Annotated in this window: 26 protein-coding genes, 1 tRNA gene, 2 rRNA genes, 5 pseudogenes and 1 other annotated feature (2 of these 35 cut by a window edge); of the genes and pseudogenes, 16 read left to right on the plus strand and 18 right to left on the minus strand. The window is 59.1% G+C overall.

Translation table 11 applies throughout. The annotated features are described in order from the left end of the window. A protein-coding gene (locus MOK15_RS19640) for an alkaline phosphatase D family protein (protein ID WP_242933386.1) crosses the window boundary here: on the plus strand, nucleotides 1-1,434 show its 3' portion. Its footprint begins 186 nt before the window's first position; 1,434 of the gene's 1,620 nt are visible here — the last part of the coding sequence; its start codon lies off the left edge, out of view; it ends in the stop codon at nucleotides 1,432-1,434. A gap of 408 nt (nucleotides 1,435-1,842) precedes the next feature. Here the strand turns inward: MOK15_RS19640 and MOK15_RS19645 are convergent, their stop codons facing one another. Both MOK15_RS19645 and MOK15_RS19650 read right to left on the minus strand, forming a co-directional pair. Beyond that, a complete protein-coding gene (locus tag MOK15_RS19645) occupies nucleotides 1,843-2,907 on the minus strand; it encodes a hypothetical protein (protein ID WP_242933387.1) in 1,065 nt (354 codons plus the stop codon). 21 nt (nucleotides 2,908-2,928) lie between these two features. Then, nucleotides 2,929-3,735, minus strand: a complete 807-nt coding sequence (locus tag MOK15_RS19650) for an SDR family NAD(P)-dependent oxidoreductase (RefSeq protein WP_242933388.1) — start codon at nucleotides 3,733-3,735, stop codon at nucleotides 2,929-2,931. A gap of 123 nt (nucleotides 3,736-3,858) precedes the next feature. On the opposite strand from MOK15_RS19650, the gene MOK15_RS19655 reads away from it, so the two are divergent. After that, entirely contained in the window at nucleotides 3,859-4,377 is a 519-nt protein-coding gene (locus tag MOK15_RS19655) for a hypothetical protein (RefSeq protein ID WP_242933389.1), read from the plus strand. Here the strand turns inward: MOK15_RS19655 and MOK15_RS19660 are convergent. From MOK15_RS19660 to MOK15_RS19670, 3 genes are read right to left on the minus strand one after another with little or no spacing between them, the layout of a single operon-like run. After that, nucleotides 4,350-5,912 (minus strand): IS66 family transposase, encoded by a 1,563-nt coding sequence (locus MOK15_RS19660; RefSeq protein WP_242930139.1) that lies wholly within the window; start codon nucleotides 5,910-5,912, stop codon nucleotides 4,350-4,352. The two genes, MOK15_RS19655 and MOK15_RS19660, sit on opposite strands and share 28 nt — an antisense overlap. Nucleotides 5,913-5,963: 51 nt before the next feature. Then, entirely contained in the window at nucleotides 5,964-6,311 is a 348-nt protein-coding gene (tnpB, locus tag MOK15_RS19665; protein WP_242930140.1) for an IS66 family insertion sequence element accessory protein TnpB, read from the minus strand. Beyond that, nucleotides 6,308-6,703, minus strand: a complete 396-nt coding sequence (locus MOK15_RS19670) for a transposase (protein WP_242930141.1) — start codon at nucleotides 6,701-6,703, stop codon at nucleotides 6,308-6,310. Before MOK15_RS19670 ends, tnpB begins: the two co-directional genes overlap by 4 nt. A 197-nt stretch (nucleotides 6,704-6,900) precedes the next feature. On the opposite strand from MOK15_RS19670, the gene MOK15_RS19675 reads away from it, so the two are divergent. After that, entirely contained in the window at nucleotides 6,901-7,482 is a 582-nt protein-coding gene (locus MOK15_RS19675; protein WP_242933390.1) for a hypothetical protein, read from the plus strand. Between the two features lie 92 nt (nucleotides 7,483-7,574). On the opposite strand, the gene MOK15_RS19680 is transcribed toward MOK15_RS19675, so the two are convergent. Together MOK15_RS19680 and MOK15_RS19685 are read right to left on the minus strand one after the other, a co-directional pair. Next, nucleotides 7,575-8,285, minus strand: a complete 711-nt coding sequence (locus MOK15_RS19680; RefSeq protein WP_347567247.1) for an LLM class flavin-dependent oxidoreductase — start codon at nucleotides 8,283-8,285, stop codon at nucleotides 7,575-7,577. Further along, a pseudogene (locus MOK15_RS19685) lies at nucleotides 8,219-8,695 on the minus strand (TonB-dependent receptor plug domain-containing protein); the annotation flags it as partial. The gene MOK15_RS19680 and the pseudogene MOK15_RS19685, both read right to left, overlap by 67 nt. Nucleotides 8,696-8,817: 122 nt before the next feature. On the opposite strand from MOK15_RS19685, the gene istA reads away from it, so the two are divergent. Beyond that, nucleotides 8,818-10,341, plus strand: coding sequence for an IS21 family transposase (gene istA / locus MOK15_RS19690; protein ID WP_242930107.1), 1,524 nt, complete (start codon nucleotides 8,818-8,820; stop codon nucleotides 10,339-10,341). Continuing rightward, on the plus strand, nucleotides 10,331-11,137 hold the full coding sequence (istB, locus tag MOK15_RS19695; RefSeq protein WP_242930106.1) for an IS21-like element helper ATPase IstB: 807 nt from the start codon (nucleotides 10,331-10,333) through the stop codon (nucleotides 11,135-11,137). The genes istA and istB overlap by 11 nt, the downstream gene beginning before the upstream one ends. A gap of 267 nt (nucleotides 11,138-11,404) precedes the next feature. Here istB and MOK15_RS19700 read toward each other — a convergent pair whose 3' ends face one another. The 3 genes and pseudogenes from MOK15_RS19700 to MOK15_RS19710 all read right to left on the minus strand — a co-directional run bounded on the left by MOK15_RS19700 (nucleotide 11,405) and on the right by MOK15_RS19710 (nucleotide 16,825). After that, nucleotides 11,405-12,379: a 2OG-Fe(II) oxygenase gene (locus MOK15_RS19700; RefSeq protein WP_242933391.1), complete on the minus strand. Its 975-nt coding sequence runs from the start codon at nucleotides 12,377-12,379 to the stop codon at nucleotides 11,405-11,407. 85 nt (nucleotides 12,380-12,464) lie between these two features. Further along, on the minus strand, nucleotides 12,465-15,698 hold the full coding sequence (locus tag MOK15_RS19705; RefSeq protein WP_242933392.1) for a TonB-dependent receptor: 3,234 nt from the start codon (nucleotides 15,696-15,698) through the stop codon (nucleotides 12,465-12,467). Nucleotides 15,699-15,989: 291 nt separating this feature from the next. Beyond that, a pseudogene (locus MOK15_RS19710) lies at nucleotides 15,990-16,825 on the minus strand (IS5 family transposase). Between the two features lie 293 nt (nucleotides 16,826-17,118). On the opposite strand from MOK15_RS19710, the gene MOK15_RS19715 reads away from it, so the two are divergent. The 3 genes and pseudogenes from MOK15_RS19715 to MOK15_RS22040 all read left to right on the plus strand — a co-directional run. Continuing rightward, the gene (locus MOK15_RS19715) at nucleotides 17,119-18,234 is read left to right on the plus strand and encodes a Fic/DOC family N-terminal domain-containing protein (protein ID WP_242933393.1); all 1,116 of its coding nucleotides are present in this window, start codon (nucleotides 17,119-17,121) and stop codon (nucleotides 18,232-18,234) included. A 217-nt stretch (nucleotides 18,235-18,451) separates the two neighbouring features. After that, complete coding sequence (locus MOK15_RS22035) at nucleotides 18,452-18,748, plus strand: winged helix-turn-helix domain-containing protein (protein WP_347567237.1); 297 nt, start codon at nucleotides 18,452-18,454, stop codon at nucleotides 18,746-18,748. A 75-nt stretch (nucleotides 18,749-18,823) separates the two neighbouring features. Next, nucleotides 18,824-19,081: pseudogene (locus MOK15_RS22040) on the plus strand (transposase); the annotation flags it as partial. A 67-nt stretch (nucleotides 19,082-19,148) separates the two neighbouring features. On the opposite strand, the gene MOK15_RS19725 reads toward MOK15_RS22040, so the two are convergent. Beyond that, the gene (locus MOK15_RS19725; protein WP_242933394.1) at nucleotides 19,149-19,949 is read right to left on the minus strand and encodes a LytTR family DNA-binding domain-containing protein; all 801 of its coding nucleotides are present in this window, start codon (nucleotides 19,947-19,949) and stop codon (nucleotides 19,149-19,151) included. Further along, nucleotides 19,946-21,283: a histidine kinase gene (locus tag MOK15_RS19730; protein WP_242933395.1), complete on the minus strand. Its 1,338-nt coding sequence runs from the start codon at nucleotides 21,281-21,283 to the stop codon at nucleotides 19,946-19,948. The genes MOK15_RS19725 and MOK15_RS19730 overlap by 4 nt, the downstream gene beginning before the upstream one ends. A gap of 831 nt (nucleotides 21,284-22,114) precedes the next feature. Here MOK15_RS19730 and MOK15_RS19735 point away from each other — a divergent pair. From MOK15_RS19735 to MOK15_RS19770, 8 genes are all read left to right on the plus strand, one after another. Beyond that, nucleotides 22,115-25,351 (plus strand): TonB-dependent receptor, encoded by a 3,237-nt coding sequence (locus MOK15_RS19735; RefSeq protein WP_242933396.1) that lies wholly within the window; start codon nucleotides 22,115-22,117, stop codon nucleotides 25,349-25,351. A 208-nt stretch (nucleotides 25,352-25,559) separates the two neighbouring features. Continuing rightward, on the plus strand, nucleotides 25,560-27,065 hold the full coding sequence (locus MOK15_RS19740; protein WP_242933397.1) for a tryptophan halogenase family protein: 1,506 nt from the start codon (nucleotides 25,560-25,562) through the stop codon (nucleotides 27,063-27,065). A 505-nt stretch (nucleotides 27,066-27,570) separates the two neighbouring features. After that, nucleotides 27,571-29,667, plus strand: a complete 2,097-nt coding sequence (locus tag MOK15_RS19745; RefSeq protein WP_242933398.1) for a beta-galactosidase — start codon at nucleotides 27,571-27,573, stop codon at nucleotides 29,665-29,667. After that, nucleotides 29,664-30,788, plus strand: coding sequence for a non-reducing end alpha-L-arabinofuranosidase family hydrolase (locus tag MOK15_RS19750; RefSeq protein ID WP_242933399.1), 1,125 nt, complete (start codon nucleotides 29,664-29,666; stop codon nucleotides 30,786-30,788). The genes MOK15_RS19745 and MOK15_RS19750 overlap by 4 nt, the downstream gene beginning before the upstream one ends. Nucleotides 30,789-30,931: 143 nt before the next feature. Continuing rightward, nucleotides 30,932-32,182 (plus strand): glycoside hydrolase family 5 protein, encoded by a 1,251-nt coding sequence (locus tag MOK15_RS19755; protein WP_242933400.1) that lies wholly within the window; start codon nucleotides 30,932-30,934, stop codon nucleotides 32,180-32,182. A 61-nt stretch (nucleotides 32,183-32,243) separates the two neighbouring features. Further along, nucleotides 32,244-33,236, plus strand: coding sequence for an alpha/beta hydrolase (locus MOK15_RS19760; protein ID WP_242933401.1), 993 nt, complete (start codon nucleotides 32,244-32,246; stop codon nucleotides 33,234-33,236). Between the two features lie 73 nt (nucleotides 33,237-33,309). Next, complete coding sequence (locus MOK15_RS19765) at nucleotides 33,310-34,533, plus strand: glycoside hydrolase family 27 protein (RefSeq protein ID WP_242933402.1); 1,224 nt, start codon at nucleotides 33,310-33,312, stop codon at nucleotides 34,531-34,533. Nucleotides 34,534-34,823: 290 nt separating this feature from the next. After that, nucleotides 34,824-35,615, plus strand: a complete 792-nt coding sequence (locus MOK15_RS19770) for a polysaccharide deacetylase family protein (RefSeq protein ID WP_242933403.1) — start codon at nucleotides 34,824-34,826, stop codon at nucleotides 35,613-35,615. An 18-nt stretch (nucleotides 35,616-35,633) separates the two neighbouring features. On the opposite strand, the pseudogene MOK15_RS19775 reads toward MOK15_RS19770, so the two are convergent. The 6 genes and pseudogenes from MOK15_RS19775 to MOK15_RS19800 all read right to left on the minus strand — a co-directional run. Next, a pseudogene (locus tag MOK15_RS19775) lies at nucleotides 35,634-35,888 on the minus strand (integrase core domain-containing protein); the annotation flags it as partial. 39 nt (nucleotides 35,889-35,927) lie between these two features. Then, nucleotides 35,928-37,156 (minus strand): IS3 family transposase gene (locus MOK15_RS19780; RefSeq protein WP_242931456.1). Its coding sequence is split into 2 segments (ribosomal slippage): nucleotides 35,928-36,868 and nucleotides 36,868-37,156, totalling 1,230 coding nucleotides; the frame shifts between segments, so codons are not numbered across the junction. Beyond that, nucleotides 36,761-36,875 (minus strand) — a sequence feature (AL1L pseudoknot). (Overlaps the previous gene by 115 nt.) Nucleotides 37,157-37,212: 56 nt before the next feature. Then, nucleotides 37,213-37,950, minus strand: a pseudogene (locus MOK15_RS19785) (DDE-type integrase/transposase/recombinase); the annotation flags it as partial. 380 nt (nucleotides 37,951-38,330) lie between these two features. Beyond that, nucleotides 38,331-38,407: transfer RNA gene (locus tag MOK15_RS19790), tRNA-Met, on the minus strand. An 88-nt stretch (nucleotides 38,408-38,495) separates the two neighbouring features. Beyond that, a 5S ribosomal RNA gene (gene rrf / locus MOK15_RS19795) occupies nucleotides 38,496-38,610 on the minus strand. A 151-nt stretch (nucleotides 38,611-38,761) separates the two neighbouring features. Next, a 23S ribosomal RNA gene (locus tag MOK15_RS19800) occupies nucleotides 38,762-40,719 on the minus strand (it continues 833 nt past the right edge of the window).

A 40,719-nucleotide genomic window follows, 5' to 3' on the forward strand; every position in this document is an offset into this window, starting at 1 on the left:
CTCACCTGCGAAGTTGCGGCGGATGAAAGCTTTACCCGGATCCTCGGCGGCGGAACCGTTGCCGCCGCCGCTGAACATGACCATTGTGCCAAGCTCGTCGTGAACGGGCTGACGCCGGACCGCTGGCTCTTCTACCGCTTCGTCGCGCCCGACGGCACGAAGAGCGCCATCGGCCGCACGCGCACTTTGCCCGATGGCGACACCGCCCGGTTCGGTATCGGCTTGTTCTCCTGCTCCAACATGCCCTTTGGCTGGTTCAACGCCTATGCCCATGCGGCGGCGCGCGACGATCTGGACCTCATGGTCCATGTCGGCGACTATCTCTATGAATATGGTCCCGGCAAATATCCGAAGATCGAAGTGCCCGGCCGTACCGTCCAGCCGGATCATGAAATGGTGACGCTGGCCGACTATCGCCTGCGTTACGCCTCCTACCGCTTCGACCCCGACCTCCTTCGCCTGCACCAGCGCTTTCCGATGCTGGCGCAGTGGGACGATCATGAATTCGCCAACGATAGCTGGCAAGGCGGCGCGGAAAATCATCAGCCGGAAACGGAGGGGGATTGGTCCGTGCGCAAGGCGGTGGCGGAGCGCGTCTATCGCGAATGGATGCCGGTGTCGGACAAGCGCTATGACAGCTACCAGATCGGTTCGCTGGCAACGCTGTTTCGCCCTGAAACGCGTATCACGGCTCGTTCCAAGCAGCTGGGGCTGGGAGAGGCGCTGGCAGGGAGAAGCGATATTGCCAAAGCCTTTGCCGATTTCCGGGATGGCCCCTGGAGTGCCGCCGATCGCACGCTGATGGGCGCGGAACAGGAAGCGTGGCTGTACCGGGGCTTTGAACGGTCGGTAAAGGCAGGCACGCGCTGGCAGGTTCTGGCGCAACAGATTGTCATGGGCAGCATTCGGGCGCCGGAAGCTGTTGCAGGCTGGACGTCCACCGGCTCCCCCCCGGAAGTCCGCAAGGCCATGATGGGTATTGTCGCGGCCTCGAAAGCCGGTCTGCCCTTCAACATGGACGCATGGGACGGCTATCCGGCGGCGCGCGAACGCCTGCTCCGCGCGGCGCGGGAGGCGGACAGCAACCTCATCGTTCTGTCCGGCGACAGCCATAATGCCTGGGCCAATAACCTCTCCACCGGGGGCCACGCGGCGGGTGTCGAATATGCCGGTCATGCCGTCACATCGCCCGGCTTCGAGACCTATCTGCCCAGCGTCGCCCCGGCCGATTTCGCCAGAGCCTTGCGCGAAACCAATCCGGATCTTCGCTATTCGGATACCAGCCGGAGAGGCTATGTCTCTCTTCAGATCTCGCCCGATCAGTTGCGAGGCGAGTTCCATTTCGTTCCGACCATTGCCGAACGGACGACGGTCGGCGTTACCAGCGATGGCCTGACCGTCCGTTGGGGAGAAAAGCGGTTCGCCGCCAGCTGAAAGGCATCTCCCGACCCTATCTCCGGTTATTTTACGGGCGGTTCGCGAGGCCATTTATGTCGTCGCTCCGGTATTGGCGGACCGCTCGTGTTTTAAAATCCTGAAGCAGTTTAGCCGTTTTCGTCCTCGATCCGCCTGTCTCTCGACGGACGCGCCGTGGCTGTCGGTGGAAAAGCTGCTTGGTCGCCGTGGCCCCTTCTTTGCCGTTCACAGGTAAATTTCGATACCCAGGTCCAGACGGTCAGCTATTTGCAACGCTTGCGACTGGGCCGCTTCCTGACCGGCAGGTTTCTGGTGCAAAAATCGGGAAGCCGCCGTTCGCCTGGTTCTCTATCGCCTTGACGGCAAGCGCCTCAAGCCAAGTCATTTCCGAGTTAGGCACCCACTCCTGAAACCTGGCCAGTGCAATCACTGCCGAACCAAGCCGCGCGGCTGTACGACACCGAAGTCTAGATGGGTAAGTACCCCTGGCTCCGCATCGCAGACCTGCGGCACGGCGGTGCACCCGACCAATCCGGTCCATTGAAGTCCAAGGAAGGGATGACGTCCATCCGCCTCCTTGCTCCCCATCAGATGGCACTCCAGAGGCGGATCGCCTTTGATCACTATACGATATTTGCTGTCGCCATTATCCCACCGTGGTTCGACGTCGTCGCCCATGGTCCAGTAAAAATGATAGACCACCAGCGGCGCGCCATCCACCCAAGCGGTCCATTCGTAATGCTGACCCGCAACCGTTCCTTTCCGAATGACGCCGTTCGGATAGGGTATATCCTTGGTCGCCGCAGCGACTTCGAGCCGCGTGGTCAACCTTTCCATCTTCTTCCCCAGTCCCTCGATTATCATGTTCATCGATCCCTGGAAGGCATAGGGCGCTTCGGGTGAGCGGCTCGGATTGGCGAGCAGTTCGTCCGGATCGCGGCCAAAACCCATCATCTCAATATAAACCATCGGGTTCCTGAGCTTGTCGACGATCTCGCTGACCTCGATGCGATCGATCCGGCTCATCAGCCGTGTCAGGGTGAGCGGCAGAAGGTCGCCGGAAAACCCCGGGTGGATGCCGCACCCGTGGTAGGAGGCGCGACCCTCCCGACAGGCTTCCTCGATCCTGTCGAATTGGTCGCGATAGCGATCCGTCGGGTTGAACGGACCCGCCGATGAAATCACGTTCGTTCCGGACCGCAGGAATCGGCAATAGACGTCAAGATCTTGCACCAGCCCGGCAAACAGAACGCAATCGGCCCCCATCGCGAAGAGCTGTTCCTCATCATTCGTCGCGACTACACCGGTTAGGGGAAGGTCAACCAGCTCCCCCGCATCCTTGCCAATCTTTTCTGGATTGGTGACGTAGACGCCGACCAGTTCGATCACCGGATTCTCGATGAAGTATTTGAGCGCTGTCTTGCCGACCGTACCAGTGGCCCACTGGATCACGCGATACTTCTTCTCAGCCATCTCGATATTTCCTCTCATTCCTGCAAAGCAAAGCTATGCTCAGTTCAGCCCGCGGACCTGCCCGCCGTCCACGCGATAGTTGGCGCCGGTGATGAAGCCCGACAGCGGACTGGCGAGCGTGCAGGCAATGATCGCCAAATCCTGGGGCGTTCCAAGCCGGCCGGCCGGGGGAAGGGCGAAGACCTTGTCGTCGGCCAAACGCTTAGTCACTTCGTCGATCGTCAAGTTGGGGTTGCCATATTTCTGACGTCCGAACCTGAGCAAGCCGTCCACCATAATGATGCCCGGCGACAATGTGTTGACGGTAATTCCGACACCCCTGAGCGCCCCGGCGAGGCTCACGGTGAAATTGTTTAGCGCGGCTTTAGCGCTGGAATAGTCCGCGCCCAGGTTGTTGGGCTGGACGGCCACGGCACTGGAAACGTTGATGATCCGTCCGAACCTGGCGGCCGTCATGTCCGACACGACAAGCTGGCACAGCCGCACAGATGCGAGCGCGTTTGCATGGTAATTCGAGATATAGTCCTGGGTGCTGATCTCGATCGGCGCCTTCGTGGTGTTGCCTGTGGAACTGCCCCCGGCATTGTTCACCAGGATTTCGATGTTCCCGCCCAGCGCAACGCACGCTTCGGCTTGCACAGCCGCAGCGGCCTCGTCGCTTGACAAGTCGCCCGTTGCGACGCCTACCGCCCCGATTTGGGCCGCGACATTTTCTGCTCTTTCCCTGTTGCGGCCATGGACCACAACCTTCACGCCCTCTTCGGCAAGCATCCGGGCAATCCCCTCGCCGATGCCACTGCTGCTGCCGGTGACCAGCGCGCGGCGGCCCTTCAGTTGCAAATCCATCACGACTCCTTTGCTGTTTCTGCGGATCATCTCGGCAACAAAGCAGCCGGCATGTGCATTGCTGACGTGAGCATTTTCGGGCAGAGGCGGGTCGACAGTAATTCCCATTTGGGGACATAGGCCATGGTGGGCACCGAAAATGCGGTCAGGCTGCTCGAGCCGTTGATAAGCGGCATAGTTGAGAACCCGCTATGGTCCACTTTTCTCAAGCGGTTACAGGATGCGAGCGGAGCTGATTATGTCAGCCTCGTCTTTCGGCCACTGCCACTCGGTCCTGAGCGGAACCGCGTCATCCATCTCTATTCGGGCCGGCCGTCGCCGCCGGTAGTATCACAGCTTTACCGCGACAGCCTGCATGTCAGCGACCCGATGCCGTACCGGGATATGACCGATGGCAAGGTCTATACGCTGGCCGAACTGCTGCGCTTTGGCGATCCCGGGCACGAGGAATATCGAAGCCGGCTTCTGGTGCCGAGCGGTATGAACGTGCTGCGGATGATGCGCGTGATCGAGCCAAGTGGGATTAGCGCCTGGCTGACCCTCTCCCGAAGCGAGGTCGAGTTTGATATGCGGGTCGAGCGGCTGATTAGTAAGCGGGGCCTGGAGGCCGCAGATCAGGCGGCTGCGGCGATCGGTTGCTGATCGGTCCGCCAGTTCCACGGCATGAGTTCATCCCAGCGGGTAGCAGGCCAGTTGCCAGCGATCCTGGCGATGACGTCGGCGATATAGGCCTGTGGTTCGAGGCCATTGAGTTTGGCGCTCTCGATGACGGAATAGATGGCAGCGGCGCGATCGCCGCCTGCTTTTGAACCTGCGAACAACCAGTTTTTGCGACCCAGGGCCACGCAGCGCATGGCGCGCTCGGCTATGTTGTTATCGATTTCCAGACGTCCATCATCGAGAAAGCGCGTCAGAGCGACCCAGCGCTTGCGACCATAGGCAATGGCCTTGGCCATCTCGGATTTGGGCGAAAGGCGGCGCAGGGCATCGTCGAGCGCCTGGCGCAGTTCGTCGATCAGCAGCTTGGTGCGGTCCTGTCGGCTTCGTCGTCGGATATCGGGCTGGTGGCCGCGAACCTCCGCCTCGATCTCATAGAGTTGGCCGATGCGTTCAAGCAGATCAGTGGTGAGCGGTGTCGGCTTGGTCGCATGAATGTCGAATATCTTGCGCCGGAAATGCGCCCAGCAGGCGACCTCGGTGACGCGGTTGGTGTCGTAGAGCTTGTCGTATCCGGCATAGCCGTCCGCCTGAAGATAGCCGGTGAAACTGGCCAGCTGCCGTTGGGGATGTGCGCCTGTCCGGTCGGTGGTGAACTCATACCAGACCAGCGGCGGGGTCATGGCACCGCAGCCCCGATCGTCGACGGCATAGGCCCAGAGCCTGCCGGTTGCCGTCTTGCCACGTCCCGGATCGAGCATGGGGACCGGTGTATCGTCGGTGTGGATCTTTGAAGCGGTCAGTCCGACCTCGCGGATGCGGTTGATGATCGGATCGAGCAGGACAGATGCCTGGCCGACCCAGCCTGCCAGCGTCGAGCGGTCGATCTCGATGCCCTGCGCGGCCATGATCTCGGCCTGGCGGTATAACGGAAGGTGATGGTCGAACTTGGAGACGACGACATGGGCCAGGGTGCCGAAGGTCGCCTTGCCCCGCGCTATCGCCTTCACCGGCGCGGGCGCCTGCACGATCTTCTCGCACGCCCGGCAGCTATATTTGGGGCGGATGGTCCGAACGACGCGCCACTGCACCGGCACGGCATCGAGCATCTCGTCGCTATCCTGCCCTAGCGGCCGCAGCGCGCCGCCGCAGTCGGGACAGGTGCAGTTACCCTGCTCGGGCTCGATCCGCTGCTCCTCGCGCGGCAGATGAGCTGGTAGCGTCCGAACCGGTGATGACCGATCGACGGCTACTGGATCGCCTCGACGCGCGGCGACGATGATGGCCTCGCCTTCGAGTTCTTCGAGCGCCAGCTCAAGCTGAGCGATCTGGGTATCGAGCTTCTCGGACGACTTGCCGAACTGCATCCGCTTGAGGCGCGCAATCTGCACGCGCAGCGTATCGATCAGGATGTCGCGGGCGGAAATATCGGCGTGGGCAGCTGCCAATGCAGCTTCAAGCTCGGCGATCCGAGCGTCTTTATCAGGGGTGGAAAGGCCTGCGTCCGACACCACGATCATATAGCAGATCGATGGTCGAAACGCTAATAAAAGCACCAGAAAATGGGCGTTTTACCCCGCCAATGAAGGAGTGAAAGTGCGTTCAGGTCGCCGCCAGTCGATGCCTTCCAAGAGCATCGAAAGCTGCGCCGCCGTCATCACCACCGACCCCGTCTTGGTCGACGGCCACACGAAGCGCCCCCGGTCCATCCGCTTGGAAAACAGACACATGCCCTGGCCGTCGTACCAAAGCAGCTTCACCAGATCGCCGCGCTTGCCCCGGAAAGCGAACAGCGCACCGGAATGGGGGCTCTGCTCCAGAACCTGCTGCGTCATCACCGCCAGGCCGTCGAAACCCTTACGCATGTCGGTCGCGTCGCAGGCCAGGAAGATCCGCGTCGATGGCGGCAGCGGGATCATCGCGTCAGGATACCGATCACCCGTGACAGGGCATCGGCATCGACCGTGGCATCCACGCTCACCCTGATACCAGACGGCAGTTCGATGCCAATCACGCCGCCGCTGCTCGCTGCAACTGTCGGGGCAGGCAAGGCTGGCTGCTCGCTGATCTGCACCTCCGCAAATGCCGGCTCGGCCAACTTGCGAACCCCGGCAAGCTCACCGGACATCGCCTGGCGCCGCCAAGTGTAGATCGAGCCGCTGCCGACATCATGGCGTTCACAGGCCGTACGCACGCAGCCCTCCGGGCCGAATGCATCCCGCAGCACGGATAGCTTCTGCTCTACCGTCCACCGCCGCCGACCCGACACCCGGCTAACGACCTCGATCCGACTACTCATACGATTACTCATATGACTACTCGCCCGTTCGCTTGCTGAAACCTCGATCTCGTCCGACACCCGCCACCTCGCTAAAAGAGCGGCAATCATCCCGGCGAATGGGCGCCGCGCAAGGCGGCCCTCAGGCCCCGCTTACGCTGATTACAGCGCTCGGCCCCTTCCTCAGGGCAGCCTTGCACAGTTATGTCACAATCGAGCGAGAGCGCATCATGGCATCAGTAGCCAATGAGGCGATCCGCCGAATGAATTTCGGATGGCTCACCCTCGATGCGAGCGGACGCATTCTCAATTCCCATGCGGATGAAACTTCGCTGCTCGGCCACACTGGGCCACTATTGCGCGGGCGCGATGGCCGTTTGACCTCAGCCGATCCGCAAGTCGCACACGAAATAGTCGCGGCGATCAGCGCATCGGTCAAGGAAGATCAGCCGCGACCGCGCGCTATCGTGCTCAGTCGCGACCCCTGGGTGGACATGCTGCTCGTCGCGAGCAGCATCGGCCCTACCGCGACCGGGCCAGCTCCAGCGCTCGTTGCCTACATTCATGCAGATAACTGGAGTTCGGCGGATCGTTGCGATCAGCTATGCCAACTCTTCAACCTCTCTCAGAGCGAAGCGCGGTTGTCACTTGCTCTCAGCCGCGGCATGTCGATCGCCGAAGCCGCTGTGGAGCTTGGCCTTACCGTGGAGAGCGCACGTACATATTCCAAGCGGATCTACTCCAAAACTGGCACGCGCGGTCAAACGGACCTCATCGGCTTGATTCACCGCAGCGTGCTTCCCTTTGCCTGAGCCGTGACGAAGGCTCAGCCGTTCCACTCCTGAGTTCGCGAAGGCTCCCGAATCGCCGCCACTCTTTCCCATACGGCGCCAAGCGGGCGCGTTCAGACTTCGGCCGCTCGGAAGACGCGGTTCAAATTGGAAGTCGGTGACCATCCGCTTTCAGGATCACCGCTCGTCGGTAGTGGGTCAGTTTGAAATCTGACCCTGCTTTTTATACGGGCCGCACTTTGCGGGCTTAGCTTCTGCCTCTTCCACCAGCTTGACGATGTCAGCAATATCCCAAAGGCGAAGCGCTTGCCGCCTTCTATGGTCTGCTCCGCGCCGAAGATCACTTCTTCTGCGGTCTCGGCCGCGAGTTGCTTACCCGGCTCGGAGGCGCCGGCCTGGACGATCACCGGCCAGCCCTGCACCGGACGCGCGATGTTGAGCGGGCCGCGGACTGACAAATGCGGCCCCTTGTTATCGAGGACGTGAAGCTTGTCGGGGTCGAAATAGATGCCGGCCTCCACGTCGCGCACGAAGGCATCGCCGGCCCAGCTGTCCCAAAGGCCGGTGACGACATCGTAGAACTCACGGGCGCGGGCATAGCGGATGGCATGGGCGAGATGCTGATCGCTGCCGAAATTGCGCGAGGTCTCGCGGTTGCCGGTAGTGACGATATTCCAGCCCGCCCGCCCCTCGCTCAGATGGTCGAGCGAGGCGAGGCGAACAGCTCGGGAGCGGGCGTTTTCATGGTGAGAAGCGATGCCGCGATCAGGGCCGCGTCGGCGCTCTTGTAGACATTGACGTTCTGGAAAAATTCCGACGGATATTGGTCATATTCAACACCGCGATTGTCGCCGACCGTGACCTGTTCGCGACCGTTGAGCAGGGTGGTCGAAAAGTCGGGACCCATGCCACGGATCGACAGGCGCTGATCGCGGCCTTCGAGGCGCTGGGCGGTGACGCCGGGCAGGCGGGCCAGCGAGTCCGCGATCGACACGTCGGGCAGCTTGCCAACATCTTCGGACGAGATGGAATCGACGATTAGGACGGAATCGCGCTTGATCTTCGCAGCCGATGCCAGCGAAGCGCGGATGCCGGTGACGACGATGGCATCGCCTTCTCCCGCAGTCGGCGCGGCCGTTTCAGCCTCAGTCTGCGCATGAGCAACCGTCGCGACGGAAAGGGAAGCCCCTGCCAGCAGAACGGCACGCAGGACAGGATGGCGGAATTGATGCATGACAGAAATCTGTTGATTTCCACTGAGAAGTGACCCGGGTAGGGCGTAAATTTCCACTGAGAATTGACCCATGTTGAACTCGTCCCTGGCTTTGACAAGCGAGGGTATATGGAGTGTTGGACATGGCGTTATTAAGCGTTATCCGGCGCTGGCATTTTCGCGATCATCTACCGATCCGGGAGATAGCGCGGCGCACCGGACTATCACGCAACACGATCCGCAAATATTTGCGGTCCGAGACGATCGATCCGCGGTTCAAGGTGCCCGATCGACCAAGCAAACTGGACCCATTTGCTGAGCATCTGGCGGCCTGGCTGCGGCGCGAGATGGGCCGATCGCGCAAGCAGAAGCGCACGATCAAGCAGTTTCACGCCGATCTGGTGAGCCTGGGCTATGAAGGATCCTACAACCGGGTTGCCGCTTTTGCTCGGGACTGGCGCGAAGATTATCGGCGCCAGCAACAGATTGGCGGGCGTGGGACATTCGTGCCCCTATCGTTCGCGCCGGGGGAAGCTTTTCAGTTTGATTGGAGCGAGGACTGGGCAATCATCGCCGGGGTTCGGACCAAGCTGCAGGTCGCGCATTTCAAGCTCAGTTACAGCCGGGCATTCATCGTGCGTGCCTACCTTCTGCAAACCCATGAGATGCTGTTCGACGCCCATAATCACGCCTTCCGCGTGCTGGGCGGCGTGCCGCGCCGGGGTATCTATGACAATATGCGCACTGCCGTCGACAAGGTCGGGCGTGGCAAGAAACGCACCGTCAACGCACGCTTCCTGACGATGGTCAGCCACTATCTGTTCGAAGCTGAGTTCTGTAACCCGGCTGCGGGATGGGAAAAGGGGCAGGTCGAGAAGAATGTCCAGGATGCGCGGCACCGTCTGTGGCAACCAACGCCGCAGGCCGAGAGCCTTGATGCGCTGAACCTGTGGCTGGAGGAGCGCTGCAAGGCGTTATGGGAGGACATCCCTCACGGGATCGAACCCGGATCGGTTGCCAATGCCTGGGCCGATGAATCTGAGTGTCTGATGGTTGCGGGCAGGCCCTTCGATGGTTTTGTGGAATATCGCAAACGGGTATCGCCGACCTGCCTCATCCACTTTGAGCGCAATCGCTACAGCGTACCGGCCTCTTTCGCCAATCGCACTGTCAGCCTGCGCGTCTATCCTGATCGCTTCCAGGTCGTCGCCGAGGGACAGCCAATCTGCACGCATCAGCGCATCATCAACCGCTCTCACGACGGTCCAGGTCATACGGTTTATGACTGGCGCCATTATCTGGCGGTCGTGCAGCGCAAGCCCGGCGCCCTGCGCAACGGTGCGCCCTTCCTTGAGCTACCCGATGCGTTCCAGCGTCTGCAGCGACATCTGTTGCGCAATCCTGGCGGCGACAGGGAAATGGTCGAAATACTGGCGCTGGTTCTTCATCATAATGAGCAACTGGTGTTGACGGCGGTCACCATGGCGCTGGAGGCTGGCGTTCCGACCAAGACCCATATCCTCAATCTGCTCTACAGGCTGGTCGACGGAAAACCGATCTCCACGCCGCCGGTGACGGCGCCCCAGGCGCTCAAGCTGGTCAGCGAGCCGATGGCCAATGTCGAACGCTATGATGATCTGCGCAAGGAGAAGCGTCATGCGTCATGACCCTGCCAGCGGCGCCATCGTCGTCATGCTCCGCAGCCTCAAGATGCATGGCATGGCGCAGGCCGTCACCGATCTCATGGAACAGGGATCTCCAGCCTTCGAAGCCGCCATTCCGATCCTCTCCCAGTTGCTCAAAGCCGAGACAGCAGAACGGGAGGTTCGATCTGTGGCCTATCAGCTTAAGATCGCGCGCTTCCCTGTCTATCGCGATCTGGCCGGCTTCGACTTTACCAGTAGCGAGGTCAATGAAGCTCTGGTGCGTCAGTTGCATCGCTGCGACTTCATCGACATCGCCGACAATATCGTGCTGGTCGGCGGTCCTGGCACCGGCAAGAGCCATGTGGCAACGGCGCTGGGCATCCAGGCCATCGAACATCATCGAAAGCGCGTCCGCTTCTTCTCGACGGTCGAACTGGTCAATGCGCTCGAGCAGGAAAAAGCACAGGGCAAGGCCGGTCAGATCGCCAATCGCCTCCTGCACTCTGATCTCGTTATCCTGGATGAGCTTGGATATCTGCCGTTCAGTGCTTCAGGGGGCGCGCTGCTCTTCCATCTGCTGAGCAAACTCTACGAGCGCACCAGCGTCATCATCACCACAAACCTCAGCTTCAGCGAATGGGCCACCGTGTTCGGCGACGCCAAAATGACCACGGCGCTTCTCGATCGGCTTACCCATCATTGCCACATCCTGGAGACCGGCAACGATAGCTTCCGCTTCAAAAACAGCTCTGCCAAGCAGATCAGAACCGAAAGGAGAAAACCACGGGTTGACCCGCCCATGACACCCGAAACATAATCCGCAGACGGGTCACTTCTCGATGGAAAACCCGGGTCACTTCTCAGTGGAAATCAACACCCAAAGCCTTTGGCGATGTTCGGGCTAGGCGCGGCGCTCGACGACCGCGGCATTCGCGATCGGTAAGAAATCAACCGATGGACCAACGGTCGTATCGACGGAAGTGTATCTGATAGAGACGAGTTCGCGTTAAACTGACAGCACCCTGCCTCAACACGAACTCCGTCATACAAATTGCATCCGAGCCGATATTGCAGACTTATTCTATCATCGATTTTGTTTCCAAACGTCGAACTCAGTTCTACGTATCCAGCGGGTCGCCGCCCACTTCGCTCCCTGGTGAACAACCGTTCCTAAATGCCGACTACGAATGTCGGGTGAGCCATCGGGCAGGCTATTGGAAAACGCAATCATGTCGCCGCCCGAGCCCGCTATCGATAACCCTTGTTGCGTGAAGCGGGTTTCACCGCCGACATAACCTGAGTTGAGATAAATGATCGCCGTCACAACCCTTTGGTTCTGCTCCATCGGCAGGACATCCATATGCTCACGATATTCCTGCCCTGGAGCGTAATGAAGTAGGTTGAGAGGTTCACCCTGCTCGACTTTCGTGCCTGTCACGGCCGCGATCCGTCGGAGGATAGCCTGGATAGGCAAGGTCTCCCTTGAAGGTCCGATGACCGCTGCGGAAGATGTGCGAATTGGATGAGGTATGGCACGTCCAGTCCTCGGATCTGCAACAATGGAAGGCTCCAACAGATCCTGGGCAGCCATCGCGATATGAGCGCACTCCTCCGCCGTAAGAAACTGACGCCAGCGATGGACATGAAACTCTCGGCCCAGTTTTTCAGGCTCGATCGCCTCTCTGGGATTCCCCTCCTCGTCAATGTTCATCCGCAACAAAAGTGCGAGATGTTGCGCTGCCACCCCACCGTACCGCGCCGCAGCTGCTTCGAGCAGTTCCAGCCCGGCTCGCCAATCCGCGCGCGAGCCGGCCCCGTTCGCTGTTAGCGCGACCTCCATGAGCGCCGCATCCGCATTTCCTTCGCGAACCGCACGGTGCAAGAACCGTCGCGCTTCCTTCAGGTCTCTGGGTAACGGCTGACCTATCAAATACCACTGCGCCAACGTCATCAACGCATCTGCATCGCCTCGCTCCGCCGACTTACGAATGATGGCAATCGCTTCGTCCTGCCGCCCCAGATCAAGCAGGGCAAAGCCTCGTTCAACATCGTTGCTCATATCCACATTCTGGCCGGTAAACTTGATAAAGAAAAGGGCCGGTGGAATGATCCACCGGCCCTTCCTATGCTTGATCTACCTTGTATCAGAATTTTGCGACCACGCCTGCGTACACGTAACGACCGCGTACGTCATAGATACCAGCGCCGCCATTGGCTGCGGTATTCAGACCGTTACCGACACCGGTCAGACCGTAAGGCGGCATCTTGTTACCGACATTATCAACACCCAAATAGATGTTGAACCGTTCGGACACGTCCAGATCCGCACGAATATCGTGATACGATACCGATGGATACTTCGCTACCGCTGCATAATCGATGTTCTGCGGCGGCAAGCCGTTGAGCGAGTTATAATCTTCATAGGTGTTGAGGTACATTTTGTCGATCCAACGCATCTGGTAACCCAGCGTGACCTTACCGAACTTGATGCTGGTATTCAGGTTGACCTGGTTCTTCGGATCGCCAAGCTCGCCCAGGATACGGTCACGAAAGCTCGGATCGTCGGGATTGGTAAACTCGTCGTTCTGAAGCGCACGTGTCCAGATGATGCCCAGATTCAGCAGGCCCCAACCGAAGTCACGACGATAGTTGATGGTGGTGTCGACACCGCGGACCTTTAGCTTCGCGAAATTTGCCGACGATTCAAGCAACGAGCCTTCCAGGATCTGGTAGGCCTGCTCACCGCGCGACCCGCCCGATGCGCCCGCACGCTGGAAGAGTTTGCAGAACTGGTTGTCGAGCGACGACGAGTCGTAGCACAGATTGGCGACCTGCTGTGCATTGATCGACGCAATCACGTTATTAACCGTGATGCTGTAATAATCGACCGAGATCGATAGACCCGGAATGAACTTAGGCTGGAGTACCACGCCCGCCGTGTATGAGTCGGACTTTTCCGCCTCAAGCAGCGGGTTGCCACCCGAAAGCGTTTCAAGCGATGACGAGTAAACATAGTCGTAGCCGGTCGGAATGCCAGCCGCCGCACAATTTGCCGCGCGATTTGCGCTACCGGTACCGATGTTGCGGGCCGAACATGGATCTACGAAGTTGGGCGCGAAGTTCTGTCCCTGCGCGGAATAGAGTTCAGACAGGTTAGGAGCACGGACCGAACGCGAGTAGGTGCCGCGGAAGCGCACATCCTCAACTGGACGCCAGTCGATGCCGCCGCCATAAGCATATACGGTTCCGGTCGCGCCCTTATAGTCCGCGATGCGACCCGAGCCGGTCAAGGTCAGTTCGCGGATAAATGGAATGTCCTTGAGAAGTGGAACGCGAAGCTCACCATATACTTCCTTCACCTGGAAAGAAGGCGCGGTGAATGCGGGGATTGCATTGTAGAATGCGTAACCCGCCTGGGTTAGATCATCGAGATCATACCGGTTCGTCTCACGCCGATACTCACCACCGATCGAGAAGCCAACCGGGCCACCCGGAAGCTCAAACCACTTGCTCGTATCGCCTGCCACGAACGCCGATGCCACAAATTGCGTGATCTTGCCCGTGGCAATCGACGGAGTCAGGAGATAATTGCGGGCAGCGTCGCTGACCGAGCCCTGCCCAAACGGGTTGAGCGGAACGCAAGCGGCGATGTCCCCCGCGAGTTGAGCCGGATTGCCGCCGACGTCTCCACCCGCATAACGGGGATCGACCTGCGCGCGACAACGGATCGTGCCCGAAGCGTCACTGACCGTATCCTGGGCCAACAGGAAACGCTGGGTATTGATGTTGCCCTGGATGAGGTTGCGTTCCTTGAACTGGCCATAGTTGGCCGAGACTTCATAGTTCCAGCCATCGTTGAAATCGCCGCGAACGCCGACGACCGCACGATAGGTCTCACGCCTGATGCGCTCGTCGCGAATACCCAGGTCGACCCAGTTGCGACGCAGGCCGAACCGATAGGTGCCATCTGCGACCTGAGTGAGCGCAGCGGCGCGGTCGGATGCTGCGTTTGCGCCAGAGAATGCGGCGCCCGTGTTCGGGTTTACCCCGGAGTTGATGGCCGCCGTCAGCTGCGCCGCAAGATTTGCGCGCGCGACATCCGACAGATAGGGGTTGTCGAGACGAACGCCTTCGCGGTTCACTACCCCGCCCGCATTGTTGAACGAACGATCGGCAAAGCCGTCAATCTCGACTCCATCGCCCAGGGTTGTCCCCTGGGAGAAGAACGGACCGCTCTGCGACCCGCGTGCATCTGTTCGGACATACTTCGCTTCGAAAAAGGGTACGAAGGCCGGACTGACTTCAAAATGGCCTATCAGATTGGCAGCATAACGCTTGAGATTGGGCGTAAACGTCAGCAACTGACCTTCGCGGCTGGTCGTGCCGTTACCCCCGGTAAAATTGCCATTCGGACCAATACCAACGCGATCACCGGTTTGCGCCACCAAGGAACCGCCTGGCTGGAAAAGCGAGGTACAAGTGAACGCCGATCCCCCAGCGCCGCCGCACGGGCCGTTCGCCCCGCCGTAGCGGATCGCCGTCAAACCGCCCAGCGAGATCGTAGCGCTCCGAAGGTCACGGTAGAATGTGCGGTCGGGAATGCCGTCGCTCGGAGCGCTTGCCGGGTCTGTGTCGGTAACGACGAAGCCGTCATTGCGCGACAGGGGACGGCCGGTGGCGTCATATTGCGACTGATTGGCGAATTCGAGGTTGAGCGCGATATTACCGCGGCCATCGGCGAAGTTCTTGCCCGCCAACAGCGAGACATATTGGCTGCCCGCATCGTCGTAAGTCGGCGATATCCCGCCCTGGGCACGAAGCTGGACGCCTTCATAATTGGTCTTGAGCTTGAAATTCACCACGCCCGCGATCGCGTCCGAGCCATAAATCGACGATGCACCGCCGGTCAGCACCTCGACATTTTCAATCAGGTCCGTCGGGATCGTGTTGATATCCACCGAAACGCCAGTGGAAAGGATGTCACCGGCCACGTGACGGCGGCCATTGACGAGCACCAAAGTGCGAACCGATCCCAGGCCGCGAAGGTCGAGAAGGTTCAGGCCACGAGTGCCCAGAAAGCGGGTCGAGTTCTGCTGGCTGAACGTATTGCGAAGCTGCGGCAGCTCATTGAGCACGTCGCCAACGGACACCTGTCCAGTTTGGAAAAATTGTTCGCCGGTGACAACAGTTACTGGGTTCGTCGAGTCAAGATTGGCGGACCGAATGCGTGAACCGGTCACAACGATTGACTGAGTGGAATCAGCATCATCTGCAGTCTGCGAGGAGCTCTCCTGCGCATGAGAAGAGCCGATCATCACCGCGCAAGCGGCGAGACTCGACGCGCCGTACGAAATGGCACTCCTGAAGGATTTTTTCACTTATTGTCCCCTATTTCTCTGGTTGTGCCCGACAGCTGATAGTCCCGAACAACTTCGGGCTAATGCAGCGATCCTGCCAATCTGTAATTGAGGAGCAACTGTTTACCGTCGCAGCTGTAATTTTTCTGCAATATGTTGCAACAAAGCAACAATATTTCGTGTCGCTACTGTAATGCTTCACGGCGCATCGAAGCGGCATGCGAAACGCCTTCTTCTTATGATTTTTTGCTGCTTGCTTAAAGCAACCGGCAGATTTTCAAAGTGACGAAATTCTTAGTGTCTGCTTCATAATTATCCGGTGTGATTTTCGGATCTTGCGATGCGGCGAGTGAAAAGTTGGATCGACGCGATGAAGAGCCAAGCCGTTGCCGAGGCGATGGTTTGCTCGAAGTCCTTGGCGAGGCGTCGGTTTCGGTTGAGCCATGCCAGCGTGCGTTCGACAACCCAGCGACGGGGCAGCACCTCGAAGCCTGCGGCCGTATCTGAGCGCTTGATGATTTCGACGGTCCATTTTCCCATTCGCCGCAGAGCCTTCCTGAGCTTGTCGCCAGCATAGCCGCCATCGGCAAAGATGTGCCGCAGCCACGGGAAGCGCCGTATGATATCGCGCAGCACCATCGGCGCACCGTCACGGTCCTCAATGTCAGCCGTGTGGATCACGGCATGCACCAGATTTCCTTCGGTGTCGGTCAAGATATGGCGTTTGCGGCCCTTGACCTTCTTGCCAGCATCATAGCCCCAAGGACCGCCGCTTTCCGTGGTTTTGACGCTCTGGCTGTCGATCGCTCCCGCCGATGGCGAGGCCTCGCGGCCAGCCATCTCGCGCGACGCCATAAGCAGAATGTGGTTCATCGTCAGCCACAAGCCGTTGTCGCGCCAGAGGTAAAACCAGCGCCGCACCGTCGAGACTGGCGCAAAGCATGGGGGCAACATCCGCCATGGCAAGCCGCCACGCAGCAGATATAACATCGCTTCGACAATTCGCCGCATCGGCCACTTGCGGGGCGTCCCACATGCGATGCCGGTGGCAACAACGGTTCGAGCACCGACCACTAGGCATCCGTCAAATTGCTTGGCAAAATCAGCCCGCGTCGCGCATGAAGCGCGCGAGTGGTATCGGTCCACATCGTTGATCCTTGGTAGTTTCGCAAAACCCCTGAATCAATGATAGGCATAGCCGTCAAGCTAACCTGCTGATACCACTCACCTTAATTTCAGATCAGACACTTACCATGATTCGGCTGCTTGACCTTGCCATAGGTTCAGGAGGATTTGATCATCGTCTGATAACGGCAATCGGATTTGATGTAAGTGAAATGCTTTTCTGCGATCATCAAATGATGTAACTGTTGATAGATGATCATCAAAGGCTGCATGGGATTCGCCCTCATCTGCCTATGCCAGCCTTACGGAAAAACCCTTGCCTGTAGCCTATCATGAAGGACGCTTTCCACCTGCTGCGCTTGATCTCGGCGCGCTGTTTCCGCTGGTCGGACCTGCCAATGCAGCGATTGCACGCTATGAAGGTGTCCTCTCTGGCATTCCCAATCCCGATATCCTGCTGTCCCCGCTGACCTCCCGCGAAGCTGTACTCTCCAGCAAGATCGAAGGGACGCAAGTGACGCTGGGCGAAGTACTCGAATTTGAGGCGCAAGGGCATCTGCTCGACGAGAGCACGCCCAAAAAGGCCGATGCCCGTGAAGTCTTGAATTACCGTGCCGCCTTGCGTGAGGCGGAAAGCCTGATGGCACATCTTCCGCTATCGCAGCGGCTCATAAAAGCCACCCATAATGTGCTGATGGATGGCGTCCGTGGCCGCCACAAGGATCCTGGCGAATATCGCCGCATTCCCAATTGGATCGGGCCAGAAGGCTGCACAATCGAGCAGGCACGTTTCGTGCCCCCCGGGGCTGACCGCATCGAGAGTGCGATGACAGGATGGGAAGCCTATATTCACGCCGATGCGCCGGATCGGTTGGTACAACTGGCCATCGTCCATGCCGAGTTTGAAGCGATCCACCCGTTTCTCGATGGCAACGGGCGCATTGGACGGCTGATCATCCCGCTCTTCCTCTATACCCACGGATTATTGTCGCGGCCCAATTTCTATCTCTCGGAATATCTCGAAGCCAATCGCGAAGAATATTACGATCGGATGCTGGCCGTCTCTCGGGACGACGATTGGAGCGGCTGGGTGGTCTTCTTCCTGCGTGGCATCATCGCTCAGGCCGACGCCAACACCCAGAAAGCGCAGACGATACTGGCGCTTCATCAGGACAAGCGAGATAGGGTGGTAGAGATCACCCATTCGCAATATGCCGTGCGTGCGCTCGACTGGATCTTCCAGCGCCCGATCTTTCAGACGCCGGATTTTATAACCTCAGCCCAAATCCCACCGGCGACGGCACGAAAGATCATCCGTGACTTACGCGACAATGGCCTCCTGCGCGAACTGGTACCGGCATCGGGGCGTGCACCGGCGACTCTCGTTTTCTCTGAACTGCTAAACATTGCCGAAGGAAGAAAGGCATTTTGATCAAAAACCGACCCAGAATGCGTGAGATGACCAGTTTTTGATGTGCCGTGAACAGGCCGGACGCGAAGGCTGCCGGATAGTGGGAAGCTATAAGGATGCGGCGATCTCCGGCGCCAGCGTCATCCTGCGTCCGGGTATTTATACCAACGAGCTTGGGTGCTGACTCACGCGGTGGGTTCCCAAAGCGCTAGATAAGGCGCCGGGTCCGCTCTCGATCTTGAACGACGAGCAGCGCGCTCTTTTGGCGCAGCAGGTTGAGACTGGCCCGATCCCTGCGGCTCATGGTGTAGTGCGCTGGCGGCTTGTCGATCTGGCGCAATGGATATGGGACGAGTTCGGCCTGTCGATCACGCGCTTCACGCTTGGGCGGGAGCTGCGGGATATGGGCTATCGCAAGCTCACGGCTCGCCCCCGCCACCACGGGCAGAAGCCCGATGACATTGCCGATTTTAAAAAACGTTTGCAGCCCGCCTGGCAAAAATCAGGAAGGCCCTCCCCAGAGGTACGCCTGTAGAACTGTGGTGGCAGGACGAGGCCCGGATCGGCCAGCAAACCAAGCTCACGCGCCGCTGGGCAAGGCGCGGGACCCGGCTCTGTGCGCCCAAAGACCAGCCGCCGCGCCTCAGCCTGGATCTTTGGTGCCATCTGTCCCGCCGAGGGCAAGGGCGCTGGCATCATCATGCCCCGTTGCAACAGTGAGGCCATGAGCATGCACCTCGAAGAGATCGCCTTTCATGGCGCGCCCGGCGCGCATGCCGTCCTGATCCTCGATCAAGCCGGATGGCATGGCTCGGCAGAACTGATCGTGCCCGCCAACATCACCCTCATGCCGCTGCCGCCCAGATGACCCGAATTGAACCCCGTCGAGAACGTCTGGCAGTTCATGCGCGACAAATGAATCGCGATTCGCTCTCTCAGAGCGGCTGCCCGAGCACCGCTTCGACTTCCGCGCGATAGCTTCGGCTCAGCATCAGGTACATGCCATCCTTCAGCACCACCTCGAACTCTCCGTGAGACCGGCGTTCGAGCAGTGTGATCGATTTGAGGTTCACGATGGTGGAGCGGTGGATGCGGACGAAGCGAAACGGATCGAGGCGGCTCGCCACGGTGGCGAGGCTGGCGCGGTAGAGAAGTTCCTCGCCGCCGACATGCAGCGTCACATAAACTCCGGCGGCGCTGATCCATTCGATATCGTCCGCCATCACCAGCCGCGTTGCACCGTGCGACTTGACGACGAGCCACTCCCAGATCTCGCCCGGCCTGGCGCGCTTCGCTGCCAGTTCGATCAGCTCCGGGCCAAAGGCGTTCGCATCGCCCACGCTACTTGAACGATGCTTGCACAGCCGTGCCTTGACCCGCTCCATCGTCCGCTCGAAACGATCGTCGCCAAAGGGCTTTAGCAGATAGTCGGTCGCATCCGCCTCGAACGCGCGTACTGCGAAACGATCGTAGGCAGTGACGAACACGGTAAGCGGCATGTTGGCTGCGCCCAGCGCATCGATAACGTCGAAACCGTTGATACCTGGCATCTGGACGTCGAGGAACACGATGTCCGGATGCTTTGCCTGGATCATTTCCACGGCGGCGGCACCATTATCCGCTACAAGGATACGGCTGACGTCGCGATCCTCGTTGAGCAGGTTGACGAGCCCTTTTCGCGCGGGCGCTTCGTCATCGACGACAAGCGCGCAAATGGAGGAGGCGGAAGTTTTCATGCGGGTTCGTTCCAAGGCAGGCGGATGGCTATTTCGGTCCCGCCGCCCTCCCGGCGGTTGACGATGAATCGGCGCGCATCCGTTTCCGGATAAAGCGCTGCAAGACGTTCCTGCGTCACGCGCAGGCCAAGGCCGCCCGATATCCCCATCCGCCAATCGGCCGGCAGGCCGACGCCATCATCGATGACGTTGATTTCCAACTGGTCGTCGCTTCGCTGGGCCGATACGCCGATCATTCCGCCGGTCACGCGGCTCTCGATCCCGTGGCGGATCGCATTTTCGACCAGTGGCTGCAACAGCAGCGAGGGCACCCGGGCGGAAAGCACGTCTGGCGCAGCATCGACCTTGACCTCGATCCGGTGTCCGAAGCGGACCTTCTGGATGGCGAGATAATTGTCGAGCAGCGCCAGCTCCTGCGCGAGCGATATTTCGGCGCTTTCCTGGCAGTCCATCGAATGCCGCAGCAACGTGCCGAGATTTTCGATCATCTGTCGGGCCAGCTTCGGATCGGTGGCGGCCTCCGACGAAATGGCGTTCAGCGCGTTGAACAGAAAATGCGGCTCAAGCTGAAGCCGCAACGTGTTGAGATTGGCCTCGACCAATCTACGTTCGACGCGTTCGAGTTCCAGCCGGCTAACCAACAGCCGATTGTAGAATTTGAAGGCCTGCCAGATGCCGACAAACGCGCAGTAGGTGAGCCAGCCGCCCATGAAATAGTATATGAGATACCCGGCGCTACGTAACGGATTCCACCAGATCGCTGAGATCGGATAGCTCAGCAGCGTGGCGAGCGCCGCATGGACAAGGCTGACGGGTATGCTGAGCAGCAGCAGCACCAGCGCCAGCCGCAAGCTGTTCCCTTCCACCGGACCGAGCCACCGGTCGATCCACAGAAGCGGAGGAGTCAGCAATACCCAGACCCAGGCGTCGATCATCTTCGATGCCAGGATGGCCCAGTTGAAGCCGTTGTTGAGGAATTCGGGTATCGACAAGAAAAGGCCAGATGCCGTCCAGACGGCAACGATCACGATCGCCAGCTTTACCCGAAAAACACGGATTCCGCCCCCGAGCGGGAGGGGGTGGGTGGCAGTGGGGCCGGTTCGCACAGGCGACGGTGGCGTGGAGCGGTCGTGCAGTGCGGTATCAATGGATCGCGGCCAGATCGTCGTTGTAGAGCGACCAGCAAGCGATGTTCGGGAAGAGAAGTCACTGGCCGCGGCAAGCGGGGCATCATCATCGTTCAGTCGCATCGTCGAGTTGACCCTTCTTCCCCTCCAGCTTTCAGTTCTCATACAAATACGCACTAACGATCGCGGAGCGGCGGCGTCTGGCATCGGTTGATCCCACACAATGGTCTGGCAACGATACAGCGAAGTCAATGGATAGCGGTTGAACCGTTCCGTGCCATGCGAACGTCAAACCAATGATACAGCGACCCGGATGGTAGATTACTCCTACTATCGGTGCAACCGGGCTCGATCGGGTTTGGAACGCTGCTGATGAATCGTCAATGCTTCCAGAAGATTGCAATGCATCGTTGCTTTCTTGACGAGCGCCACCCCAAAGTGACTCTATTTCGTGCCGCTTTTCTTTGCCCGGAGAGATAAGAACAAAATTTGTTTCAAGACGGGCTGACAATTTGTGAAGCAGTCACTTTGGCGGTCGAATGTGAGATTATGCCTGAAATTTTATGCCAAAATCTAGCCTTTTGACTGACAAATTGCGCGCAGGCCGATGGACAGATGGGCAAGATAATGGACATTTGCGGGGTCATCAGCGGATTCGTCCTTTTTGAAGGGGGGTGAAGAGGCATTGCATAAGGGTCGAGGATGCCAACTCGCCTTAGCCGCTGGGACGGAGGGAGGGGAGTGAAGGCGTTCCGAACACATCAGTCACGACGTCGCTGCAACTGACAGTTGCCGCGATGAAGTGCCGGCGCGATGCCGATTGTCCGGCTCGGAACGGCTGACGACCATCAGTATATGACAACGATGTCAAATGGGCGGTTCGGACCTGGGAGGTCGGGGCGAACGGGCACCAAGAAAATGGGAGGGAAGTCAATGCTGACAAACAGGTTTCTGATTGGCGTTAGTGGTTGCGCGATTGCCGCGTGTGGAGCTGGCCTGATTGTGCCCGCTTACGCGCAAGGCGCTCGCTCGGATCCGATGTCTGAAGCAAGCGGACTTGATCGCGATATCATTGTGACAGCTCGCCGCAAGGCGCTGCAGACATCTGAAGAGATCAAGCGCAACGCGGATACGATCGTCGACTCGGTAACGGCGGACGAGGCTGGCAGGCTTCCCGACAATTCGGTTACCGAAGTTCTTCAGCGCGTGCCGGGCGTCTCGATCTCACGCTTCGTTGGAGCAAATGGCGGTAATACGACATTTCAGATCGAAGGTACGGGCATTACCGTGCGCGGTCTTCCCTTCAATTCGAGCACGCTCAACGGGCGGCAGCTATTCAGCGCCAACGGAGCAAGCGCCATTAGCTGGAACGAAGTTACGCCCGAGTTGATGGCAGGCGTTGACGTTTACAAGGGGTCGCGCGCCGACATGCTCGAAGGTGGTGCATCCTTGATCAATCTTCGCACGCATCTGCCGTTCGATTTTAAGGACACCCAGTTCAACGTCACCATGGGCGGCAGCTACGGAACGCAGATTGCCAAGGGTTCGCCCCGCATTTCCGGCATGCTGTCGAAGCGTTTCGACACCGGCATCGGTGAAATCGGTATATTATGGGATTTGGCATACAGTCGTCTGTATCAGCAAAGCAGCAATCTGCAGGTTGGCGCGATGTTTGGTCAATATGTGCCGACCTCCGTACGTGACGACAATCTTGCCTTTGTTCCTGGTTCGATCAACTGGGGCTACAACCGAAACAGGCGCGATCGCTACGGTGCCTATCAGGCGATCCAGTGGCAGCCGGCCTCGAACCTGACGCTGACCAACACCATCTTCTTCACGCAGTATGTCGAGGACAGCCGCGGAAACAACGGTTCCGTGGGTCGCACTCCATCCGCATCGTCCGCGGTTATGCCCTTGGTCGGCAGTCCGGTCGAATATGATGCCAACGGGGCCTTCCGGAAGGGAACGCTCGCGGCCCGATCCACTGGCAAGTCTGCGCCGTTTGAGAACACGACCTTCGGCATCGGTGATTGGTTTCCCTCTCAGTATCTGATAGATTGCGGTGCCACCTATGGTGCTCCCGCATCGTCGATACAGTGGGACTGGTCTGTTGATGGTCAAGCTCCGATAGTGCCGGGCGGCCCCCGTTTGGCTCAATGCGGCCCCAGCGCCACACTGAACCCCAGTGGCTCAGCGTCGGTATCACACAGCAAGAATTCCACGCTGGATATTTCGCAGAGCTTCGTTTGGACTCCTGGCGACCGGGTGGCAGTGCGTGGCGGCGTACAGTATGTCAGTTCCCGTGCAGCTGGGAGGAGCATGTCTGTCGGCCTTGCACAGACCAGTCCGCTCGTTGATTCGATGCATTTCGATCTGACGGGATCGCTGCCAACCGTATCCGGCTTGTCCACTGTTGGCTTGCTCGATCCACGCACAGCGTATCTTAGCAACCTAGCCTATCATGAACCCGATAATAAAGGGACAATGCTGGCAGGAAATTTCGACCTTGAATACAAGGTGAGCGACGGTGGGTTCCTGCGCAAAATCACTGTTGGCGCTCGTGCCGCCAGGCGCACGCAAAATGACAACTTCGCAGGAACCTATTATGCGCCGCTAAGTCAGTCATGGCTGGCGAATCCGTGGGGTGAGCATCCGGGGGATCCGACGTTCGGGCCAGGGAATATTCAATATCTTAATAACGTGAATGTCCGGCAGTCCGACTATGAAGTTTCTAGCTTCCCGAATTTCTTCGGCGGCAAGGTCACTGTTCCAGCACAGCTTTTTGTCCCCAGTCAGTCGCTCATGCAGAGCTATGACTGGTATCATTTGCTCCGGACATATAATGGTCAAATCGCCAATGGGACCGAGGATGAGTACTGGACGGAGAATATCGATCAGGGCCTGAACCAGACACGGAGCCGCATCACCAACATGGCGGCTTATATTCAGGCCGGTTTCGCCCATGATCGTATCGGAATTATTCCGTCGTTCTCCGGCAATATCGGCGTTCGGGTATTCCGAGATTCACTGCGAGCGAGCGGTCTGCTGTACACCCCGGCAGCGGAGAATCTCGCTCTGACCGAAGCTGACAGCACGGCATATTTCAACGCGCAGCAGGGTGTGCCGGGGGCAACATATCCGACACTCTATTCACTTACTGACGCATATTCCCTGCAGACCCGCAGCTATGATTACACACGGGTCCTGCCTTCGTTCAACATCAAGTTCGACGTAACCAACAAGTTCATTATTCGCGGTGCGGCGTCGTTGTCATCGGCTCCGCCGAACCTCAATGACATTCGTGCGGGTGGTTCCATCAGCGCCAGAACGCTTCCCAATTCCACTAATCCGCTCGCGCCCTCGATTCTTACGGGTATCTCCGTCAATGGTGGTGGCACAAATCTAAAGCCGACCATGATCACCAGTCAGGATCTATCGTTCGAATATTATCCGTCATCGTCCAGCCTCATTTACCTTGGCTTATTCGCCAAGCAGGTCAAGGATCATCCGCAGTTCTACTCGTTCATCACCAACAATCTTCCTATTCCCGTGGTGGCAATTGACGGAGATCCTGACAACCCGGTCGAGACGGAAACGACCCTGGATCTTCAATGGCTCTATTTGCAGAACAGAACGGCTACGACCAAGGCCTATATTAAGGGTTTTGAGATCGGTGGCCGCATGTTCTTCGACAAGCTGCCGGGGCTGCTCAGCGGATTGGGGATTGAGGGCAACCTGACCTTCATCGACAGCAGGAACCCCGCCCAGCAGGCCAACAATGTGTTGAGTCCTCCCACCCTGGACGGGGGTCTCAATCCGGACGGCACGATTCCGCAGACCTACCCGAACCTGCCCTATGCTGGATTGTCGAAGTGGGCTTACAACATCCAGTTGCTGTACAGCCGCGGCAAGGTCAATTTCCGTTTGGCATACAACTGGCGTGATAAGGCGTTGCTGTCGACCAACGTCAATCCGCTGTCGTTCGCGACGAGCGGCGGCAATCCTTATACACTGAACACCAGTCCCACCGACTTTGGCCCGGATGCTTCCTATCCCGTATACAACATGGTTCCGGCATGGACTGCGGCAGCCGGTTACCTGGATCTGGGCTTGGACTATGCGTTAAGCGACAAGGTTTCCGTCTCGTTCAGCGCGAACAACATTCTCAACACGATTTCGCGGACATATCAGGAGCCTGTGCCCGGTGTGCTCCAGCCCTACGACTATAATGTCAGCGATCGGCGTTACGACCTCTCCGTGCGGGTGCGCTTCTGACACTCTGAACAGAGGAGGGCGCTTCTTGACGAAGCGCCCTCCTCAATATCGGATATTGGTTAGTAAGCTAAGCGATTGATTCATCACCCGCCGCATGGTGCAGGCATCGCAGCTTGGTGTGTGCCTTGTGAACGACATCTCGAACGCGGTGTACTTTTGACACCCCTTCGGTTGGGGGAACTGGATATGTTCGTGGTAAGGCATGCTTATGAATAGTGATCATCTGCGGGATATTGTCATCCTGGGTGGCGGTGCGGCGGGATGGATAGCGGCCGCGCTGCTGGCCAAAAAGATCGATCGTCATCAAACGCGCATCACTCTGGTTGAATCGGAGGAGATCGGTATCATCGGTGTCGGGGAGGCGACGATCCCGCTGCTGGCGCAGTGCAATACTATGCTCGGCATCGATGAATTCGATTTCATCCGCGGAACCCAGGGCACGTTCAAGCTGGGCATTGAATTCTGCGACTGGGGAGTCGCCGGAAACCGACATTTCCACGCATTCAGCGACTATGGCCACACCGTTGAAGGCCTGTCGACCCACCATTATTGGCTAAGAATGCGGCAGTCGGGCGACGACCGTCCGATCGATGACTATTCATTTGCCTACGCAGTCGCGAAAAACAACAATTTTGCTCCGACCGATCCGAATAATCAACGTTATCACCATGCCTATCATTTTGATGCCGGACTATACGCCCGCTATCTGCGTGGCGTTGCAATCGAACTGGGCGTGCAACGTATCGAAGGCAAGATGACACACTTCGATCTGGATGGAGATTCCGGCAATATTACCGCCATTCATCTTGCCGATGGTCAAATGGTTTCCGGCGATTTCTTCCTGGATTGCACTGGTTTCGCGTCCGCATTGCTGGGAAAGGCGTTGGGCACGCCTTTTGTTGACTGGTCGCATTGGTTGCTGTGCAACAGCGCCCTAGCGGTACCATCGAAACGCACCGGGGTGCCCATGCCGTTCACCCGATCCACTGCGCACGCGGGGGGCTGGAGATGGACAATCCCGCTGCAACATCGCAGCGGCAATGGCATGGTCTATAATTCGGATTTGTGGAGCGACGACGCTGCGCGCGAAGCCTTGCTGGGTAGTATCGACGGCGAGATGCTTGCCGAGCCGCGGCTGTTCCGCTTCACCTCTGGGCATCGCAAACAGTTCTGGAACCGCAATTGTGTTGGGATCGGTTTTGCCTCCAGTTTTCTCGAACCTTTGGAGTCGACCGGAATCCAGTTGATCGTCATGGGGGTTTTGAAGTTGTTTAAATACTTCCCCCAACGGATCATCGACCCGGTCCTGCGCGACGAATATAACCGGCTTGCAACACGCGAAATCGAACGCATCCGTGACTTCATCATCGCGCACTATTACCTGTCGTGCCGTCCCGAATCATTGTGGGCGGCTTGCCGCGACACAAAGATACCTGACAGCCTTCGGCATAAACTTGATGTCTGGAATGCCAGCGGGCAGATCGCGCTGGAAGATTCCGAATCCTATATGGAGCCGAGTTGGATCGCCATTCTGTTGGGCAACGGTGCTGTTCCAGAGCGCTACGCCGTGTCGGCTGATTTTTATCCGCTGGAGCAGATCCGCACAGGTATGAAATTGCGTCGCGAAGAGATCAAGCGTTCGGCGCAGGTAGTCACTTCGCATCAAGATTTCATCGATCGCCACTGCAAGGCCCCTCAAGCAGCGCTCGTATGATATGGAATCCGGGGGATCCTTAGATTCGCGGTTCGGCCTGCCCGAAATCGTCCCATCCGCGATAGCCGGATGGGCTAGGCGCTGCGTAGCCGATCCGTTATGCCATCAAATTACCGTTCCACGCCTGCATTTTCCCTTCCGTAACATTTTTGCCTCGACACTGCTTCGCCGCAATTGCTCCGACAATATTGCCAGATATGAGTCGCAGCGGATCGCGCTTTCGCCAATCGCACGCCTGAGCTGCGTCGCCGTATCGCGGACGCAAAAGGTGCGGCTGCAAGGTTCGTAACAAAAGGGACGGGAGGATATCGATTGGAACATGCCTCAAGGATCGAGCCTGCGGTGCGCCAGCGATAATGCTCACCAAACGCGATGCTGGGCGTATCGGCTTTGACTGCGTTCGGATCGACCTGCCGGCGCGCCCTCCCGCGCATCACGCGAGCGCCTTCGAGGTCACTTTCGCCTGAGGCGAGGACTATTGCTTCTCAAGACGGATCGGACACCGATGCTACGAATCGCAAACCGCGCCACCCGCCTATCGGCCTTGGCCATCGTGCTCGGCCTTTCCGTCGGTCTCACCCCGGCCACAATCGCGCGCCAGGCGGCTGCGCAGAGCGCGGCCGGACATCCCGAATGGCCCGGCGCAGGGGATATCTTCGTCGGCACCTGCTATCAGCCGGTCGATCGTTCACCAGAACAGATCATGCAGGACATCGCGGTCATGAAAGCCGCGGGCTTCAACATGGTCCGCATGGGTGACCTTTCGTGGGATTCCTTCGAGCCCGAGGAAGGCCGCTTCACATTCGAATGGTTCGACGACGTAATCGCGCAGATGTACAAGGCGGGCATCCGCGTGGTCGTGGATATTCCGGGCCAGCCCGCGCCGATCTGGATGCACAAGCACTATCCCGGCGTGAATCTGGTCAATCAGGACGGCGTGCGGCTCAACGCGGCGACCCGCTATTGGGACAATGTCAGCGACCCGGATTACCGACGGCTGTTGCGGCGCCTCGCCGAGAAGATGATGCAGCGCTACGCGCACAATCCGGGCGTGATCGCGCTCGGCTACAACAACGAAATCGGTAACGGCCAGATGTCCTATTCGGCGGCGGACCGGGGCCGGTTCGTCGAGTGGCTCAAAAGGAAATACGGCTCGATCGAGGCGCTCAATCGCGCCTGGGCGACACAGCGTTGGTCGCGCCGCATCAACAGTTGGGACCAGGTGGACCTACCCTATGTGCGCGGGCCGGGGCCGAACGAGCGCTATCTCGATCTGCGCCGCTATTGGTCCGACGATACGATCGGCGTTCTCAAGGAGTTGGAGGCGGTTCGCAAGCTCCATGCACCGAACCTGCCGGTCGCGTCCAATTTCTGGCCCACCGCCTGGACCAAGGGATTCGATTATCTGCGCTCCTGGGATGAAGTCTCGACTTATGGCGCTCAGGGCTTCTATCCCGGCGACCCGCTCGGCGCGGGATTCGAGGTGATGATGAACAAGGCGTCGCATTCGACGCCGGTCTGGTTCAACGAGTTCACCGCGGGCGGCGGCGGATTCTACGGCGAGCCCGGCCGCTCGCGCATGTGGGCCTATTTCGGCCTGCTATATTATTCGCAGACGTTTCTCGCCTGGACGTTCAATTCGCACCTCGGTGGTGAGGAGCAAGGCTTGTTCGGCCTGATCGACCATGACGACCGCCCGTCCTGGAAAGTCGATGAGTTCAAACAGATCGCGACCGAATTTCGCAAGCTCAGGACTATGGGATTCCCCCGGTACCGCACGCCTGAGATCGCGATCCATTATTCCTTTGACACCAACTGGCTGACCAGTCCCCCAGACGGGGCGAATACCATAAAGGAATATTTCAAGGGCAGTTACGGCGAACATGTGAAGGCAGCCTTTGCCCCCTTCTTCCGCGACAATATCGATGCCGCCGTCATCGATATCGGTCACGACCCGATCGACAAGTACAAGCTGGTTGTGCTGTCGAGCGCCTATTTGATGGACGAAGCCACGACGGCTGCGGTGCGTCGTTATATCGCGAATGGCGGGACCATGATCATGACCGGCTATTCGGCCAAGGTCGATGCGACCGGAAAATGGTTCGACACGCCGCTCCCGGGACGACTGACCGATGTATTCGGGCTGCGGACCAACGAATTCTATCGCTCCTGGCTTCCGCTCAAAATATCGTTTGAGGGCCGGGAACTGACCGGCACGGACAATTACTACGAGGTGCTCGAGCCCAGCACGGCGAAAACGCTGGCAACGTTCGAGAACACACCCGCCAAGAGCCCCGCAATCACGATCAACAAGTTCGGCAAGGGGCGCGCAATCTATCTTGCGACAGCCGCGCAAGCAGCGTTCATCGAGCCATTGGTTCGCTCACTCTATGACGAACTGGAGATCGAGCGCGGCCCTTCGACGCCTGACGGCGTAGTCGCCCGCGAGGTCGATGGACGTACCCTCTACGTCAACACGCGAAATGCCCCCGCAACCGTGTACTTCTCCGGCACCAGAACCGGCATTCTGTCCGGCAAGAGCTACACGCAAAAGATCGACCTGAAATCTTATGATGCCGAATTCCTGCAAGGCGCGAAATGAAACGAATGAAACTGAGCAATGGGCGCCGGTTCGGCGCGATGCTGATGGCCATTGCGGCATCCGGTGCCGTAGGATCGGGGGCTGCCGCACCAAGTGCCAGTCCACCTTCTCAACAGATCGGCTTTCGCTGGACATCGTCTGCCCCGCTAATCGTGCCCAGGCCGAATGCCGAGCGCCGTCTGGCGGCGTTCAAGGACCCGTCGATCGTCCATGCAAACGGCAAGATACATGTGTTCATGACGACCGCCGGCCCTCAGGGATGGGGGCTTGCCTACACAAGCTTCCGCACCTGGCGCGATGCGTCCGCCGCGCCGCTGACATTTCTCGACCGATCTCCCATCGGCCCGGGATATCGTGCGGCGCCGCAGGTCTTCTATTTTGCGCCGCAGAAGCGGTGGTATATGATTTTCCAGGGCGGCGATCCGCTCTATTCGACGACCGCGATGATCGACGATCCGCTGTCGTGGAGCGCGCCAAAGCCTTTCTTCTCGAGCGTTCCGGATGTCGTCAAAGGGGATGACGGCCGGGCCGTGTGGCTGGATTTCTGGGTGATCTGCGACACCAGTCGATGCCACCTCTTCAATACCGGCGACAATGGACGGCTATATCGATCCGACACGAAGCTCGGTGATTTTCCGCAGGGCTTCGGGAATACGCAGGTCGTGCTAGACGACACGCGCGACCGCTTGTTCGAAGCGAGCATGACCTACAAGGTCGCGGGTTCCGGCACCTATGTCACCATGGTGGAGGCGATTGGGCCGAAGGGACGCTACTTCCGATCCTGGACCAGCGACCGGCTGGATGGGCGCTGGACGCCGCTGGCTGACAGCCTGGCGGCGCCGTTCGCGGGTTCCGGTAACGTCAGCTATCGGGGGAAGCGCTGGACGCTCGACGTTTCTCATGGAGAGCTGTTACGCGCGGGCAACGACCAGACCCTCACCATCGATCCCTGCAAGCCCCTGCAGTTCCTTTATCAAGGAGTCGATCCGCATGCGGATACGGCGGACTATCTCAATCTTCCCTATCGACTTGGCCTGCTTACCGCCACGACGCGCAATCCGATTTCGACCATGTGCCGGTCGGGCGCAGGCCAGCCGACGGGGCGTAACGACAGCCGATGAGAATGGTGATGGCTTCGGTCATCCTGCTCCGATCAGGAACAGGGTTCTTCGGGCTTTGCGAAGTGTGGACAACGTTGTCCGGGCATGCACGCGCCGTCCGTGAGGATGAGCGGCGCTAGAATAGAGAAGATTGAGAGAAATATATGAGAATTGCCAGACGCCAGATCCTCGCCTCGACGGTCGCGCTCGTCGCTGCGGGCTATTCGGGAGGCGGGACGGGTTCTGTTGTGATGGCGTCCTCTTCACCCTCGCCCACGCCTTCTCCGACACCCGCGCCGTCGCCTACGCCGACACCGGCCGGCCTCTATCCCAGCTACAACACCAATCCGATCGCGGCGGACGCTGCGGGCATGTCCAGCACGGCGGGAGATATCGCCGCCAAGATCAGGCTGGGCCTGAACATCGGCAACACGCTCGAGGCCATCGGCGGGGAAACCGCCTGGGGCAATCCGCAGATAACCCAGGCGATGATCGACACCGCCAAGGCATCCGGTTTCGACGCGATCCGCCTGCCGTGCGCGTGGGACCAATATTCGGATAGCTCAACGGCCAAGATCAGCGGCACCTGGTTGAACCGCATCAAGGAGGTGGTGCAATATTGCATCAACGCGAACATGCACGTCCTCCTCAACATCCACTGGGACGGCGGCTGGCTGGAAAACAACGTCACTCTCGCCAAGAAGGATGCCGTTATCGCCAAGCAACGGGCCTTCTGGGAACAGATCGCCACGCACCTGCGCGATTTCGACGAGCGCCTGATTTTCGCAGGCGCCAACGAACCGAATTGCGACACGGCAGAGCAGATGGAGGTTCTCTACGCTTATTACCAGACCTTCATCGATGCGGTCCGCGCGACCGGCGGGAGGAACGCATACCGCGTGCTGGTGCTGCCTCTGCCGAACGTGAATGTCGACCTGTCCAAGACGCTTTGGACCCGCATGCCCGTCGATACGCTCGCCAATCGCCTGATGGTGGAGCCGCATTTCTATAGCCCTCCCAATTTCTGCATCCTGAGCGAGGACGCGAGTTGGGGGAAAATGTTCTACTATTGGGGGAAGGACTATCACTCGACGATCGAGCCGGACCGCAACGCCACCTGGGGCGAGGAGGAAATGGTCGACGCACATATGCAGCTGGCGAACCAGTTGTTCGTGAGCAAGGGCATTCCGGTGCTGCTCGGCGAATATGGCGCGCCCCGGCGCACGACCCCGCGCGACCTTGACCTGCACCTGGCCTCTCGCGCGCACTGGATGAAATATGTGACGCAAAAGGCGCTGGCGAACGGCATCCTCCCGTTCCTGTGGGACACGGGCGACCTCATCGACCGGCGGACTTATGCGATCAAGGACCAGCAAGGCCTCGATGCGCTGCTCGAAGGCGCAGGGAAGAAATAGAAGAAACATCGATGTTCTGGAGAAACGTGTTCCGGCGCGTGTGTGGCAGGGAGACATTTGCGTGAGCCTTTCACGACGCGATCTTGTGCGATCCTCGCTGGCCTTGGCGGGGGTTTCGGCGGCCGGTGCGGCTGCGGTGCCCGGGGCGCTGGCCGGATCGGGTCCGGCGGCGGGCAGCGGCGAGGTCATCGACCTGTGGCCCCGCCCGCCAGCCGGCGCCCTGCATCCGGGTATGGCCGAGCTTGTCGAGCAATCCTCGTCCGACCCGGCCTATAGCAGCCGGCGCATAAGGGGGATCGCCCGGCCGCGCATGGCCGTTTTCCCCGCGGCCCAGCCCAATGGTTCGGCCATGCTGATCATCCCGGGTGGCAGCTTCGCCTGGAATTATTTCGAGCATGAGGGCCATTACATCGCCGACGTCCTGAACCGTGCAGGCATCACTTGTTTCGTCCTGTTCTATCGCCTGGCCCAGGACGGATGGAGCGATCCGGCGAAAGTCGGTCCCGCCGATGCCCAGCGCGCCATGCGTGCCATCCGCGCCAATGCCGCGCGCTTGGGACTCGATTCAGCGCGGATCGGGGTAATGGGCTTCAGCGCGGGCGGGTTCCTGACGGCGACGCTCGCCACACGGCATGCGACGCCCTTTTACGCGCCCGTCGATGCGACCGACCGACTCAGTGCCCGGCCGCTGCTGACGGCGCCGATCTATGCGGTGCAGAGCGTCGATCCCGCCTATGCCTATGGCGGCGTCGCGCCGTCGCTGTTCGGCCGCCAGCCGGCGGCCGAACAGATCCGCGAATGGTCGCCCGATCTCAACGTCACGGCGGCGGCGGTCCCGACGTTCCTGGTGCATGCCGAGGACGATGGAGCGGTGCCCGTGGCCAATACGGTGCGACTGCGCGACGCCATGGTCGCGGCGGGGATCACGGTGGAGACCCACCTGTTCGCCCATGGCGGCCATGGCTTCGGCATTCGCGGCCAGCCGGGCGTTTCCGACGGCCCCTGGCTGCCGCTCTTCCTCAACTTCGCGCGTGAGCAGAAACTGTTCGGTTAGCAACTGATCGATCCAACATAACCAAGCATCGCATCATGTTCCAAAATGACGCGAGCTATTCAGAAAGCCATCCATGACCAAGAAAATCGCCCTTAATATGCTCGCTGTGGCGTTGCTGCTCAATGGAGCCGCACCAGCCATCGCACAGGATGCGGATCCCAATACGCTCGCGCCGTCGAAGGCCCCGGAGCGAACTGCGAATGGCCTTGCCCTGACTCCGCCGATGGGGTGGAACAGCTGGAACAAGTTCGCATGCAATGTGAACGAGAAGATTATCCGCGCTACGGCGGATGCGATGGCCTCCAACGGGATGAAGGCAGCGGGTTATCAATATATCGTCATCGACGATTGCTGGCATGGGCAGCGGGATGAAAACGGGTTCATAGCCGCGGACCCTGCCAGGTTCCCCTCGGGAATCAAGGCGCTGGCGGATTATATCCATTCAAAGGGGTTGAAGTTCGGCATCTATTCCGACGCCGGGCGCAAGACTTGCGGGGACCGGCCGGGCAGCCAGGGTCACGAATATCATGATGCCCTGACCTATGCCCGTTGGGGCGTCGACTATCTCAAATATGACTGGTGCAATACCGGCACGCGCAATGCCGAGGAGGCATATACGCTCATGGCCGACGCGCTGCGCGCGACCGGCCGCGACATCGTGTTCTCGCTTTGCGAATGGGGCAACAGCCGGCCGTGGCTATGGGGACAGAAGATCGGCAATCTGTGGCGAACCACGGGAGATATCACCGACAAGTGGGAAGGGAAGTACGGCTACAGTTGGGGGGTGCTCAACATCCTCGACATGAACGAGCCGCTATGGCCATTTGCGGGACCGGGCCACTGGAACGATCCCGACATGCTTGAAGTCGGCAACGGCGGAATGACGACCACGCAATACCGCTCTCACTTTTCGCTCTGGGCCATCATGGCCGCACCGCTTATCGCCGGCAATGACATTGCCAACATGGATGCGGCCACCAGGGAGATACTTCTCAACCGCGAGGTGATTGCCGTGAATCAGGATGCGCTGGGCATTCAGGGCCGGCGCATCAGCCGTGAGGGCAATCGGGAGGTGTGGGTGAAGCCGCTGTCCGGCGGCGGGCGTGCCGTGATATTGTTCAATCGGGGCGAGAGCTCTGAGCCAATATCCGTGGGGTGGGAGGAACTTGGCTATCCCGCGACGCTCAAGGCGAGCATTCGCGATCTTTGGGCGCACAGAGACCTGAAGCCTGTGGCTGGTCGCTACGCCGCAACGGTTCCGAGTCATGGCGTCGTCATGTTGAAGGTGCAGCCATGAACGGCCATTTCCAGGCCGTCGCGTTGTCGTCGAACGGTTTCGCATATGCGCGGCTACGCGAAGGCGTGCAGTTGCGTGGTCACCTCGTCAATGCGCGTCCGCTTGTCCCTCGCGCCATCGGGGGGGGGCCGGCTTGAAGATCAGGCGTGTCCCGCCAGACTGAGAACCGGTACGGAGTTGGCGAGCCGGAAGCGGACTTTCGTTCGGGCGCAGCCCCCATTGCCATAGTTTCGTGCACGAATTGGGTAGCGCTACTATAATCGCGTGAAGGGTGGGGAAGGACGACACGAATGGCATCAATTCTATTACGGATCGGAGCAGTTCTGCTGGGGACGGCCATGATGGTGGCCCAGGCCCAGGCCGGACCTTGGCCTGGCGGCAGAAAGGCGGCCGTGGTGCTGACCTACGACGATGCCTTGCCCTCGCATCTCGATATTGCCATTCCTGCACTCGACGCGGTTGGCCTCAAAGGAACATTCTTCCTGATCGGCAGTGCGTTGGTTCCGGAGCAGATTAGGCGTTGGCGGGAAGCGGCCGCCGATGGCCATGAGCTTGGAAACCACACAATTCGCCACGCCTGTCCGCAGGCCAATTATCCGCCGGCCAGGAAGCTCGACACCAGCGAAGCCTATGATGTCGAGATGATGCTTGCCGAAATCCGGACAATGAACACCATGCTGGCGGCCATCGACGGTAAGTTGCAGCACGGTTTTGCCACGCCCTGCGGTCAGCATATGGCCGGAGGGGTGGACTATCTCCCTGCCCTTCGCGCCAGCGGGCTGGTGCGCTATACCCGCAGCGCCGCCTGGACGGGCGGCAAGGTGCTGGATCCGATGGATGTGCCATGCCGCTGGTTCGACGAGAAGGCGACAGGCGCCCAAATGATCGCCGAGGTGGAAAGCGCCGCCCGGACCGGCGATCTCGTGGTTCTCGGGTTTCACGGAGTCGGTGGCGACTATTTGAGGGTGCCCGGCGAGGCGCACGCGCAGCTCCTCGTTTATCTCAAGGAACATGCCGACACCATTTGGGTTGCGCCATTGTCGATGGTGATGGATTACGCCGCCAGCCGCGCTGGAAACTAACTAGGCTGTAGTGACGTTTTAGATGTTTGGTCCCGGGATTTGGTGGGTCGGGTCTGACGTAAATCGGTGTGGCTCTTTGAGCCAGGCTTTGCAAATGGCTTCATACGGGGTGAGACCTTTGAGGGTCTTGAGCCTACGACCGAAGTTGTAGGCGGCGACGAAGTCGCCAAGATGCTGCCTGAGTTGGTCGTGCGTATCGTAGTGGTAGCGTTTGACTGTCGCCTCTTTGATGGTGCGGTTCATCCTTTCAACCTGCCCATTGGTCCAGGGGTGTGAAGCGTCCCGGGTTTTCTGGAGGCTGTGCAGTTTGACTCAGGCAGCCATATCGAGGGTCTCAATGGCCGCATAGTAGTTAGCTTCGGCCTCGGCGGGTGGGATGTAGCCGAGCGGGCCGAAAAGGCGATGGTTGTTGTACCAGTCGACCCAGCTCAGCGTCGCCATTTCCACCGCCGATGCGCTTGGCCAGGACCGCTGGCGCCAGATGACCTCGGCCTTGTAAAGGCCATTGATCGTCTCGGCCAAAGCATTGTCGTAACTGTCGCCGACGCTGCCGACCGAGGGCACGAGGTTGGCCTCCGCCAGGCGCTGGGTGTAGTTCATGGCGAGGTATTGCACGCCCCTGTCGCTGTGGTGGATCAAGCCGTCATCCGGGCCGGGTCTGCGCGCATGGATCGCCTGCTCAAGGGCATCCAGAACGAACCCGGCCGTGGCTGAAGTACTGACCTTCCAGCCCACGATGCGCCGCGCATAGGCATCGATCACGAAGGCCACGTAAACGAACCCTGCCCAGGTGTGGACATAGGTGAAATCGACTACCCACAGGGCGTTCGGCCGGTCCACACGAAACTCCCGGTTCACCTTGTCGAGCGGGCATGGCGCCTTGGGATTGCTGACGGTCGTGGTCGTCTTCTTCCCTCGACGAATACCGGCCAGCCGCATGCTACGCATCAGTCGCTCGACCGTGCACTTGGCGACATCAAGGCCCTCGCGCCGCAACTGATGCCAGACCTTGCGCGAGCCGTAGAGTCCGAAGCTGGCCTCGTGAACGCGCCGGATCTGCTCGCACATGTCGTCATCCCGGCGCGCACGGGCGGAACGCTTCGCCGGATCGGCAAGACGGGCCGCGTGTTCGTGATAGGAGGACGGGGCGATCGCCAGTTCGCGGCAGATCGGCTCGATACCCAGGTCCTCGCGATGGACGTCGATGAACGACATCATCATCTCTCGCGGCGGTCGAGCTCCGCCATCGCAAAATATGCCGACGCCTTGCGAAGGATCTCGTTGGCTCGACGGAGCTCCTTGACCTCGCGCTCCAGCAGCTTGAGCCGGGCCTTATCATCAACACCCTGCGCCGCTGGTGCCGCCCGTCGGCCTGCCTCCGTGCGGCACCAGCGGCGCAGCGTCTCGGCCGTGCAGCCGATCTTCGAGGCAATCGAACTCATCGCCTCCCATTCCGAGCCGTAATCCGCACGGTGCTCGCCAACCATTCGCACCGCTCGATCACGGACCTCAGGCGAAAATCTGTTTCCCATCTTGCTCATACCGGATGCTCCTTCTCACAGTTCGGAGCCTCCGGAAAACCCGGGACGCTTCAGTGGCGAGGTTTGGTTAGCCGGTGATCGATGTCGTTCTGGGCGCAGGCGAGGGCGAAGGAGTGGCAGCGGAACCGCTCACCGTTCGTGATGGCGAGCTTGACCTCTTCGACAGCGGATCCCGGGTACTTCGGATCGGTGAAGTGGATGCCATTGTCGGTGAGGACAGTGCGCACCTTGTACGGCACGGCGGCGATGAGATGCCGGAGGAAATCGGCAGCGACCCTAGTGGTGGCCCTTTCGTGCAGCTCGACGAAGGCGAACTTCGATGTGCGGTCGATTGCAACCAGGAGGTAGAGCCTGCCCTCTTCGGTGCGAACCTCGGCGATGTCGATGTGGAAGTAGCCGATCGGATAGCTTTTGAACTTGCGCTTGTTGGGCGCATCGCCCTCGATCGTGGGCAGTTGGGAGATGCCGTGACGCTGCAGACAGCGATGCAACGACGAGCGCGTCAGGTGAGGAATCGTGGCCTGCAGGGCGTACAAGCAGTCGTCGAGTGGCAACAGCGTGTGCCGGCGGAAGGCGACGATGACGGCTTCGTCCTCAACCGACAGAACCGTCGATCGCGCGACCTTGGGGCCGGTCGGCAGGTCGGCCGTGGAGGTGCGCCGCTTCCATTTGGCGACGGTCTTCTGGTTGATGCCGTGTCGCCGGGCCAGCGCCCTCAGGCTCTCTTGACTATGTTGTATCGCTCGACGGACTGCCTCAGTCGTCGTGGCGCACCCGTGGAGTATCTGGCCCATAGCGCTTCCTTCCAGCTGGTGGTGAATAATGCACCATCAAAGCCTGGGATCAAACATCTAATATTTCGGAGATTTATCGGCGCAAGGTTGAGCGATTTGCCGAAGCGCTATCGCAGCCGGAAGAACGTCAGGAAGCGGCCGATGCCCTTCGTACGCTGATCGAGCGCATTGATGTCACACCCGGCGCGAAGCGCGGCGAGGTCAACGCCGTGCTCCACGGGGAGTTTGGCACCATCCTCGAATGGATAAAACAACGCGAATCCACCGAGAACGACGAAACCCCCGGGGCTTTCGCGTCGGGGGTATCCGGAATGTCGGTTTCTGTGGTTGCGGGAGGGCGATCTAACCGAGACCGACAAAACTCCCGAATGTCGGTTTATTGGTTGCGGGGGCAGGATTTGAACCTGCGACCTTCAGGTTATGAGCCTGACGAGCTACCGGGCTGCTCCACCCCGCGACACCGAAGCAAAAAGGGCGGCCGTATTTTACGGGCCGCCCTTTTAGGATGTGAATGGGTTTTGTTTGAACAAAGCGCGAGCTTCAATGCCTGGCGACGCCCTACTCTTCCGGGGCTTGAGCCACAGTACCATCGGCGCAGTCAGGTTTCACGGCCGAGTTCGGGATGGGATCGGGTGGGTCACTGACGCTATGGTCACCAAGCAATGGAGCTGGCGCTTTGTTTTGGGTTTAATCGATGTCCGTGCACGTTTGTATGTGTGTGTTGATATCTGGGCTGGCTTAACAAGCCGCCATGTTTCGACAGTTTCAAGGCTGTCGTTGATGGTGGGACTCTATGATCCATATGGATCACTTAAGCGCGAACAGAGCAATTAGGATCGGTTAGCTCCATGCGTTACCGCACTTCCACATCCGACCTATCAACGTCGTGGTCTACGACGGCTCGATGAAATCTTATCTTGAGGGAGGCTTCCCGCTTAGATGCTTTCAGCGGTTATCCCGTCCATACATAGCTACCCAGCTGCGCTCTTGGCAGAACGACTGGTACACCAGAGGTATGTTCAACCCGGTCCTCTCGTACTAGGGTCAACTCCTCTCAAATTTCGACGCCCACGGCAGATAGGGACCAAACTGTCTCGCGACGTTCTGAACCCAGCTCACGTACCACTTTAATTGGCGAACAGCCAAACCCTTGGGACCTGCTCCAGCCCCAGGATGTGATGAGCCGACATCGAGGTGCCAAACGATTCCGTCGATATGAGCTCTTGGGAATCATCAGCCTGTTATCCCCGGCGTACCTTTTATCCGTTGAGCGATGGCCCTTCCACGAGGGACCACCGGATCACTATGACCGACTTTCGTCTCTGCTCGACTTGTCAGTCTCGCAGTCAGGCGGGCTTATGCCATTGCACTCTAACAGACGGTTTCCAACCGTCCTGAGCCCACCATCGCGCGCCTCCGTTACTCTTTAGGAGGCGACCGCCCCAGTCAAACTACCCACCACAGAGGGTCCCTGTACCGGATAACGGTACGAGGTTAGACATCAGAAAACAGCAGGGTGGTATTTCACCTATGGCTCCACATCATCTGGCGACAATGCTTCAAAGCCTCCCACCTATGCTACACAGCTCTTTCCTAATGCCACTCTGAAGTTGCAGTAAAGGTGCACGGGGTCTTTCCGTCTAACCGCGGGTACTCCGCATCTTCACGGAGAATTCAATTTCGCTGAGCATATCCTGGAGACAGTGGGGAAGTCGTTACGCCATTCGTGCAGGTCGGAACTTACCCGACAAGGAATTTCGCTACCTTAGGACCGTTATAGTTACGGCCGCCGTTTACCTGGGCTTCAATTCAGAGCTTGCACTCCTCCTCTTAACCTTCAGGCACCGGGCAGGCGTCAGGCCCTATACGTCGTCTTGAAGCCGACTTAGCAGAGCCCTGTGTTTTTGCTAAACAGTCGCTACCCCCTGGCCTGTGCCCCCCACAAAAAGTTGCCTTGATGTGGGGCCTCCTTCTTCCGAAGGTACGGAGGCAATTTGCCGAGTTCCTTCAGGATACTTCTCTCAAACGCCTTGGTATACTCTACCATTCCACCTGTGTCGGTTTAGGGTACGGTCTATACGGAGGGGCTATTTCCTGGGACAACTTCCCTGCCCTACCAATCCAATAAGGTAGAACAAGTTACGCCATCCGTCACACACCTCCAGGCCCACGAATATTAACGTGGTTCCCATCGACTACCCCCTTCGGGCTCGTCTTAGGGGCCGGCTTACCCTGCTCAGATTAGCTTTAAGCAGGAACCCTTGGAATTTCGGCGACAGTGCATCTCACACTGTTAATCGCTACTCATGTCTGCATTCGCACTTCCGATACCTCCACGGTCGGTTACCCTCCCGCTTCAACGGCCTACGGAACGCTCCGCTACCGCTCAGTCAAAGACTGAACCCTAAGCTTCGGTGCACGTCTTGAGCCCCGTTACATCTTCGCCGCAGAACCTCTTATTTAGACCAGTGAGCTGTTACGCTTTCTTTAAAGGATGGCTGCTTCTAAGCCAACCTCCTGGTTGTTTTGGAAGTTCCACATGCTTTCCCACTTAGACGTGACTTGGGGACCTTAGCTGTAGGTTAGGGCTGTTTCCCTTTTGACGACGGACCTTAGCACCCGCCGTCTGTCTGCCGGACTAGACTCGTTGGTATTCGGAGTTTGGTTAGTATTGGTAGATCTCGCGACCCCCGCAACCATCCAGTGCTCTACCCCCAACGGCAATCATCCGACGCTCTACCTCAATAGATTTCGCGGAGAACCAGCTAT

It is taken from the genome of Sphingobium sp. BYY-5 (assembly GCF_022758885.1).
GTDB lineage: Bacteria > Pseudomonadota > Alphaproteobacteria > Sphingomonadales > Sphingomonadaceae > Sphingobium.

Excerpts from the sequence above, each read along its gene's own strand:
- istA (WP_242930107.1), top strand. The coding sequence starts at position 8,818 with ATGGCGTTATTAAGCGTTATCCGGCGCTGGCATTTTCGCGATCATCTA.
- MOK15_RS19730 (WP_242933395.1), bottom strand. The coding sequence starts at position 21,283 with ATGCCAGACGCCGCCGCTCCGCGATCGTTAGTGCGTATTTGTATGAGA.
- MOK15_RS19770 (WP_242933403.1), top strand. The coding sequence starts at position 34,824 with ATGGCATCAATTCTATTACGGATCGGAGCAGTTCTGCTGGGGACGGCC.
- MOK15_RS19670 (WP_242930141.1), bottom strand. The coding sequence starts at position 6,703 with ATGAGTAATCGTATGAGTAGTCGGATCGAGGTCGTTAGCCGGGTGTCG.
- tnpB (WP_242930140.1), bottom strand. The coding sequence starts at position 6,311 with ATGATCCCGCTGCCGCCATCGACGCGGATCTTCCTGGCCTGCGACGCG.
- MOK15_RS19700 (WP_242933391.1), bottom strand. The coding sequence starts at position 12,379 with ATGAGCAACGATGTTGAACGAGGCTTTGCCCTGCTTGATCTGGGGCGG.
- MOK15_RS19675 (WP_242933390.1), top strand. The coding sequence starts at position 6,901 with ATGGCATCAGTAGCCAATGAGGCGATCCGCCGAATGAATTTCGGATGG.
- MOK15_RS19765 (WP_242933402.1), top strand. The coding sequence starts at position 33,310 with ATGACCAAGAAAATCGCCCTTAATATGCTCGCTGTGGCGTTGCTGCTC.
- MOK15_RS19735 (WP_242933396.1), top strand. The coding sequence starts at position 22,115 with ATGTCTGAAGCAAGCGGACTTGATCGCGATATCATTGTGACAGCTCGC.
- MOK15_RS19650 (WP_242933388.1), bottom strand. The coding sequence starts at position 3,735 with ATGGATTTGCAACTGAAGGGCCGCCGCGCGCTGGTCACCGGCAGCAGC.
- MOK15_RS19645 (WP_242933387.1), bottom strand. The coding sequence starts at position 2,907 with ATGAGAGGAAATATCGAGATGGCTGAGAAGAAGTATCGCGTGATCCAG.
- MOK15_RS19750 (WP_242933399.1), top strand. The coding sequence starts at position 29,664 with ATGAAACGAATGAAACTGAGCAATGGGCGCCGGTTCGGCGCGATGCTG.
- MOK15_RS19725 (WP_242933394.1), bottom strand. The coding sequence starts at position 19,949 with ATGAAAACTTCCGCCTCCTCCATTTGCGCGCTTGTCGTCGATGACGAA.
- MOK15_RS19755 (WP_242933400.1), top strand. The coding sequence starts at position 30,932 with ATGAGAATTGCCAGACGCCAGATCCTCGCCTCGACGGTCGCGCTCGTC.
- MOK15_RS19745 (WP_242933398.1), top strand. The coding sequence starts at position 27,571 with ATGCTACGAATCGCAAACCGCGCCACCCGCCTATCGGCCTTGGCCATC.
- MOK15_RS19660 (WP_242930139.1), bottom strand. The coding sequence starts at position 5,912 with ATGATCGTGGTGTCGGACGCAGGCCTTTCCACCCCTGATAAAGACGCT.
- MOK15_RS19740 (WP_242933397.1), top strand. The coding sequence starts at position 25,560 with ATGAATAGTGATCATCTGCGGGATATTGTCATCCTGGGTGGCGGTGCG.
- MOK15_RS19655 (WP_242933389.1), top strand. The coding sequence starts at position 3,859 with ATGGTGGGCACCGAAAATGCGGTCAGGCTGCTCGAGCCGTTGATAAGC.
- istB (WP_242930106.1), top strand. The coding sequence starts at position 10,331 with ATGCGTCATGACCCTGCCAGCGGCGCCATCGTCGTCATGCTCCGCAGC.